This is a genomic window from Brevibacillus antibioticus (assembly GCF_005217615.1).
Lineage (GTDB): Bacteria > Bacillota > Bacilli > Brevibacillales > Brevibacillaceae > Brevibacillus > Brevibacillus antibioticus.
The window spans coordinates 1,609,695-1,667,365 of the sequence record NZ_SZNK01000001.1; the positions used below are offsets into that span (position 1 = coordinate 1,609,695).

General features: G+C 55.4%; 24 protein-coding genes and 1 pseudogene (2 of these 25 cut by a window edge). 19 read left to right on the plus strand and 6 right to left on the minus strand.

The window, feature by feature from the left end; genetic code table 11:
* The 10 genes from E8L90_RS31080 to E8L90_RS07490 all read left to right on the plus strand — a co-directional run.
* On the plus strand, positions 1 to 2,825 hold the 3' end of the coding sequence (locus tag E8L90_RS31080) for an SDR family NAD(P)-dependent oxidoreductase (protein WP_137028648.1). The gene continues 5,461 nt to the left of window position 1, outside the view; the window shows 2,825 of its 8,286 coding nt (coding positions 5,462-8,286); its start codon lies off the left edge, out of view; the stop codon is at positions 2,823 to 2,825.
* A gap of 294 nt (positions 2,826 to 3,119) precedes the next feature.
* Positions 3,120 to 19,448, plus strand: coding sequence for an SDR family NAD(P)-dependent oxidoreductase (locus tag E8L90_RS30435; protein ID WP_162309064.1), 16,329 nt, complete (start codon positions 3,120 to 3,122; stop codon positions 19,446 to 19,448).
* Positions 19,445 to 19,693, plus strand: coding sequence for an acyl carrier protein (locus E8L90_RS07455; RefSeq protein WP_137028650.1), 249 nt, complete (start codon positions 19,445 to 19,447; stop codon positions 19,691 to 19,693). The genes E8L90_RS30435 and E8L90_RS07455 overlap by 4 nt, the downstream gene beginning before the upstream one ends.
* On the plus strand, positions 19,671 to 20,897 hold the full coding sequence (locus E8L90_RS07460; RefSeq protein WP_137028651.1) for a beta-ketoacyl synthase N-terminal-like domain-containing protein: 1,227 nt from the start codon (positions 19,671 to 19,673) through the stop codon (positions 20,895 to 20,897). Before E8L90_RS07455 ends, E8L90_RS07460 begins: the two co-directional genes overlap by 23 nt.
* Positions 20,898 to 20,908: 11 nt before the next feature.
* Positions 20,909 to 22,168 (plus strand): hydroxymethylglutaryl-CoA synthase family protein, encoded by a 1,260-nt coding sequence (locus E8L90_RS07465; RefSeq protein WP_137028652.1) that lies wholly within the window; start codon positions 20,909 to 20,911, stop codon positions 22,166 to 22,168.
* Positions 22,168 to 22,941, plus strand: coding sequence for an enoyl-CoA hydratase/isomerase (locus E8L90_RS07470; RefSeq protein WP_137033322.1), 774 nt, complete (start codon positions 22,168 to 22,170; stop codon positions 22,939 to 22,941). Before E8L90_RS07465 ends, E8L90_RS07470 begins: the two co-directional genes overlap by 1 nt.
* Before the next feature lie 22 nt (positions 22,942 to 22,963).
* The gene (locus E8L90_RS07475; RefSeq protein WP_137028653.1) at positions 22,964 to 23,713 is read left to right on the plus strand and encodes a polyketide synthase; all 750 of its coding nucleotides are present in this window, start codon (positions 22,964 to 22,966) and stop codon (positions 23,711 to 23,713) included.
* Positions 23,714 to 23,766: 53 nt separating this feature from the next.
* Complete coding sequence (locus E8L90_RS07480) at positions 23,767 to 35,340, plus strand: PfaD family polyunsaturated fatty acid/polyketide biosynthesis protein (protein WP_137028654.1); 11,574 nt, start codon at positions 23,767 to 23,769, stop codon at positions 35,338 to 35,340.
* A complete protein-coding gene (locus E8L90_RS07485; protein ID WP_137028655.1) occupies positions 35,238 to 36,227 on the plus strand; it encodes a methyltransferase domain-containing protein in 990 nt (329 codons plus the stop codon). The genes E8L90_RS07480 and E8L90_RS07485 overlap by 103 nt, the downstream gene beginning before the upstream one ends.
* Positions 36,202 to 43,980: an SDR family NAD(P)-dependent oxidoreductase gene (locus E8L90_RS07490; RefSeq protein ID WP_137028656.1), complete on the plus strand. Its 7,779-nt coding sequence runs from the start codon at positions 36,202 to 36,204 to the stop codon at positions 43,978 to 43,980. Before E8L90_RS07485 ends, E8L90_RS07490 begins: the two co-directional genes overlap by 26 nt.
* Before the next feature lie 55 nt (positions 43,981 to 44,035).
* On the opposite strand, the gene fabZ is transcribed toward E8L90_RS07490, so the two are convergent.
* The gene (gene fabZ, locus E8L90_RS07495) at positions 44,036 to 44,461 is read right to left on the minus strand and encodes a 3-hydroxyacyl-ACP dehydratase FabZ (protein ID WP_137028657.1); all 426 of its coding nucleotides are present in this window, start codon (positions 44,459 to 44,461) and stop codon (positions 44,036 to 44,038) included.
* A gap of 119 nt (positions 44,462 to 44,580) precedes the next feature.
* Here fabZ and E8L90_RS31475 point away from each other — a divergent pair, with 119 nt between their 5' ends.
* The gene (locus E8L90_RS31475; protein WP_482758296.1) at positions 44,581 to 44,883 is read left to right on the plus strand and encodes a type II CBASS E2 protein; all 303 of its coding nucleotides are present in this window, start codon (positions 44,581 to 44,583) and stop codon (positions 44,881 to 44,883) included.
* 309 nt (positions 44,884 to 45,192) lie between these two features.
* Here E8L90_RS31475 and E8L90_RS07500 read toward each other — a convergent pair whose 3' ends face one another.
* The 4 genes from E8L90_RS07500 to E8L90_RS07515 form a co-directional block, all read right to left on the minus strand.
* A complete protein-coding gene (locus E8L90_RS07500; RefSeq protein WP_137028658.1) occupies positions 45,193 to 45,837 on the minus strand; it encodes a DUF3885 domain-containing protein in 645 nt (214 codons plus the stop codon).
* A 12-nt stretch (positions 45,838 to 45,849) separates the two neighbouring features.
* Positions 45,850 to 46,230 carry a YkvA family protein gene (locus E8L90_RS07505; protein ID WP_137028659.1) on the minus strand — a complete coding sequence of 127 codons (381 nt, stop codon included), beginning with the start codon at positions 46,228 to 46,230 and terminating at the stop codon, positions 45,850 to 45,852.
* An 80-nt stretch (positions 46,231 to 46,310) separates the two neighbouring features.
* Positions 46,311 to 47,294 carry a zinc-dependent alcohol dehydrogenase family protein gene (locus tag E8L90_RS07510; RefSeq protein WP_137028660.1) on the minus strand — a complete coding sequence of 328 codons (984 nt, stop codon included), beginning with the start codon at positions 47,292 to 47,294 and terminating at the stop codon, positions 46,311 to 46,313.
* Positions 47,295 to 47,546: 252 nt separating this feature from the next.
* Positions 47,547 to 47,756, minus strand: coding sequence for a CDGSH iron-sulfur domain-containing protein (locus tag E8L90_RS07515; RefSeq protein ID WP_137028661.1), 210 nt, complete (start codon positions 47,754 to 47,756; stop codon positions 47,547 to 47,549).
* Positions 47,757 to 48,247: 491 nt separating this feature from the next.
* Here E8L90_RS07515 and E8L90_RS07520 point away from each other — a divergent pair, with 491 nt between their 5' ends.
* The 4 genes from E8L90_RS07520 to E8L90_RS07535 all read left to right on the plus strand — a co-directional run bounded on the left by E8L90_RS07520 (position 48,248) and on the right by E8L90_RS07535 (position 53,285).
* On the plus strand, positions 48,248 to 48,934 hold the full coding sequence (locus E8L90_RS07520; protein ID WP_137028662.1) for a response regulator transcription factor: 687 nt from the start codon (positions 48,248 to 48,250) through the stop codon (positions 48,932 to 48,934).
* Positions 48,927 to 49,928, plus strand: a complete 1,002-nt coding sequence (locus tag E8L90_RS07525) for a sensor histidine kinase (protein ID WP_137028663.1) — start codon at positions 48,927 to 48,929, stop codon at positions 49,926 to 49,928. Before E8L90_RS07520 ends, E8L90_RS07525 begins: the two co-directional genes overlap by 8 nt.
* A gap of 88 nt (positions 49,929 to 50,016) precedes the next feature.
* Positions 50,017 to 50,700, plus strand: a complete 684-nt coding sequence (locus tag E8L90_RS07530) for an ABC transporter ATP-binding protein (protein WP_137028664.1) — start codon at positions 50,017 to 50,019, stop codon at positions 50,698 to 50,700.
* Positions 50,697 to 53,285, plus strand: coding sequence for an ABC transporter permease (locus tag E8L90_RS07535; protein ID WP_137028665.1), 2,589 nt, complete (start codon positions 50,697 to 50,699; stop codon positions 53,283 to 53,285). Before E8L90_RS07530 ends, E8L90_RS07535 begins: the two co-directional genes overlap by 4 nt.
* Positions 53,286 to 53,340: 55 nt before the next feature.
* Here the strand turns inward: E8L90_RS07535 and E8L90_RS07540 are convergent.
* Positions 53,341 to 53,834: pseudogene (locus E8L90_RS07540) on the minus strand (isochorismatase family protein); the annotation flags it as partial.
* A gap of 69 nt (positions 53,835 to 53,903) precedes the next feature.
* On the opposite strand from E8L90_RS07540, the gene E8L90_RS07545 reads away from it, so the two are divergent.
* The 4 genes from E8L90_RS07545 to E8L90_RS07560 form a co-directional block, all read left to right on the plus strand.
* Positions 53,904 to 54,551, plus strand: a complete 648-nt coding sequence (locus tag E8L90_RS07545) for a hypothetical protein (RefSeq protein WP_137028666.1) — start codon at positions 53,904 to 53,906, stop codon at positions 54,549 to 54,551.
* A 211-nt stretch (positions 54,552 to 54,762) separates the two neighbouring features.
* Positions 54,763 to 55,464, plus strand: coding sequence for a YjjG family noncanonical pyrimidine nucleotidase (locus E8L90_RS07550; RefSeq protein WP_137028667.1), 702 nt, complete (start codon positions 54,763 to 54,765; stop codon positions 55,462 to 55,464).
* Positions 55,465 to 55,541: 77 nt separating this feature from the next.
* A complete protein-coding gene (locus E8L90_RS07555) occupies positions 55,542 to 57,371 on the plus strand; it encodes a UbiD family decarboxylase (protein WP_137028668.1) in 1,830 nt (609 codons plus the stop codon).
* A gap of 218 nt (positions 57,372 to 57,589) precedes the next feature.
* Positions 57,590 to 57,671, plus strand: the beginning of a protein-coding gene (locus E8L90_RS07560) for a BglG family transcription antiterminator (protein ID WP_137028669.1). Its footprint extends 1,889 nt past the window's final position; only the first 82 of its 1,971 coding nucleotides appear in the window; the start codon lies at positions 57,590 to 57,592; the stop codon falls past the right edge of the window.

Here is a 57,671-nt window from a genome sequence, read left to right on the forward strand (position 1 = left end):
CGCTCTGGCAAGACGGCGGAATGCAGGTGGATGCAGAGACGGAGCAATGGATGAGAGAGCATACAGGGATGATCCCGCTGGAGAGCCGGAACGGGATTCGTGCTCTCTATCAGGGCTTGTCCATCGGGTGCGATCAGGTGATGGTGGTGCAAGGCGACCTCGCCCGGATCACGGAGAAGCTGCACCCGCTGTTCCCTGACCCTGCTGTCCGCCCGGTTCACAGCGTGGTTGACCATGTGCAAGCGAGAGTGCTGCAGATCGCCTCGGACTTGCTGCAGGTCAGGTCTGATGAACTGGATGCTGAGGCTGAGTGGCTAGACTACGGGATCGATGCGTTTCTGATGAATGAGCTGGCCGATCGTCTCAACGAGGAGTTCGGCCAGGATCTGACGCCTGGCACCTTCTCGGAACTGCCGACGATCCAGCAGGTGATCGACCTGCTGACAGGCGAGACCGACAAGCAGGTTCCCGCAGCTCCGATCCCGACTGCCAAGGAAGAGGCGGTTCTGGCGAGCACAGCAGCCGATTTTTTCAAAAAGCAGCTGTCCTCCGTCCTGGGAGTTCCGGCTGAGAGCATCGAAGCGTCTGCGCCGCTGGAAGTGTACGGCATCGACTCGATCATGGTGATGCAGCTGACCCGTCAATTGGAAAAAACGTTCGGTGCGTTGCCGAAGACGCTGTTCTTCGAGTACCAGAACATTCGCGATCTGACCGGGTACTTTTTGAAAAATCACCGTGCCCATCTGATCGACCTGCTCGGGGTCGAGGAGCGATCGGCAGAGCCTGCATCTGTTTCGGTGGCAGCGCCTGTGCGGAAGGTCGTCGCGCCGGTTCGCGCGGTGGCCAAGGAGCCGACCAAACAGAGCAGCCCTCTCGATATCGCGATCATCGGCCTGTCAGGGCGCTACCCGCAGGCGGACGATCTGGAGGCATTCTGGAAAAACTTGCGCGAGGGTCGGGACTCGATCACCGAGATTCCAAAGGAGCGCTGGGATCACAGCCCGTATTATGACCCGGATCGTAGCAAGCATGGCAAGACGTACAGCAAGTGGGGCGGGTTCGTGCGCGATGTCGACAAATTCGACCCGCTGTTCTTCAATATCGCACCTCGGGAAGCTGAGATCATGGACCCGCAAGAGCGCCTGTTCCTGCAGTCCGTGTATGAGGCGCTGGAAGATGCGGGCTACACCCGCGACACGCTCGTGTCAGGCGGGGAATCGGGCGAGGAGCGCAATGTCGGGGTCTACGTCGGGGTGATGTACTCAGAGTATCAGCTGTACGGAGCGGAGGAGACGCTGCGGGGCCGTCCGATGTCCTTGTCGGGCAACCCGTCGTCGATCGCCAACCGCGTGTCCTATTTCTTCAACTTGCACGGCCCGAGCCTAGCGGTCGATACGATGTGCTCCTCGTCGCTCACGGCGATTCATCTGGCCTGCCAGAGTCTGGAGCAAGGCGACTGCGAGCTGGCCGTGGCCGGCGGGGTCAACCTGTCCTTGCATCCGAACAAGTACTTGATGCTGGGCCAAGCCAAGTTCGCGTCGAGCAAAGGGCGCTGTGAGAGCTTTGGTGAAGGGGGCGACGGATACGTGCCGGGTGAAGGAGTCGGCGCTGTACTGCTAAAACCGCTCGACAAGGCGTTAGAGGACGGCGACCAGATCTACGGCGTGATCAAGGGGACGGCGGTCAATCACGGGGGCAAGACCAACGGCTACTCCGTTCCGAATCCGAATCTGCAAGCTCGCGTGATCGGACGCGCGTTCAAAAAGGCCGGCATTCACCCGCGCTCCCTCTCTTACTTGGAAGCGCACGGCACGGGAACGGCGCTCGGCGACCCGATCGAGATCGCCGGATTGATGAGAGTCTTCCAAGAAGACACGGCAGACACGCAATTCTGCGCGATCGGATCAGTCAAATCCAACATCGGCCACTGCGAGAGTGCGGCTGGCATCGCAGGCCTGACCAAAGTGCTGCTGCAGATGAAGCATCGCCAGCTGGTGCCGTCTCTGCACGCAGACGTGCTGAACCCGAACATCGACTTTGGTCGGACGCCGTTCGTCGTGCAGCGGGAACTGGCGGAGTGGAAGCGCCCGCTGCTGGAGGTGGACGGCGAGCTGCGCGAGGTTCCGCGCATCGCTGGCATCTCCTCGTTCGGAGCGGGAGGTTCCAATGCGCATCTTGTGATCGAGGAGCATTTGCCGGAGGTGGCATCGCGAGCGGCTGCCCGTATCGAGCAGAACCGTCCGGCTCTGCTCGTGCTGTCCGCCAAAGACGAGCAGCGTCTGTACGAGCAGGTGCTGCGCCTGCAGTCGGCGATCGACAGACAGGTCGTGACGGATGATACGCTCGCCGATGCGGCCTATACCTTGCAGGTGGGGCGCGAAGTGATGGAAGAACGGCTCGCCGTGGTGGCAACCTCAGCACAGGACCTGCAGCAGAAGCTGTCCGCCTATCTGCAAGGCCGTCCGACGCTTGGCGCGGTCTTCCGCGGTCAGGTCAAAGGGGCGACGGACAGCTCGCTGTCGTTCGCGGCGGATCAAGATCTGCAGGAGCTCGTGACGAAATGGTGGGAGAGCGGCCAGCTTGCCAAGCTGGCTGACCTCTGGGTCAAGGGCCTGCGTGTGGAGTACGGTTCTTTGTATGGCACGCAGAGACCGCGCCGCCTCTCGCTACCGACCTATCCGTTTGCCCGTGAGAGATGCTGGGCGGTGGAGGGGCTGAATTTTGACGAAGGGTTCTATGAGCAGATTCTGGACGAGATGGTGGACGAAGAGATCACCCTCGAAGAAGCCCTTCTGAAAATCAGCAGCGTCCTGATCCCGAATTGATCTCTTGACTAAATGAATGTTGCGAGATTAGTATTAGGTATAAGAAGGTAAATGGTAGTATGATTGAAACAAACTCCTTATTTGCTTTCCAATCGATGTTGCGGCGCGTTGGCGGGCGTAAGGGGCACATCCAGTTGCATCGTGTCGTGTGCATTTGGGCAGATGACATGGGAAGAGTATGTCCGCATGACATATTTTCATAGCAGAACCTAAGAAAAGGGAGGAGCGATCCTCCCTTTTTTCTATTTTATGAGAGAAATTGTGAAAAGGAACGCCGAACGCGAGGAGGTACATATGAAAGATTTCCTGCAGCAACTATTGTCTGAAGTGAAACACAATCGTTTGTCCAAATCCAAAGCGATAGATATGATTCGAGATGCACAGGCGGCAAGCAGAAACGAGTCCGTTTCTGAGCCGGCTTCTGAATTGTTGACCTATGAAGAAGTCTGGAAGGAGGAAAAGGCGGCCGAGGGAACGCCGCTTCGTGCGAGCAAGTTGATCTGCTTCCTGACAGAGCCGGAGCATCAGCAAGCGGTCGAGGAAGCGGTGCAGGCTGTCGATGATCGCGCACAGGTTGCGTTCGTCACCAGCGGGGAGAGACTTCAGGACGTGCTCGGCGACGGACGGCAGGACTGGCAAGAGGTGGACGCCGTACTGTATCTCAGTCCGCTGGAGGATGCGATCTGCCGTCAGGACCCGGCTGCGCTCGTTCCTCTTGTCCAAGATCTGGCGAAGTCGAACGTGAAGGCCAAGCGACTGATGCTCCTCGGTTCTTATGCCAACGAATGGGAGCGTTGTCATCTGGAGTCGTGGATCGCGCTGACCCGCTCGCTACGGCTCGTGCTGTCACAGACGCAGGCGGCCATGTTCATTCAAGAGGGAGAGGTCTCGTTCGCTGCGTGCCTGCCGAAGATTTTGACGGAACTGCAAGCGCCGTCGCTCTCCAGCGTTCTCTACCGATCCGGCAAGCGCTATGTATGCGCCGTGCAGCCGACCGACTTGCAAGCGGGCGACTTGAAGGTGAGAGCAGGGGGCACTTATCTGATCACCGGAGGATGCGGCGGGCTTGGGTATTTATTTTCCGAATATTTCGCCAAAAAAGGTCCGGTCAAGCTGATTCTGACTGGACGCTCTGCGCTTGATGATGAGAAGCTGGCCAAGCTCCATGCTCTGGAACAGCTGGGCAGCCAAGTCCTGTATGTGAAAGCGGATGTCTGCGAGGCGGATGCGATGCGGGAAGGGCTTGCTCAAGCATGTGAGCAGTTTGGCGCGATTCATGGCGTTGTGCATGCGGCGGGTGTCACGAGCGACCGGAGCATTCTTGAGAAAGATGCGGAGAGTTTCAAGCGCATCCTCGACCCGAAAATCAGGGGCACCCAAGTGCTTGACGAGCTGCTCGCAGACGAAGAGGCGTTGGAGTTCGTCTGCTATTTCTCGTCGTCTTCTGCGGTCCTCGGCGACTTTGGTTCGGGTGACTATGCGCTGGCGAACCGGTTCCAGATGGCCTATGCAGCCATGCGAAACGAACAGGGGCGTCCCGGTAAGACGCTGGTGATCAACTGGCCGCTCTGGAGAGACGGAGGCATGGGGCTGGAAGATGAGGAGAGCGCTAAGATCTATCTGAAAACGAGCGGTCAGCGCTTCTTGGAAGTGGAAGAAGGGCTGGCGATGTTCGACCTCCTTCTCTCGCAGGGGCGGACGCAGCATCTGGTCATGGCCGGAGAGCGCCGTCGAATCGAGCACTTCCTCGGCCTGTCGCAGCCGGAGTCTTCGAAGGCTCCGACCTCGCAAGCGGGCCTCTCTTCCGGTTCCGGAAGACGTCCAGAAATGAAGGGATTCACGGTGGCACAATGCTTGACGTGGGATTTGCAAGAACTGATCGGCGGAATTCTAAAGGTCTCGCGGGACAAGTTGGACGTGGGGACGAACCTGGCCGATTTTGGATTTGAGTCGGTCAGCTTGACCGAGCTGGCCGCTGCGATGACGAAGCATTTTGGCGTGGAGATCTCCCCGGCGGTGTTTTTCGGGCATTCGACGATTCAGGCGCTGGTCTCGCATCTGGAGAGCGAGCATGGAGAAGTCGTGCGCGCCTTCTACGCGACGGAGCGGTTGCAGCCTGAGCGTGTGGAGAAACAGCCGGAAGCGTCTCTTGAGGACACTATTGCGGAAACGGCGGCGACCGAAACCTCGGGAGCGGGGCCGGAGCCGATTGCGATCATCGGGATGAGCGGTCGCTTCCCGCAGGCGCGAAACATCGACGAACTGTGGGACATCCTCGCCGAAGGACGGGATGCGGTCACCGAGATTCCGGAAGACCGCTATGACTGGCGGGAGTATTATGGCGATCGCAGTCGCAGCAAATGGCTGGGTGCGATCCCGGGCGTGCGGGAGTTCGATCCGTTGTTCTTTGAGATCTCGCCGCTGGAAGCCGAAGCGATGGACCCGAAACAGCGCCTGCTCCTACAAGAGGCATGGAGGGCGCTGGAAGATGCAGGATTGGGCAAGCGACATCTGAACGGGAACAAGATCGGCATGTTCGTCGGTGTGGAAGAAGGCGACTATCAGATGCTGTCTCAAGGCGAGGACACCAGCATCACGTCGAACCATAACGCGATTCTTGCGGCGCGCCTGCCGTATTTCCTGAACTTTAGCGGCCCGGTGATGGCGATCAATACCGCCTGCTCCTCCGGGTTGGTGGCAGCCCATCAGGCCTGCTTGAGCCTGCGAAATGGGGAGTGTGACGCGGCGGTGGTCGCCGGCGTTAACTTGCTGCTGACGCCGGCCGCTTACCTAGGCATGACGGAGGCCGGCATGCTGTCGGAGGATGGCAAATGTAAGGCATTTGATAACGAGGCGAACGGTTTGGTGCCGGGGGAAGCCGTGGCAGTGGTCGTGCTCAAGCGGCTCTCGCAAGCACTGGCGGACGGAGACCCGGTCTACGCGGTCATCCAAGGAAGCGGCGTGAACTATGACGGCAAGACGAACGGCATCACGGCGCCAAGCACCGTCGCACAGGCGAATCTCGTACACGATGTGTACGAGCAGCACGAGGTAGACCCGGAAGAGATCGACTACATTGTGACGCATGGCACCGGGACGAAGCTCGGGGACCCGGTCGAGGTTCATGCGCTGCAGGACGTCTTCAAGCGCCGCACGCAAAAGCGCGGGTATTGTGCGCTGACTTCGACCAAGACCAATCTGGGCCACACGTTTGCGGCGTCAGGTTTGGTCAACCTGATCAGCTTGGTTCAGGCGATGCGGCATGAGACCATCCCGGCCAGCCTGCATTGCGAGACGGAGAACGAGTACATCCGTTGGGAGAACAGTGCCTTTTATGTGAATAAGACGAGCAAGCCGTGGACGAAGCGGGCGGGCGCTGGCCGTGTGGGAGCGTTGAGCTCGTTCGGCATGAGTGGCACCAACTCGCACATGGTCGTCCGCAGTTTTGAAAAGGGTGGGAATACTGGTCCTCAGGACTCGCATTACCTGCTCGCATTTTCAGCGAAAACGGACGAGGCGCTGCAAGAGAAACTGCAAGACATGATCGCGATGCTGGAGACCGAATCGGGCGCGGCAGGCAGTCTCGCGCAGATCAGCTACACCTTGCTGGAGGGACGTCAGCATTTTGAGCATCGTCTGGCGGTCGTGGTGCAGGATGCGCAGGAGATGCTGCGCGTTCTGAAACAGGCCCGGGAAGGTGTGCAAGATGCCAAAGTGTTCCGCGGCAAGGTGGCGCGTGAGAAGGCCGGAGAGCCGGCCCTGCAGGAGCAGGCGTTGGAGCTGGCAGGGAAGAGCCGCGAATTGGCGACGAATCCTACGGCCTATCAGGAGCACCTTCGTACACTTGCCAGTCTGTATTGCCAAGGCGGCGAGATCGTGGGAGACGCGCTGTTCGGTGTAGAAAGACCTACGCGCACGAACCTGCCGACCTATCCGTTCGCTCGGGAAGAATACTGGGTTGCACAGAAGGCGGAGGTCAGCGCTCTTCCGACCACGTCGCTGTTGCATCCGCTGGTTCATCGGAACACGTCTGATTTTGCGGAACAGCGCTTTTCCTCAACGTTCACGGGAGCGGAGTTCTTCTTGGTAGATCATGTGGTCAAGGGACAGAAGGTGCTGCCAGGCGTGGCCTATCTGGAGATGGCCCGCAAGGCGGTCGAGCAGGCGGCTGGCCTGAAGGATGTTCGCCTGCGCAATGTGGTCTGGGCGCGGCCGATCCTCGTCGGTGAAGAACCTGTCGAGGTGCACATCACCCTCTTCCCGGAGGCGGGCGGAGAGGTTGGATATGAAGTCTACACCCTGCAAGAAGGGGAGGAGATGGTGCACAGCCAAGGACGCGCGGTGCGGAATGCTCCGGCGGAAGAAGCGCCGAAGTGGGACCTGAAGGAACTGCAAGCATCTTTCGTGCAGGGACAGTACGGGGCAGCGGACTGCTATGAATTTTTCCGTGCGATGGGTATGGAGTACGGGCCAGCCTATCAAGGCATCGAGCAGGTGCAGGTGGGCGAAGGTCGCGTGTTGGCCGGATTGAGGCTGCCGTCCGTCGTCACCGACTCTCTGGCCGACTACCTTCTGCATCCGAGCCTTGCAGATGCGGCCTTGCAATCGGCCGTCGGGTTCCTGATCGGGCAAGAGATCTTCAAGCCGGCACTGCCGTTTGCGCTGCAGGAGCTAGATGTCTTCGGACCGTGTGAAGCCGAGATGTGGGCGCTCGTTCGATATAGCGCGGGCAGCCGGCTGGATGACAAGGTGCAAAAGCTCGATGTCGACCTCTGCGACAAGGAAGGAAGCGTTCGCATCCGTCTGAAAGGGTATACCTCCCGCGTGCTGGAAGCTGGAGCGGTTGCGGAAGACGAGAAGGCCGTTGTGCCGGAGAAGCTCGTGGAATCGAGCCGGGAAGAGGTAGCTGCTGCGAGTGCGGACCCCTTGCAGGAGAGAGCAATCGCGTATCTCAAAGAGCAGGTGTCCACCGTTTTGAAATGGCCGGTGAGCCGCCTTGATGCAGATGCGCCGCTCGAACAGTACGGGATTGATTCCATGTTGGTGATGAAGCTGACCAACCAGTTAGAAAAAACATTTGGTTCTCTGCCCAAGACGCTCTTTTTTGAGTACCAGAACCTTCGAGACCTGGCTGGGTACTTCCTCGACTCGCATCGAGCGCAACTGGTGTGGCTGACAGGGGGCGAGGAACCGGCGCAAGACGCCACGCCGGCCCGCAAGCCTGCGGTCAAGGAGACGCCGGAACGGACGGCGCTCGTCAGCCGTCGACGCCAGCGGTTCGCTTCGATGGCGCATGTACAAGAAGAGGGAGCGAACGGCGGGCTGGACGTCGCGATCATCGGCGTTTCCGGACGCTATCCTGGGGCGCGCAACCTTCAGGAATTCTGGGGCAATCTGCGGGACGGCGAGGATTCGATCACGGAGATTCCTCAAGAACGCTGGGATCATAGCCTCTATTTTGACCCGGACAAAAACAAGGCGGGCAAGACGAACAGCAAATGGGGCGGATTTATTGACGGCGTGGATCAATTCGATCCGCTGTTCTTCAACATCTCCCCGCGCGAGGCGGAGCTTATGGACCCGCAAGAGCGATTGTTCATGCAGACCGTTTATGAAGCGATGGAAGACGCCGGTTATACCCGCGAGACGCTCGCCAAGCAGCGCGGACGGGGGCTTGACGGCAACGTTGGGGTCTATGTCGGCGTGATGTACGAAGAGTATCAGCTGTACGGCGCACAGGAGACGCTGCTTGGCCGCCCGATCGCGCTGGCGGGAAGTCCGGCTTCGATCGCCAACAGGGTGTCGTACTTCTTCAACCTGCACGGGCCGAGCCTTGCCGTCGATACGATGTGTTCATCTTCGCTGACGGCGATTCATCTGGCCTGCCAGAGCTTGCAACAAGGCGGTTGCGAGCTGGCGATCGCCGGCGGTGTCAACGTCTCGATTCATCCGAATAAGTACATTTTGCTTGGCCAAGGCAAGTTCGCGTCGAGCAAAGGGCGATGCGAGAGTTTTGGCGAAGGGGGCGACGGGTACGTGCCGGGCGAAGGCGTGGGCGCGGTGCTGCTCAAGCCTTTGTCCAAAGCGATGGAAGACGGCGATCAGATCTACGGCGTGATCAAGGCAACGGCCATCAACCACGGGGGCAAAACCAACGGGTATACCGTCCCGAACCCGAATGCGCAGGCGAATGTGATCGAGCAGGCACTGCGGCAGGCGGGACTTGACCCGAGCATGGTCTCCTACATCGAAGCGCACGGTACCGGTACCTCGCTTGGCGATCCGATCGAGATCGCAGGCTTGACCAAGGCCTTCCAGGCCACGGCAAACGCCAAACTGAAATCCTGTGCCATCGGCTCGGCCAAGTCGAACATCGGTCACTGCGAGAGCGCAGCGGGCATCGCCGGCGTTACGAAGGTGTTGCTGCAGATGAAGCATCGCCAACTCGCGCCTTCGCTGCATGCCAAGGTGCTCAACCCGAACATCGACTTTGACACGACTCCGTTCGTCGTGCAACAGGAGCTGGCGGAGTGGAAGCGTCCGCTGGTGGAGATCGGCGGTCAGGTTCGCGAAGTGCCGCGCATCGCCGGCATCTCGTCGTTCGGGGCGGGCGGTTCCAACGCGCATGTGATGATCGAGGAGTACGTTCCGGCAGAGGCGCTGCGCACGCCTGTCGAGGTGTCGCCGCAGAATCCGGTGCTGCTCGTGCTGTCGGCCAAAAATGAACAGCGCCTGCGTCAACTGGCGGAGAACCTGCTCGCCGCACTGCAGGAGGGACGATTCGCCGACCAAGATCTCGCGGACATGGCCTATACCTTGCAGGTGGGACGAGAAGCGATGGAAGAGCGTCTCGCCGTAGTTGCGGGCTCGGTGCAGCACCTGGTTCGCAAGCTGGAGGCGTTTATCAGCGGACAGGAAGAGATCAGTAAACTGTTCCGAGGGCAGGTCAAAGGCAACCGAGACACCTTCTCGCTCTTCGCCGCAGATGAAGAGCTACAGGAAGCGATTGAAAAATGGATTCAGCGCCGCAAGCTGTCCAAGCTGGCCGACCTGTGGGTCAAGGGCCTGGCGCTCGATTGGAGCAAGCTGTGGGGCGAGGAATTGCCGCGTCGCATCAGCCTGCCGACCTATCCGTTTGCTAAACAGCGTTGCTGGGCACCGCAGCTTGAGCGTCCGTCCGTCGTTCGGGCAGGCTTGACGACGGACGCGCTTCATCCGCTTTTGCATCGGAACAAGTCCGATTTTTCCGAACAGAGATACAGCACGAGCTTGACGGGGCAGGAGTTTTTCCTCGCCGATCATGTGGTGAAGGGACAGCGCGTTCTGCCGGGCGTCGCCTATCTGGAGATGGCGCGCGCCGCAGTCGAACTGGCGGCCGGAGCTCCCGACGAGGACACGCAATTCCTTCGTCTGCAAAATGTGGTCTGGACGCACCCTGTCACAGTTGGCGAGCGGCCTGTCGAGGTACACATCGGACTGTGCGAAGAGGAAGACGGTACGATCTCCTACGAGATCTTCAGCGGCGTTGATGCGAACATACACAGCCAAGGGCGTGCTGTCGTGATGGGCAAGAAACGGCTGGAGCAGTTGCCTGTTGAGGAGTTGAAGGCAGCTTGCCGCACGCGTGAGATCAGCGCGTCGGAGTGCTATGAGAGCTTTGCTGCGATGGGCTTGGAGTATGGTCCGGCGCAGCGTGCACTCGATCTGTTGCAGGTCGGTGACGGGCAGATTCTGGCTCGTTTGACACTACCGTCGAGCGTGATGGGAACCGATTCGCAATACGTCCTGCACCCGAGCCTGATGGATGCGGCCTTGCAGGCGGCGATCGGGTTCCAGCTCGGCGTGGCACCGCTGAAGCCGGCGCTTCCGTTTACGTTGCAGGAGCTTGACATCTATGCTCCTTGCACGTCTTCGATGTGGGCACAGGTTCGCTACAGCGAGGGGTGCAAGCAGGGGGATAGCGTGCAGAAGCTCGACATTCGCCTTTGTGACGAGCAAGGCAACGTGTGTGCGCACATGAAGGGCTTTTCCTCTCGCGTGCTGGAAAATCAGGCCGACTCGGAGGCGTTCGAAACGCTCATGCTGGCACCGCATTGGACGGAACAGCCACACGAACAGCAAGGGGCGACGACCTATGCGGATCATCTCGTGCTGTCCTGCGAGTTCGAAGCTGACGTGCCAGGGGCGCGCTGCCTGACGTTGCAAGCGGATGAGAGAGACATCGAGGTGCGTTTTGAAGCGTATGCGATGCAGGCGTTGGAGGAGATTCAGCGCATCTTGCAAGGCAAGCCCAAGGACAAGGTGCTGGTGCAGATCGTCGTGCCGGCCCATGCGGAACAACTTCTGCTCGCCGGGCTGTCAGGTCTGCTGAAAACCGCCCAGATGGAAAATCCGAACTTGATCGGGCAGCTGATCGAAGTCGATGAGCTCGAAGCGTTTGAGGAGAAGCTGCTGGCAGATCGTAACAGCGGGAAGGAAGACCGCATTCGATATCAGGGAAGCTCGCGACAAGTGGCGGGCTGGCGCGAAGTTCGCGCATCCGCAGATGCCCTTTTGACACCGTGGAAAGAGGGCGGCATCTATCTCCTCACCGGCGGTGCAGGCGGTCTTGGACTGGTGTTTGCCAAGGAGATCGCCACACAGGCGCCGGGTGCAACGCTGGTGCTCACAGGTCGATCCGTGCTTGGCGAGCTTCAACGAGAGGCGTTGTCCGAACTGGAGTCTCTGGGGGCGTGCGTGGTGTACAAGCAGGTGGATGTAACCGATCGAGCGGCAGTCGAGAAGCTGTTTGCAGAGCTGCGGGCGGATCATGGTACCCTGAACGGCATCTTGCACAGCGCCGGGGTGATCCGAGACAGCTTCATCATCAAGAAAACAGCGGCCGAACTGTCGCAAGTGCTGGCACCGAAAGTGCGCGGGCTTGTGAACCTCGATGTCGCCAGCCAAGACATGGCCTTGGACTTCTTTGTCTTGTTCTCTTCGCTGTCCGGCGGCCTTGGCAATCCGGGGCAGGCCGACTATGCGGCGGCTAATGCGTTCATGGATCAGTACGCGGCGCATCGCAACAGACGGGTGGCCACCGGGGATCGGCTTGGGCGGACGCTGTCGATCAACTGGCCGCTCTGGAAAGAGGGCGGCATGCATGTCGATCCGGAAACCGAGAAGATGATGATACAGAGCCTCGGCATGATCCCACTGCGCACGAAGAGCGGACTTCGCGCCTTCTATGAAGGCTTGGCATCGGGTCAGGACCAAGTGCTGGTGATCGAAGGAAAAGTGGAGCGCATCAAGAAGAAACTGCTGCCGTCCTCTGTCCCCGTCTCGCCGTCCTCTGTCGCTGTCGATGACAAGGCGGACAGCATGAACCTGCGAGAGCGCGTGCTGGGCCTGCTGACTCAGACGGTTTCCCGTCTCCTCAAGGTCAATGCAGAAGAGCTGGAGGCGGATGCAGAGCTGAGCGAGTACGGTTTTGATTCGATCACGTTGACCGAGTTTGCCAACGATCTAAACGAGGCGTACAAGCTGGACCTGATGCCGACGATCTTCTTTGAGCATCCGACGCTGCATGAGTTTGCCGGTTATTTGGCCGACGAATTCCGAGATGTGTTCGCCTCGCGCTTGACGGCTCCTTCCTCCCCGGCTGCCTCCGTACAAGTGGAAACGGCACGAGCGGAAGTCGCAGCGCCCCTGCTGCAAGAAGCGACTTCGACCCGGGCGACGAGACAAAAGCGCCGCCCGCGTACCGCTGTGGTGCAACAGGCACAATCGGCGGTGACCGAGCCGATCGCCGTCGTGGGGATGAGCGGGGCTTTCCCGCAATCCCGCGACATGCAGGAGTTCTGGCACAACCTCGTGGAAGGCATCGACTGCATCTCCGAGATTCCTCCAGAACGCTGGGATTGGAGAGCCTATTTTGGCGACCCGAAGACGGAAGCCAACAAAACGAACATCAAGTGGGGCGGCTTCCTCGACGAGACCGACAAGTTCGATTCGCTCTTCTTCGGTATCTCGCCGCTTGAAGCCAAGCTGATGGACCCTCAGCAGCGCCTTTTGATGACCTATGTCTGGAAGGCAATCGAGGATGCGGGCTATTCGGCACAGAGCCTGTCGGGCAGCAAGACGGGGATTTTCGTCGGAACGGGAAGCAGCGGGTACAGCGGACTGATCACGCAGGCGAACTTCCCGATTGAAGGGTACTCGTCCACGGGCGTCGTGCCGTCGGTCGGACCGAACCGCATGAGCTATGCCCTGAACCTTCACGGCCCGAGCGAGCCGGTGGAGACCGCTTGTTCAAGTTCGCTGGTCGCCATCCACCGCGCCGTCAGCGCGATGCAGAACGGCGACTGCGACATGGCGGTCGTCGGCGGTGTGAACACGATCGTAACCCCGGAGGCGCACATCAGCTTCAACAAGGCCGGCATGCTAACTGAAGACGGACGCTGCAAGACGTTCTCGGACGCGGCGAACGGCTATGTGCGCGGCGAAGGGGTCGGCATGCTCGTTTTGAAAAAGCTGTCGGTTGCCGAGCGCGACGGAGATCATATCTACGGATTGATTCGCTCGACGGCGGTCAACCACGGGGGACGCGCGAACTCGCTGACGGCTCCCAATCCGAAGGCCCAAGCAGACCTGCTGATCAACGCTTACGACAAAGCCGGTATCGACCCGCGGACCGTCACCTACATCGAGGCGCACGGAACGGGCACCGAATTGGGCGACCCGATTGAGATCAACGGATTGAAGAGCGCGTTCCAAGAGTTGTACAGAAGAACAGGGACGCAAGAGGTCGAGAGTGTTCACTGCGGGCTGGGCTCGGTGAAAACGAACATCGGCCACCTTGAACTCGCGGCCGGCATCGCAGGTGTGATCAAAGTGCTGCTGCAGCTCCGTCACCGGACGCTGGCACCTACGCTGCACTGCGAAACGGTCAATCCCTACATCCAACTGGAGGGCAGCCCGTTCTATCTCGTGCGGGAGGCGAAGCGATGGGAGGCTCTGCACGACGCAGCCGGCCAAGACCTGCCGCGCCGTGCAGGCGTCAGTTCCTTCGGGTTCGGCGGTGTCAACGCGCATGTCGTGATCGAGGAGTATCTGCCGAAGGAGCAGCCGAGATCGAAGACGGAGACCTCCACCGAGAACCCGGTCGTCATCGCGCTGTCAGCCAAGAATGAACAGCGCCTGCAGGAGCAGGTGCGGCAACTGTGCAACGCCATCGTCGCGCAGGAGTTTGCCGATGGAGACCTCGCATCCATCGCCTACACGCTGCAAGTTGGGCGTGATGCGATGGAAGAGCGCCTGGCGCTGGTCGTCACGTCGGTTGAAGAGATGGAGCGCAGATTGCAGGCGTTCTTGCAAGGGCAGACCGGGCTGAACGGTGTCTGGCGAGGACAGGTCAAGCGCGGCAAGGCGAGCTCGGCCGAAGCGGCCGCTCATCCAGAATCGCGAGGCGCGGAGCAAATCGCCGAACTCTGGGTGAATGGCCAGTTTTTTGACTGGAACCGACTCTACGGCGAGAACCGACCGCGCCGTCTCAGCCTGCCGACCTATCCGTTCGCGAAGGAGCGCCACTGGATTTCGCAACCGCAGGATGCCTATGAAGCGCTGCTGTTTGAACCGATCTGGACCGAGCAAGCGGTGGTTCCGCAATTTTCACCACCGTCTTTCGCGCAGCATCTTGTGCTGCTCTGCGAGGTCGAGGCGAAGCTCGATTCGTTGCAGTATCGCAACCTGCAAGCCAGCTCCGCTGCGCTTGAAGAACGTTTCCAAGCGTATGCGGCACAGGTGTTTACGGAGATTCAGACCCTTCTGCAGAACAAGCCGAAGGGCAAGGTGCTGATGCAGATCGCCGTGCCGTCACAGGCGGATTCGCAGCTGTTCACCGCGCTGTCCGGCCTGTTGCGAACGGCGCAGTTGGAGAACCCGTACTTCATCGGGCAAATGATCGAAGTGGAGTCGGGCGCAGGGCTTGAAGCAAGACTGCAAGAGAACCTGCACGCCCTGCAAGACGACCATGTCCGCTATCAAAACGGTAAGCGTCTTGTTGCCGGGTGGCGCGAAGTGGAGATCGACCAAGAGCGCGCCCCGGTTCCGTGGCGTTCAGGAGGCATCTACCTGCTTACGGGCGGCGCCGGCGGGATCGGGATGATCGTCGCCGAGGAGATCGCACGGCAGGCCGCCAACCCGACCCTGATTCTCGCGGGTCGATCCCCGCTGTCGGACGCTGGTCAGGCCCGTCTGCGGAAACTACGGGGCATGGGCGCATACGTGGAATATCGACAAGTCGACGTGAGCTCTGCTCCTGAGGTGACACGCCTGATCGAAGGCATCTGTGAAAAATACGGCACCCTACACGGCATCTTGCATGGTGCGGGCGTCAACCGGGATCAGTTCATTTACAAGAAAACACAAGAGGAGCTGGCCGAGGTGCTGGCTCCCAAGGTTGCAGGTCTGGTGCATCTGGATGCGGCCAGCAAAGACCTAAACCTCGACTTTTTCGTGCTCTTCTCCTCCGTCGCAGCCGTCTTCGGCAATCTCGGACAGGCCGACTACGCGACGGCGAACGCATTCCTGGATGCCTTTGCGAACTCTCGCGGCGGACGCATCTTGTCCATCAACTGGCCGCTCTGGCAAGAGGGCGGAATGCGCGTTGACGAAGAGACAGAAAAGCTGCTGCTGCAACGCATGGGGATGATCCCTCTGCGAACTCAAACCGGGTTGCAGGCCTTGTATCGCGGTCTGGCAATCGGCAAAGATCAGGTGATGGTGTTGGAAGGCAAACGTGCACAAATCAAGCAGACTTTGTACTCTGAACCGGTTCACGCAACGTCCGCTTCCTCGACGGCGGTCCTGCCGCCGCTGGAAGCAGCCCTGCTGCACATGGTTTCCGAGTTGCTCAACGTGAAGGGGAACGAGATCGATCTGGATGCCCAACTGACGGAATACGGCTTCGATCCGTACCTGCTCAGCCAACTGGCGCAGAATATCAACCGTCAATACGGGCTGGAACTCACGCCGGCTTCGCTCTATGAGACCACGCTTCGTCAAGTGGCAGAACGCATCGAGGCACGCGCAGCCAAAGCCGAAGCCGCAGAGGTCGTCACGCCTGCCAAGGAGCAAGACGCCGCACTGCGCGCCAAGACCTTGCATGCGCTAAAAGTTCTCTTCAGCGAGACCACCGACATCCGTGCGAACCAGTTGGATGCCGAAGAGCCGCTGGAGAGCTACGGGATCGATTCGCTGATGATCTCCAAGCTCAACCAGAAGCTCGCCGTGATCTTTGGCGATCTGTCCAAGACGCTCTTCTTTGAATATCGCACGCTGGGCGCGCTGGCCGACTATTTTGTCGAGGAAGAACGGACGGCCTGCCAGCGGTGGACGGGGTATGAAGCACCCGTCGCGGATGCATCTGTTGCACAACCGCCGGCAAGACCGGTCGAACGGATCGCGTCTATAGCGCCATTGCCGTCGAAAACGAACGAGCGCGAACCGATTGCGATCATCGGGATCTCCGGCTGCTATCCCAAGTCGCCTTCGCTACAGCACTATTGGGAGAATCTAAAAGCGGGCCAAGACTGCATCTCCGAGGTTCCGAGCGAACGCTGGTCGCTGGATGATTTTTACCATCCGAATCAAGACGAAGCAATGAGACAAGGCAAAAGCTACAGCAAATGGGGCGGTTTTGTAGATGGTTTCGCAGACTTCGATCCGCAGTTCTTCAACCTCTCGCCCCGAGAGACGATCAACATCGACCCGCAGGAGCGCCTCTTCTTGGAAGAGAGCTGGAAGGCGCTGGAGGATGCCGGATATACCAAGGAGCGCATTGCGGACCAGCACGAAGGCCGCGTCGGGGTGTTTGTCGGCGTGACCAAAACCGGCTTTGAGCTGTATGGGCCGGATTTGTGGAAGCAAGGGGAGAAGATCTTCCCGCGTACGTCTTTTGCTTCCGTTGCGAACCGCGTGTCGTATTTCCTCAACCTCAAAGGGCCGAGCATGCCGGTGGATACGATGTGTTCCTCTTCGCTGAGCGCGATTCATGAGGCTTGCGAGCACTTGTATCGTGGGGACTGCGAGATGGCGCTCGCGGGCGGGGTAAACCTGTACCTGCATCCTTCCACCTACGTGTTCCTCAGTGCGCAGCGCATGCTCTCGACGGACGGGCAGTGCAAGAGCTTCGGGCTGAACGGCAACGGATTCGTGCCGGGCGAAGGTGTGGGTGCAGTATTGCTCAAGCCGTTGTCGCAAGCGCTCGCGGACGGCGACCAAATTCATGCGCTGATCCGAGCCTCCCGCGTGAACCACGGCGGCAAGACCAACGGGTACACCGTGCCCAACCCGACTGCGCAAGGCGACCTGATCTTCGAGACGTTGGAGCGGGCCGGACTCAACGCGCGCCAAGTCAGCTACATCGAAGCGCACGGCACGGGCACAGAGCTCGGCGATCCAATCGAGATCTCCGGGCTGACACAAGCTTTCCGACGCCATACGAAGGACACCGGATTCTGCGCGATCGGCTCGGTGAAGTCAAACATCGGACATCTGGAAGCGGCAGCCGGCATCGCGGGACTTGCGAAGATCGTCATGCAGATGAAGCATGGCCAACTTGCGCCGAGCCTGCATGCGCAAGAGTTGAACCCGAACATTCTGTTTGGGAAAACGCCGTTTGTGGTGCAGCAGGAGCTGACCGACTGGAAGCGTCCGGTGGTAGAGATCGACGGCAAAGAACAGGAAGGTCCGCGCATCGCAGGCCTGTCCTCGTTTGGTGCAGGGGGTGCCAATGCGCACATCCTTATCGAAGAGTACAGACCTGAGCAAGCGTCTAGGACGCAGGCGCGGGTCACGCCGCAGAACCCGGCTGTGATCGTGCTGTCGGCTCGCCAGGAAGAGCAGCTTCGCCAACAGGCTCTGCAGCTGCTGGCAGCGGTCGAGGACGGGCGAATCACGGAGGCCAATATGTCCGATGCGGCCTACACGCTGCAGGTGGGACGCGAGCCGATGGAAGAGCGGCTGGCGCTGGTCGTTGGCTCTCTGCAAGAGATGACTGATAAGCTGAAGCGCTATGCAGCTGGCGAGACGGGCGTAGAAGACCTGTATCGCGGGCAATTCAGACGTAACAATGAGGATCTGATGCTGTTTGCCGCCGATGAAGACATGGCGCTGACGATTGAAGCCTGGATTGCAAAGCGCAAGTTCGGCAAAATCCTTTCCTTGTGGGTCAAGGGATTGACCTTAGATTGGAAAAAGCTGCATGGTGCACACCAGCCCCGCCTAGTCAGTCTCCCGTCGTACCCGTTCGCCAAACAACGCATCTGGCTCCCGGCGATCCGTGTAGCACCGGCGACACCGACAGTACCGGTAGCACCGGTAGCTCCAGTCGCACTGGAGGGCGAACTCAAGCCGATCGGACCGGCTAAAGCGTCGTCGAACCGTTCCGGCAGATCGAACGAGATCGCGCTGCAGCCGCTGTCGGCTGTCCGCGAGCCGTCCTCGGAACGGTCAGCACTCCGTCGACCGATCCAACTGTCACCTGTAGGTCAAGCGACGACGGCACCGGCCCCTGTGGAGATCAAAGTGGCGGTGCCTGCACCGTCTGTTCCGGCATCCATCCCGGCGGAGTCTTTGCAAAAAGAGCTGCAAACGACCCTGGCCGAAGCACTGTTCTTGCAGCCGAGCGACGTCGACGTGAACAAGGCATTCGTGGACATGGGGCTGGACTCCATCGTCGGTGTGGAATGGGTTCGCGTGATCAATCAACAGTACGGAACGGACATCCCGGCGACCAAAGTCTATGACTACCCGACCATCCGCGAGTTTGCCGGCTACATCGCAAACGTGTTGAGCAAAAACGCACCAAGAGCGGTAACGGCACCAGCGCCGACGCCTGTACCAACGCCTGTACCAACGCCTGTACCAACGCCTGTACCGCAAATCGAAGCTCCCAAGGCGGCTCCTTCTGTCTCGGTGGCCACCCTGCACGAAGAATTGCGAGCAAGTCTCGCAGACGCGTTGTTCCTACAAGTGGCCGACATCGACCTCGACAAAAAGTTCGTGGACATGGGGCTGGATTCCATCGTCGGAGTGGAATGGATTCGCGTGATCAACCAGCAGTACGGAACGGACATCCCGGCGACCAAAGTCTATGACTACCCGACCGTCCGCGAATTGGCCACCTATCTGTCAAAATCCTTGAAGGTGCAGCCAAGCGAACCTAGCCAGCCAGAGATCAAAACGGCGAGTCCGATCCCCAGTGCCCCGTCCGCAGAGGCGTTGCAAGAAGAACTGCGCACCAGTCTCGCAGACGCGCTGTTCCTGCAGGCAAGCGACATCGACCTCGACAGGAAGTTCGTCGACATGGGCCTGGACTCCATCGTCGGAGTGGAATGGATTCGCGTAATCAACCAGCAATATGGCACGGACATCCCTGCGACCAAAGTCTACGACTACCCGACCCTTCGCGAATTCGCCGCCTACTTGAGAAAGCAGCTGCACAAGCATCCGATCGCGGAACAGTCGGCAACGGAGCTCTCCGTAGACGATCTGCTCTTGCAGGTGTATGAAGGGAATCTCGACAGCGAACAAGCCGATCAATTGCTTCAGCAGTTCAAAATCAAGGAGGAAGTAAAATGACCAAACAAGAGATCTTTGAAGTCGTCATCCGCAATACCCGTGAAGTGCTCCCGGAGCTGGAAGGCCACACCTTCCAGCCGACGGACCAACTAGCCAATCTTGGCGCGAATTCGGTGGATCGCGCGGAGATCGTCATGATAACCATCGAAGAGCTGGACCTGAAAATCCCGCGCGTCGAGCTGTCCACGGCGAAAAACATCGGTGAACTGGTCGAGGTCCTTTATGGCAAGCTCCAGACCGCCTGAGTTGCTCATCACGGGCCTTGGCGTCACCTCGGCCATCGGGCAGGGCAAGTCGGATTTTACCTCCGCTCTGCTGGCAGGTCGCCATGCGTTCGGCGTGATGCAACGCCCGGGCAGACAAAAAGGAACCTCCTTCCTCGGAGCGGAGGTTCCTTCCTTGTCCCTTCCGGAGCGTTTTACCAAACGGCTGTTGCGCACGCTCTCTTTTTCCGGGCAAGTGGCGCTGGGCACCTTGCATGAGGCGTGGGACGAAGCGGAGCTCAGCACGGTCGACCCGTCCCGCATCGGCCTTGTGGTAGGCGGCTCCAACCTGCAGCAGCGTGAACTGCTGCAAACGCATGAATCCTACGGGGACCAGCTCGACTTTCTGCGTCCGACCTACGGACTCTCTTTTCTGGACAGCGACCTGAGCGGCCTGTGTACCGAACAGTTCGGCATACGCGGGTTCGGCTACACGATCGGCGGGGCTTCGGCCAGCGGACAGTTGGCGGTCTTGCAGGCCGCTGAAGCGGTTCGTTCGGGACAAGTGGATGTCTGCCTCGCGATGGGAGGCTTGATGGATCTGTCTTACATGGAGCTTCAAGGATTACGGGCACTCGGCGCGATGGGAAGCGATCGCTATGCGGACGACCCACCTCGGGCATGCCGTCCGTTTGACCAGGGACGCGACGGGTTCATTTACGGGGAAGGATGCGGCGTCATCGTGATCGAACGGGCCGAACATGCGATCCAACGGCAGGTCCGACCCTACGCGAGCGTGGTCGGCTGGGGATTGGCGATGGATGCCAACCGCAACCCGAACCCCTCGTGCAAGGGGGAGGTTCGAGTAATTCGACAAGCGCTGGAACGAGCGGGCCTGTCACCCGAGGAGATCGACTACATCAACCCGCATGGAACGGGATCGGGGATCGGCGATGAGACCGAATTGCAGGCTCTGCGCGAATGCGGGCTGCTTGCGGCGCGCATCAACGCCACCAAGTCGATCACGGGCCACGGGCTGACGGCGGCCGGCGCTGTGGAGATCGTCGCCACGCTGCTGCAAATGAGAGCGTCTCAGCTGCATCCAACCCGCAACTTGGAGAACCCGATGGACGTCGAGTTTAACTGGGTACGTGGAGAAGCGGAGCCGCATGACATGCACAGAGCCCTGAGCCTGAGCATGGGATTTGGCGGCGTTAACACCGCCATCTGTTTACAACGAGTATGAGGAGGACGACTATGGTTGCCGTCGGTATCGAAGCGATGAATGTGTTCGGGGGGACCGCGTATCTCGATGTCATGGATCTGGCCAGACATCGAAACCTGGACATCCCCAGATTTGAAAATTTGCTGATGAAGCAAAAGGCGGTCGCCTTGCCGTTTGAAGACCCAGTGACTTTTGCCGTCAACGCGGCCAAGCCGGTGGTCGATGCGCTGTCCGAGGAAGAAAAAAACCGCATCGAACTGCTGATCACCTGCACGGAATCCGGGATCGACTTCGGCAAGTCGCTCAGCACCTACGTGCATCATCATCTGGGACTGAGCCGTACCTGCCGCCTGTTCGAGATCAAGCAAGCCTGCTATTCGGGTACAGCGGGATTCCAGATGGCGATCAACTTCATCCTCTCCCAAGTCTCGCCCGGAGCCAAAGCGCTCGTCGTCGCCACGGACCTCTCCCGGTTCCTGGCCGTCGAAGGCGGAGATGCGCTCAGCGAAGACTGGTCGTTCGCCGAACCGAGCGGCGGCGCAGGCGCGGTGGCGCTGCTGGTCAGCGACAAGCCGCACGTGTTCCAAGTCGATGTCGGAGCCAACGGATATTACGGCTACGAGGTGATGGACACCTGCCGCCCGGTGGCCGACAGTGAAGCGGGCGACGCGGACCTCTCCCTGCTCTCGTATCTGGATTGCTGCGAGAATGCGTTCCTGGAATACCAGCGCCGCGTCGCTGATGTCGAGTACCGCGACACGTTCCAGTACCTGTCCTTCCACACGCCGTTTGGCGGCATGGTCAAAGGCGCGCACCGCACGATGATGCGCAAGATCGCTAAGGTCAAAGGCCCGGAGATCGAAGCCGATTTCCAACAGCGCGTGGTGCCGGGTCTGACCTACTGCCAGCGAGTGGGCAACATCATGGGGGCCACCGTTCTGCTCTCCTTGGCGAGCACGATCGACAACGGGCAGTTTGAAGGGAACAAGCGCATCGGGATCTTCTCCTATGGCTCGGGCTGCTGCTCCGAATTTTACAGCGGCGTCGTCACCCCTCGCAGTCAAGAAGTCCTGCGCGGATTCAAGCTTCAAGAGCAACTGAACAACCGCTACCGACTGTCGATGGACGAATATGAAAAGGTTCTCTACTGCAGCAGCGTCGTCAAATTCGGCACCCGCAATGTCAAGCTGGACTTGAACCTGATTCCGGGCGCCCTCGCTTCCAGGCAAGCCGGACAGCGCCTGTATCTGGAAGAGATCTCAGAATTCCATCGAGAATACCGGTGGTGCTGATGAACACGGCCGCCTACGAGATGATCCGGGTGCGGATGCAAGGCCCGGTGTGCTTTTTGCAGTTCAACCGTCCCGAGGCGAAGAACACGATCAACGAGTGCTTGGTGTACGAATGTCGCCAGGTGATCGATCACTGCCGGGAACAGGCTTCGATCCTCGTGCTGGAAGGGTTGCCGGACGTGTTCTGCTTCGGGGCCGATTTTCAAGAGCTACATGAGAAAAAGGTGAGCGGGCAGAGCCTCGACCCGTCACCGGAGCCGCTGTACGACCTGTGGCTCGATCTGGCGACTGGCCCGTTTATCACCATCTCGCACGTTCGCGGCAAGGTTAACGCAGGCGGCGTCGGGTTTGTCGCCGCCTGTGATATCGTGCTGGCGGATGAAACGGCGGAGTTTTCCTTATCCGAATTGCTCTTCGGACTTCTGCCGGCATGCGTGCTGCCGTTTTTGATCCGGCGGATCGGTTTTCAGAAGGCGAACTATCTGACGCTAATGACGCAGCCGGTCAACGTCCGACAAGCCGTGGAGTGGGGGCTTGTCGATGCCTGCGATGCAGAGAGCAGTAGCTTGCTTCGCAAGCATCTCATGCGGTTGCGCTATGTGCCCAAGCGCGGCATCGAGCGATACAAGCGCTTGATGAACAGCTTGCAGGACGGTCTGCACCGCGCCAAGCCGTTGGCGCTCGAAGCGAACCGGGAAGTGTTTGCAGATCCGCGCAACCAAGAGCTGATTTTCCGTTATATCGAAACAGGTGAATTCCCGTGGGAGAGCTGATCCACGGAGAGTGGAGGAGAACATGACGAATCCAGTGGTGGAGTGCAGAGAGATCGAGACGGGGATCGTGCAAGTGACTTTGCAGGATCGGGAACAGAAGAACCCCTTTACCGAAGGGCTGGTGCGCGGCCTGAACGAAGCGTTCGAGGAGATCGCCGCGAATAAACGCTGCAAGGCGGTCATCCTCACCGGCTATGGCAATTATTTTTGCTCCGGCGGCACGATGGAAGGGCTACTGGCGATCCATGAAGGAAGAGGCCGGTTCACCGATGCGAACGTCTACGAGCTCGTCTTGGAGTGCAAGGTTCCGGTGATCGCTGCGATGCAAGGGCACGCGATCGGCGGCGGGTTTGTCGTCGGGCTGTTTGCCGACTTTGTGATCTTGAGCCGTGAGAGCGTGTACACGACTAGTTTTATGCGATTTGGATTCACACCCGGCATGGGGGCTACCTACATCGTGCCGAAGAAGTTGGGCTTCTCCCTCGGAGAAGAGATGCTGATGAGCGCCAGCAATTACAGAGGCGCCGATTTGGAAAAAAGGGGCGTGCCGTTTCCCGTCGTTCCGCGTGAAGATGTGATGAACCGGGCGCTGCAGTTGGCGCGCCAACTGGCAGAAAAACCGAGAGTGTCGCTGATCACCTTGAAGGACCATCTGGTCCGACCGATCCGGGAGGAACTGCCTCGTGTGATCGAGCAAGAGATGGCCATGCATGAAAAGACATTCCATGAACCGGAAGTGAAAGACAGAATCCTCTCCCTGTTCGGAAATTAACAAGCACTCGCCGTGCTTGCGACCATACATTTTGTTGTAAAAGAGGGGTTCAGATGAAGATACAAGAGATCTTACGTGCGCTTGAAGCCAAAGAGATCAGCCCTGAAGAGGCCAAACAGGCCCTTGCAGGGGCTCGATCCCACGAGTTGCAAATGTCCGCCCCCCTTGCGAATGCTGTGCGCGAGCTGTCCGTTGATCCGGCGGTGCGCCTGCAGCCGGAATCGCTAGGCCATCCGCTGTTCCAAACGAGATACCGCACGGTTTGGAGTTACTTTGCCGGCTCGATGTATCGAGGGATCGCATCTGAGGAGATGGTGGTGCGCATGGGACAGGCCGGTCTGCTGGCCTTTTTTGGCAGCGCCGGTTTTCAGGTGCATGAACTGGAGCCCGTCCTGCAGCGCATTCAGGCGCGGCTGGGTTCGGACAAGCCGTATGGCATGTGCCTAATCGCCAACCTGAACGACCCGGACGAAGAGCGGCGCACAGCGGAACTGTACGTCGAGTACGGCGTGAAGGCGATCGAAGTGTCGGCCTTCTCCGCTCCGACGCTCCCGCTGGTTTATCTGCGACTCAAGGGCCTGTCCCGTCAAAACGGCCGTCTGATCTTCCCGCGCCGTCTGATCGCTAAATGCTCGCATCTGGACACGGCGCGCGTGTTTCTCTCGCCGCCGCCGGAGCCGCTCGTCCAGCAACTGCTGCGCTACGGCCTGATCAGCAAGGAAGAAGCCGCCCTGTCACAAACGATTCCGCTGGTCGACGACCTCGCGATCGAAGCGGACTCAGGTGGTCACACGAACCAAGGCGTATCGTTCTCCCTCCTGCCCGCCATCCGCGCGCTCAAAGACCAGCTCCAGCGGCAGTACCGCTACCAAGAGGAGATTCTCATCGGCTGCGGCGGAGGGATCGGCACGCCGGAAGCGGTCGCGTCGGCCTTCATGCTCGGGGCTGATTTTATTTTCACAGGATCGATCAATCAATGCACGGTGGAGAGCGGGGCCCATCCGGTCGTCAAGGACCTGCTGCAGTCCGTTTCGATCCACGACATGGCGATCACGGTTGCAGGCGATATGTTTGAGATCGGCGCGAAGGTGCAGGTGGTGAAAAAACACACCCAGTTCGCCGCCCGCGCCAACAAGCTGCACCAGCTGTTCCACCAATACAACTCGATCGACGAGATTCCGCTGTCGATCCGGCATGAGATCGAAACGAAATATTTTAAGAAGACGTTTGAGGAAGTCTGGGATCTCGTCTGCGCCTACAAGCGCGCCAAACATCCGGAGCAGCTCGAAGAGGCGGCCGAGAACCCGCGTTTCAAGATGGGGCTGATCTTCAAGTGGTATTTTGCCCATTCCGCACAGTTGACCCTGCGAGGGGATGAGCAGGAGCGGGATAATTTTCAGATCTTCTGCGGCCCGGCGATGGGGGTGTTCAACAGGTGGGTACAAGGCACGCCGTATGAGTCTTGGCAGCAGCGCCATGTGAACACGGTGGCAGAACTGCTGATGCGCAAGGCGTGTGAACATCTGGAGTCCCGTCAGTCCACGTCCGTTTCGGCAGCCGGCGCAGAAGCGGTGCCGAGTCTTGAAGGGGCGGCGATCGCGATCATCGGGCTGAGCGGTCAATTCCCTAAGTCCAAGAATGCAGACGAGTTCTGGAACAACCTCGCACAAGGCCGTGATTGCATCTCCGAGATTCCGGCGACGCGCTGGTCGCTCGACGAGCACTACTCGCCGGACCCGAGCGCACCTGGCAAAACCTACTCCAAGTGGATGGGTGTGCTGGAGGATGCGGACAAGTTTGACCCGCTGTTCTTTAACATCTCCCCTGCCGAAGCGGAGTTGATGGACCCGCAGCAGCGGCTGTTCTTGGAAAGCGCATGGCAGGCCATTGAAGACGCTGGCATCGCGCCGTCCTCTCTGTCCGGTAGCCGAACCGGCGTGTTTGTCGGCTGCGGCACGAATGACTATGGGCAGGCGCTGAACCATCAAGGCTTGAACGCACAAGGCCTGATGGGGACGTCTTCCTCGATCCTCAGCGCTCGCATCTCGTATCTGCTCAACCTCAAAGGTCCTTGCCTTGCGATCGACACCGCCTGCTCCTCCTCGTTGGTGGCGATTGCCGAAGCCTGCAACAGCCTGCTGCTCGGAACGAGCGACTTGGCATTGAGCGGCGGGGTGTACGCGGCGGCCGGGCCTTCCTTGCACATCATGACGAGCAAGGCGGGCATGTTGTCGCCCGACGGACGCTGCTATTCGTTTGATACGCGCGCCAACGGCTTTGTGCCGGGGGAGGGCGTGGGCGTCTTGGTGCTCAAGCGCCTTGAAGATGCTGTGCGAGACGAAGACCCGATCTATTGCGTGATTCGCGGCTGGGGTGTCAACCAGGACGGGAAGACGAACGGGATCACCGCGCCGAGCGTCAATTCGCAGATCCAGCTGGAGCAGGACGTGTATGAACGATTTGGCATTGACCCGGAGACGATCTCCCTAATCGAAGCGCATGGGACGGGCACGAAGCTGGGCGACCCGATTGAAGTCGAGGCGCTGACCGAGTCCTTCCGGCACTTCACGGAGAAAACCGGCTATTGTGCTCTCGGTTCGGTGAAAAGCAATATCGGACACCTGCTGACGGCAGCGGGAGTGGCCGGGGTGATCAAGGTGCTGCTGGCCATGAAGCATCGACAGGTGCCGCCGACGGTGCATTTTAACCAATTGAACGAGCACATTCGGCTCGCGAAGAGTCCATTTTACATCAATGCCGACCTGATTCCATGGGAGGTGCCAGCCGGGATGCCACGCCGTGCCGGGGTGAGCTCTTTCGGATTCAGCGGGACGAACGCGCATGTCGTTATCGAAGAGCATTTGGAAAAAGAGAGTCTGGTTTCGGCAGCGGGAGAAGCGGATGCGCCGTTGCTATTTGTGTTGTCTGCCATGACCGATGAACAGCTGCGGACGTATGCAGCCTCGATGGCGGGCTTCCTCGAACGGGAGCGCGATCTGAGCCTTGCGAGCATCGCGTACACCCTGCAAACGGGACGCGCTGCAAGAGAGGTGCGGCTGGCATTTGTGGCCCGTTCGAGAGACGAAGCGCGTCAGAATTTTGAAACCTATGCAGAGGGGCGGACACTCCCCGGTCTCTTGACCTCGCAGTCAGGAACGGGGCAGGAGGAGGCGCAGGGCATTGCAAACAAGCCGCTGCAAGAGATCGCCGGACTCTGGGTGAAGGGCGTCCGACTCGACTGGTCGGAACTCTATGCCGATTCGAGACCGCGCCGTGCTCATCTGCCGACCTATCCGTTTATCAGAGAGCGCTTCTGGGTGCCGGAGCCGGAGATGAAGGAAGGGGAGGCTTCGACGCTGACAGCAGTCCTGCATCCGCTGCTGCACAGCAATACCTCTAAACTGACGGAGCAACGCTTCTCCTCGACGTTTACCGGGCGAGAATTTTTCCTGTCCGATCATCAGGTGCAAGGGCGGAAGGTGCTTCCGGGTGTCGCCTATCTGGAAATGGCGCGCGCCGCGCTGGAGCAGGCCGCCGACATGCCGTCGATCTCTTTGAAAAATGTGGTCTGGGCGCGTCCGATCATCGCAGAAGAAGACGCGGTGTCGGTGCAGATCGGGCTGTTCCCGGAAGAGAACGGCGAGATCGGATTTGAAGTGTACAGCGGCTTGGACGGCGAGATCGTACATAGCCAAGGGCGCGCAGTACCGGCTCTGTCGGACGTCGAGGCTCCCGTGCTCGACCTTGCTTCTCTGCAAGCGCAGTGCGGGCAGCGCGAACGAGGCGCGGCGGAATGCTATGACTTGTACCGCCGAGCGGGACTTGAGTACGGGCCAGCATTCCAAGGGATGGAGCACCTTTATGTCGGGCAGGAGATGATCTTGGCCCGCTTGTCGCTGCCAGCCGCCGTCGCGAGCACCGCGCGTCAGTTCATCCTGCACCCGAGCCTGCTGGACTCGGCTTTGCAGACGGCCATCGGCTTCCTGACTGACGAAACGACCCTCCAGCCGGCCCTGCCGTTCGCGCTGGAGGAGCTTGAGATCCTCGGTCCTTGCACCACTTCGATGTGGGCCTTCGTGCGCCGCAGTGAAGGTAACAAGCCAGGGGACAAGGTACACAAGCTCGATCTCGACCTGTGCGACGAGAGCGGAAGCGTCCGCGTGCGGATGAAGGGCTATTCCTCCCGCATACTCGACCGCGAGCGAGGTGCCGAGGCGGGGACGCTGATGCTCAGACCGGACTGGATAGAGCGTCCAGTCAATCTGCAGGCTGTGCAGACGGTGTATGCGGATCATCTGGTGATGCTCTGCGAAGTGGACGCTGAGATCGAACAGAGCGGGATACGGAGCCTGATCTTGCAGACAGAGGAAAAAGGGCTTGCCCAACGCTTCGAGGTCTATGCAGCACATGCGTTTGAGGCGATCAAGTCGATATTGCAAGAAAGACGCAAAGGGAAGGCGCTCGTGCAGATCGTCGTTCCGGCGCAAGGGGACGGGCAGGTCTTCGCCGGCCTCTCTGCACTGCTGAAGACCGCACAGCTGGAGAATCCGAACCTTGTCGGGCAGCTGATCCAAGTTGACGATGCGAGCAACCTTGCGGAGACCTTGCGAGAAAATGCTCGCTGTGCAGGCGACGCATACATCCGTTACCAAGGCGGCAAACGCTGGGGAACAGGATGGAGTGAAGTCGAGCCGGGCGAAGAGGTGTTGCGCATTCCGTGGAAGGACCAAGGCGTCTACCTGCTCACAGGGGGCGCAGGGGGTCTAGGCCGAATTTTTGCTGGCGAAATCGCACGACAAGTGAAAGGGACGACGCTCGTCCTGACGGGACGGGGGCCGCTGAGCGACGAGAAACAGGCAGAACTTCAGTCCTTGGATGCAAATGTTGTGTACAGGCAAGTGGACGTGACCGACTACGCGGGGGTCATGCAGCTGATCGAGAGCATTCTAGCTGAGCATGGCGCTCTGCACGGCATCCTGCATAGCGCAGGCGTGATTCGCGACAACTTGATACTCAAGAAGACGACAGCGGAGTTGCAGGACGTGCTGGCTCCCAAGGTGGCCGGTACCGTGCATCTCGATGAGGCGACGCAACATCTGCCGCTCGACTTCTTCGTGACGTTCTCCTCGGTGGCCGGAGCCATCGGCAACCCGGGGCAAGCGGACTATGCGACGGCCAATGCCTTCCTCGATGCTTTTGCGGGGTATCGAAACGAGCGGGTCGCAAACGGCAAATGCTCCGGCCGGACGATGTCGATCAACTGGCCGCTCTGGCAAGACGGCGGGATGCAGGTGGAGCAGGAGACGGAGGAGACGTTGCGAGAGACCCTCGGCATGATCCCGATGCAGACGGCAACCGGGATTCGCGCCTTGTATCAGGGCATGGCTTCCGAGCAAGACCAGATTCTTGTCGTCGAAGGAGATCTGGACCGCATCCACGCCATTTTTGCAGAAACAGCACCGACAGCCGCAGCTGGGCCAGTGTCTAGGCTGGAAGAAGAGCCGACTCTCATTTCGAGCGATTTTGAAGAGAGAGCGATCGAGTATTTCAAGACGTTGCTCTCCTCCGTCTTGAAGATGCCAGCCATCCGGATTGAAGCCAATGCGCCTTTTGAAAAATACGGCATCGATTCGATTCTGGTCATGCAGCTGACCAACCAACTGGAAAAGACGTTTGGCTCCTTGCCGAAAACGCTGTTCTTTGAATATCAAAGCCTCCGCGAGTTGACCGGATACTTCCTGGACGCCCATCGTGTTCTCTTGCAGCAGCTCTTGGGCATCGGGGAGCAGGAGCGGGTCTCGGAATCCGCTTCGGTGGCGGTCGCGTCCACTCCTGAGCCGTCGGCTGTCAGCAGCCGCAGACGTTCGAGGCTGGTCGCGAGTTCGACGGCAGTGCATGCAGCGCCGATCGCGCAACCTGCGAAGGCGGCCAAGGGAGAACAAGACATCGCGATCATCGGTGTCTCCGGCCGCTATCCTGGGGCGCGCGACCTTCAGGAGTTTTGGCAAAATCTACGGGATGGCAAGGATTCGATCACGGAGATTCCAAAAGACCGATGGGATCACAGCCTCTATTTTGACCTGGATAAAAGCAAGCCGGGCAAGACGAACAGCAAATGGGGCGGATTTATTGACGGCGTGGATCAATTCGATCCGAAGTTCTTCAACATCTCCCCGCGCGAGGCGGAGATCATGGACCCGCAGGAGCGACTGTTCCTGCAGACCGTCTACGAGGCGCTGGAAGATGCGGGGTATACGCGCGAGATGCTCGCCAAACATCGCGGGCTGGGGCTTGACGGCAACGTCGGGGTCTATGTCGGCGTGATGTACGAAGAGTATCAGTTGTACGGCGCAGAGGAGACGATCCTCGGACGACCGCTTGCCCTGTCTGGCAACCCCTCGTCGATCGCCAACCGGGTGTCGTACTTCTTCAACCTGCACGGGCCGAGCCTTGCCGTCGATACGATGTGCTCGTCTTCGCTGACGTCGATTCATCTGGCCTGCCAGAGCTTGCAGCAAGGCGGCTGTGAACTGGCGATCGCCGGCGGTGTCAACGTCTCGATTCACCCGAACAAGTACCTGCTGCTTGGCCAAGGCAAGTTCGCGTCGAGTAAGGGCAGATGCGAGAGTTTTGGCGAAGGGGGCGACGGCTACGTGCCGGGCGAAGGCGTGGGCGCTGTGCTGCTCAAGCCGCTGTCCAAGGCGATTGAAGACGGAGATCAGATCCACGGCGTGATCAAGGCCACCGCGATCAACCATGGTGGCAAAACTAACGGGTACACCGTCCCGAACCCGAATGCGCAGGCGAATGTGATCGAGCAGGCGTTGCGCAAGGCAGGGCTTGACCCGAGCATGGTCTCTTACATCGAAGCGCACGGAACCGGCACCTCACTTGGCGACCCGATTGAGATCGCCGGCTTGACCAAGGCTTTCCAAGCAGGGAAAAACGCTAAACTGCAATCCTGTGCCATCGGCTCGGCCAAGTCGAACATCGGGCACTGTGAGAGCGCGGCCGGCATCGCCGGCGTTACCAAGGTGCTGCTGCAACTGAAGCATCGTCAACTCGCACCATCGCTGCACGCCAAGGTGCTCAACCCGAACATCGACTTTGACGCGACCCCGTTCGTCGTGCAGCAGGAGCTGGCAGAGTGGAAGCGCATGCTGGTGGAAATTGGCGGTCAGGTTCGCGAATTGCCGCGCATCGCTGGCATCTCATCGTTTGGAGCGGGCGGTTCCAACGCGCACGTGATCATCGAAGAGTATGTACCGGCAGAGTCGCTTCGCACGCCTGTTGAGGTGACGCCGCAGAATCCGGCCGTGATCGTGTTGTCGGCCAAGAACGAAGAACGGTTGCAGGAGCTGGCCGCGCGCCTGCTTCACGCCATCGAGACGCAGCCGTTCACAGATGCGGACCTCGCTGACATCGCTTACACCTTGCAGATCGGTCGAGAAGCGCACGATGCGCGCATGGCGCTGCTCGTCGACTCGCTTCAAGACCTCGCGACCAAGTTGCGCGCCTGCGTGTCCGGCCAAGAGGATGTCCCAACCCTCTATCGTGGCCATGTCAAAGCCAACCGAGACACTCTCTCGCTCTTCCTCGCAGATGAAGAGCTGCAGGAAGCGATCGAAAAATGGATTCAGCGCCGCAAGCACTTCAAGCTCGTCGACCTGTGGGTCAAAGGATTGGAGCTGGACTGGAACAAGCTCTACGGCGAACACAAGCCGCGCCGCATCAGCCTGCCGACCTATCCGTTTGCCAAACAGCGCTACTGGGTGCCGGAAGGAACGGCGGGAGGAGTACGGACCCTGATGTCTTCGAGCGTCGTGGAAAACCTTGAAGTGCTGGCCCCGGTCTCGACGAACCTGCAAGCAAGGGTGCAAGAGGGAAGCGATGGCACGCTCAACATCGAACTGTGCGACGCCCAAGGGAACATCTGCGTTCGCTTGACTGGACTGCAAGCTGAATCTGCACAAGCGAAACCTGCACAAGCCAAGAAGCAGTCGGAATCCTTCGAGTTGATGACATTCCGAGAAATCTGGCAAGAGCAATCACTGCCTTCTGTCACAGCCCGGAACGCTGGAACGCTCGTCTGCTTCCTGTCCGATCCGGCACTGCAACAAACGGTGCGGGAGGCACTCAAGTCCCTTAGCCCGAGCCTGCAAGTCGAGTTCATCGCACAGGGAAGCTCGATTCCAGAGTCCTTCCAACGCATCCAAGAGGAGCGTCGAGACGTCTTCGGGATGCTGTACCTGTGGCCGCTTGAAGACAAGGCTCTGATCCGAGACTATTCCAGTATCGTGAACATCCTTAAGTTCCTCAACGCTTCCGGTCTGAAGCCCGAACGCCTGATGCTGGCTGGGCAATTCGAGAACGGAGTGCAGCGAAGCTACTTCGAATCGTGGATCGGCTTTGAAAGATCTTTGGGCCTAGTGCTGCCTAACACGAAGGTGACGGCGGTTTTGCAGGCGGGTTCTTCCTCGCTTCAAGACTGGATGCCGCTGCTCTGGCGTGAACTCCATGCCCCGCAAGCGCAAAGCGTCCTGTACGAAGCAGGCAAGCGCCACATTTGCACCGTCCAGCCGACCCGCCTTGAAGCGGGCCAACGCACAGTACGGGCAGGCGGCACTTACCTGCTCACCGGCGGTCTCGGTGCACTCGGCTACTTGTTCGCGGAGCATCTGGCCCAAAAACAGCCTGTGAACCTCATCCTCACCGGCCGCTCCGAGCTCGACGAAGAGAAGCGCAGCAAGCTGAGCGATCTGGAGACGTTGGGCAGCCAAGTCTTCTACCTGCAAGCGGACGTATGTGACGAAGAGCAGATGCGAGCCGGGCTGGTTCGTGCACGCGATCGCTTCGGACCTCTGCACGGCGTGCTGCACGCAGCAGGATTGTCCGGGGACGAGAGCCTTTTAGCTAAGGACATCAAGGTGTTTGAACGGGTTCTGAGCCCGAAGATCGCAGGAACCCTGCTGCTCGACGAATTGCTGGCGGAGGAGACCGAGCTTGATTTTGTCTGCTACTTCTCCTCGTCATCCGCCGTTTTGGGCGATTTCGGTTCCTGCGACTATGCGATCGGCAACCGCTTCCAGATGGCCTACGCGCAACACCGTCACGAACAGCAGTTGCCGGGCCAGACGCTGGTGATCAACTGGCCGCTCTGGAAAGAAGGCGGAATGGGTCTTGATGACGGAGAGATCACGGCGAACTACCTGAAGTCGAGCGGACAGCGCTTCTTGGAAACGGAAGAGGGAGTGGAGCTCTTTGACCTGATCCTCTCGCAGAACGACGTGCAGCAGCTGGTCCTCGTCGGGCAGCCAAGCCGCGTCGAACGCTTCCTCGGAATGGCAGCACAAGCGCCGACAGCGGAACAAACCACTACGCCGCCTCCGACCGTCAGCGTCTCGTCGGGCACGGCGATGCGTCCCGAGTTGCAAGGATTATCGCTTGAGCAATGCATCGAGTGGGATCTCAAAGAACAGGTCAGCCAGATCCTGAAGATCTCCCGCGACGAACTCGATGTCGAGGAAAATCTGGTCGACTTCGGGTTTGACTCGATCAGCTTGGCTGAGCTTGGCAATGGTCTTTCCAAGCACTACGGACTCGAAGTGACGCCGGCCTTGTTCTTCAGTCACTCCACGTTGGAAAAATTGACCCTGCACTTCCTGCGTGAACACGAGGCGTTGATGACGCAGCACTACCTTGAACCGACTGCCGAACCAGCCCCCGAACCGACACCCGTTCCGATTGTCGCTCCGGCCAGGCAAGAAGTCGCGGTGACAAAAGAGATTCTCGTGCCGCTGCCGACATCCGGCGTTCACGAACCGATCGCCGTGATCGGGATGAGCGGACGCTTCCCGCAAGCGGACAGCGTGCAGGACTTCTGGCAGAACCTCAAAGCGGGCAAGAACGCGATCACCGAGATTCCTTCAGATCGCTGGGACTGGCAAAGTGACTATGAAGAAGGCAAAATCACGTCCAAATGGGGCGGATTCGTAAAAGACGTCGACTGCTTCGATCCACTGTTCTTCGAGATCTCGCCGAGAGAAGCGGAGTACATGGACCCGAAACAACGCCTGTTCTTGGAGGAAGCATGGCATGCGCTCGAGGATGCCGGCTACATGGGCGATCAGATTCGCGGCAAGTTGTGCGGCGTCTACGTGGGTGTCGAAGAGGGTGAATACGGCTTTCTGGCAGGGGATGGCGGCCCGCTCAACGGCAATCAAAATGCGACGTTGGCCGCCCGCATCGCCTACGCCCTCGACTTGAAGGGGCCGAATCTGGCGTTGACCGCCGCTTGCTCCTCCGGGCTGGTTGCGCTCCATCAAGCCTGCCAAGCCTTGCGTGCAGGAGACTGCGACGTGGCGCTGGCCGGCGGGGTCAATCTATTGATCTCCCCGATGATCTACCAAGGCATGAGCAAGATCGACATGCTGTCCCCGGACGGACGCTCGTATGTGTTTGATTCGCGTGCGAACGGGTTGGTGCCGAGCGAAGCCGTTGCCGTCGTCGTGCTCAAGCCTCTGTCCAAAGCGATAGCCGATCGCGACCAGATCTACGGCTGCATCACAGCGACCGGAGTCAACTACAACGGCCAATCGAATGGTATCACATCGCCGAACCCGGACGCTCAAGCCGATCTGATCCGCAGCGTGTATGACCGTTATGGAATCGATTCGTCTGACATCCAGTTCGTCATGTCGCATAGCACTGGGTCGAAGCTAGGCGATCCGATGGAGATCCAAGCGCTGACCAGCGCCTTCCGCAAGCCTGGCGCTCAAACGCAAAACTGTGCGCTCTCCTCGCTCAAGCCGCTCATCGGGCACACGTTTGCCGCATCAGGCATCGTCAGCCTGATCAGCATGCTGATGGCGATGCGCGAACGCACCCTGTTGGGCTTGCACGGATTCGAATCGAGCAACGAGTACATCCGATTTGAGGAGAGTCCGTTCGTCGTCAGCACCGAGAACCGAGCGTGGACGACCCAGGAAGGCCGCCCGCGAGTCGGCGCGATCAGTACGACAGGGATCAGCGGCACGAATGCCCATGCCGTGATCGAAGAATACATTCCGACCGCGATGGCTGTGCAGGTAGAACGACCGGGCGCAGCACAGCAACTGGTGATCCTCTCTGCCCGAAACCACGACCGCCTGCAGCACCTGGCGGCTCATCTGTCCGAGCATCTCGCAAGCGAAGCGGGCCGATCCCTGACGCTCGCCCAGATCGCCTACACGCTGCAAGTCGGTCGCGAGCCGATGAAAAAGCGCACAGCCTTCATCGTCTCTTCCAAAGAAGAACTGCTGCAGCGCTTGCAGGAATACATCTCCTCTCCTGTTGTGGACGAGACCCGTCCTGCACCGGATCGCCACCAAGCCAGAGCCCTTGTGGAAGCCGCGCTGCAAGAGCGCAATCTTGAGCAGCTGGCCGCCCTCTGGCTCTCCGGCAGCAAAGTGCCGTGGCAGCGACTACATGATGGCAAGAACGTGCAGCGCGTCTCGCTGCCGACCTATCCATTTGTGAAGCGTAGATGCTGGGTGGAGGGGCCGAAACCGAAAGAAAAGGAATTTGCCATCTCCAACAAGGCGGCCGAGTTCTATACGCGCGTCGTCGAAAGCGGAGACTCCGGCTGACCTTCTGCCCGTTTGAGGAAAAAATCCCCGGCTTCTCGATCAGCCGCGTGTACCTGAACCCGGAACAATATCCGGCCGAACTTGAGATGGTGCGCAGCAAGCAGATCGAGATGCGCCGCGTGTTGTTCAGCCGAGGCGATTTCCAGCGCGCGCAGGCTCTGCTCGACATCGGATGCGGTCATGAGACAGACGTGATTCAGCTGGCCAAGCGCTACCCGCATTTGAAAACGCAGGGCTTTACGATCACGGAGGCGCAGGCGGACCTTGGCAACCGGAGAATTCAAGAACTGAACTTGGGCGCACAAGCTGCCATCTTCCATGGAGACAGCTCTAAAGACCGATTCCCAGGTCGCTACGACATGATGATCGGGATCGAAGTCAGCTGCCACATCCCTGACAAGCAGGGGCTGTTCCAGAACATGTCCTCGGCCCTCAACGAAGGGGGGCAGGTGCTGATGATGGATTTCATCGCGAACCTGCGCGGAGCCATCGCCGATCCGAGCATCGACATCTACATCCCGACTGTACAGGGCTGGATTGACCTGCTGGCGGAGCATCACCTCGTTCTTGACGAAATGATGGACGTCTCCAAGCAGGTCGCCAACTCTCTGCATGATCCTGAGCAGGTGGATAATACGAAAGGTCTGCCGGAAGTGGTACAAATTCCATTCGGAACTTTGCTAAAAGCTCGATCTTGCTTGAGAAAGCCTGGATTAGCTACTGTCTATTCTTCATCAGCAAAAATTCAGCTCAAAGCCCGGCAGAACTTCGAGAGCACAACACAAAGCAGATGTCCAACAGGACGCCGTATCCGGAAGCTCGGCGCAACATGTTGCAACAAATCTAAAGGAGTGAGGGAGCATGAGTTCCGGGATGACCAGAACTGAGATCAAAGAGATCCTGTTCGAAATTTTCGAACAGACCTTGGGTTTGGAACGGACCGAACTGGAGCAATCGGATACCTTGAAGGAACTGGGGATCGGATCGCTCAATGCGGTTGAACTGCTAGAAGCGATCAACGTCCGGTTCAACCTGAACCTGCCGACCAGCATCCTATTTGAATGTGCAGACCTTGAGTCTCTGGCGGTCTACATGGAAAAGCAGTTCCATACCCTCGTACAACCTGCAAAACAAGTACAGCCGACGGTATCGGCACCAACGCCGAAACCAACACAAGCACACGAACCAACTCTGACACCTACTCCGCCGGCTCGCGAAGCACGGGTCGAGACCGATGAGATCGCCATCATCGGTCTCTCCGTCCGGAGCGCCGGAGCGAGCGATCAAGAAGAATTCTGGAACCTGATTCGCGACGGAAAAAAATGCATCAGCGAAGTGAGCGATCCGAAATGGCTGGAATACATCCAAGCCTATTCGTCCAATCCGATTCCGATCAACTATGGCAAGATGGACGACATCGACCGCTTCGACTCGCTCTTTTTTAACATCTCGGCCATCGAAGCTGAGAAGATGGACGTCACCCAGCGTATTTTGCTGGAAGAAACGTACAAGTCTTTAGAAGATGCCGGCTACACCCCGACGCAGCTGCGCGGGGAGCCCGTCGGCACCTTTATCGGCACCGCCGGTTCCTCGGCGCTCGCTCAAGATTTTTCCCATTATTCCATGCTCGGATATGACATCAGCATCCTCGCGGCTCGCATGGCGTACTATCTGGATCTGAAAGGGCCGGCACTGGCGGTGAACACGGCCTGCTCCTCGTCGCTGGTGGCGATCGACCTGGCCTGCCAGCAGTTGAAGAGCGGGGAGATCACCCTCGCCATCGCAGGCGGAATCACGGTCTACAGCCATCCGGGCGCGTTCATCTCCATGCACAACGCCGGGATGCTGTCTCCTACTGGCGAGTGCCGTCCGTTTGACGATGGAGCGAACGGCATCGTCGTCGGCGATGGCGTCGGGGTCTTGATTCTCAAGCGCCTCTGCGATGCTGAGCGGGACAACGACCAGATCTACGGCATCATCCGAGGCAGCGGCACCAACCAAGACGGCCAGACCTCCGGCATCACCGCGCCGAGCTTCCTCGCGCAGAGCCAGCTGCAAGAATCGATCTACCGCAAGTACGAGATCGACGTGGAAGACATTCAATACATCGAAGCGCATGGCACGGGCACCAAGCTTGGCGATCCGATCGAGATTCACGCCCTTAACAACACCTTCCGCAAGTTCACGACTCAGAAAGGCTTCTGCGGAATCGGTTCGCTCAAGGCGAACATCGGTCACACGACGGCTGCAGCAGGCGTGCTGGGCGTGATCAAAGTTTTGATGAGCATGAAGCATGGAGAGATGCCGCCTTCCATCCAGTATGATCAGGGCAACAAGCACATCGACTTTGCCAACAGCCCGGTCTATGTCAACACAACTCGTCGCGAGTGGACGCCCAATCGAAATGGCAGGCGCCTGGCTGCCGTCAACTCGTTCGGCTACAGCGGCACGAATGCCCATGTGGTGATCGAAGACTATCCCAATCCGTCGCGTGCGGTTGCAGCGCCGATCAACGAAGCGATGCCAGGTCTGTTCGTGCTATCGGCCCAAAGTGCAGAATCGTTGCAAGCCAATGCCGATGCCACGCTCCGCTACCTCCGCTCTCACCCGGACGTCTCGTTCCCCGACTTCCTGTATACCTACCAAGTGGCGAGAGAGAGCATGGCACAACGGCTTGCCATCATTGTCAAAGACCGGGACCAGCTGATCGGCCAGCTCGAACGCTACCGAGCAGGGGCCGGCAAGTCTGGAGAAGTCTTCGTGGGCACCGTCGGCAAGAACGGCAGCGTCAACGGGATCAATCTGGCCGACACCGAAGAGGGACAAGCGTTCCTCCTGAGCCTTCTGCACAACCATAAGCTCAAGATGGTTGCAGAACTGTGGGTTAACGGCAACCGGATCGACTGGGAAGGGCTCTACCCGGCGGGGACGGTCAAGCGACTGACCGGACTGCCGACCTATTCGTTTGCGCAAGAGCGCTACCCGTTGCCGGCGTTTGAAATGGTGCAGACAGGCTTCGGCAAGCAGGAAAAATCTGGCGTCAACGTCTTGCATCCGCTGCTCCATCGAAACACGTCAGACCTGACCGAAATGCGCTACAGCACCGACTTCACCGGCGAAGAGACCTTCCTACGCGATCGGACGGTGCCGGAATTCGCTCTGTTGGAGATGGCGCGAGTGGCTGTGGAACAGGCGTCCGGCGCTCAGAAGCAAGGTCTCACCCGCCTTCGTTTGCAAAATATCGTCTGGGAGTCGCCGCTCGAAGTGGGTGCTGACGGGTCGCAGGTGCACATCGCACTGTACCCGGCCGCTAATGGCGAGATCTCCTTTGAGATCTACAACGACGAAGAAGAGCTGCACGCATCAGGAAGCGCCGTGCTGACAGAGGATGAAGCGCCACTCCTCGATGCGTCCACCTTGCAGGAGCGGGGCGCCCGCGTCACGCTGCCGATGGTGCCTTCACAGTTTCTGCTCCATCCGCACTTGCCGGATGCCGTGCTTCAAGGGAGTGTGCCCGCCACCTTGCAAGAGGTCGCGATCTATGCCCCTTGCCCCTCCTCCATGTGGGTTGTGGCAGACGACGGCAACTTCACGTTCTGCGACGAACAAGGCAAGGTCTGTCTGCAAATCAGCGGTCTGCAAACGCAGAAGAACCGCCCGCAAGCGGTCTCTCCATCCGCCGAGCCGTTTGCCTTGATGACCTTTGAAGAGATCTGGCAAGAACAAGCTCGAAACAACCACGCACCGTTCAACTTGAACACGCTGCTCTGCTTCCTCTCGAATGTAGAGGCTCAGCGTGCGGTCGTGGAAGCAGTGCAGGTGCGAAGCCCGCAGACGCAGGTCCTTTTCATCGCGCAAGGGACATCCTGCCAGCAGGCGCTCCGCAGCGTCCAAGAACAGCTGGGGGAAGTTGATTCCTTGCTCTACCTCTGGCCACTGGAAGACGCTTCGCTCGTGGAGGACACGCAACCGATCCTCGACATCGTACAAGCCCTTGCGACGACGAAGCTTAAAGCCAAGAGCCTGATGCTCGTCGGCCAGCACCGAAATGCGATCGAGCGTGCGTTCCTTGAATCATGGATCGGCTTTGAGCGTTCCTTGGGCTTGGTGCTCCCGGATACCCGAGCGGCTGTGGTGATGCAAGAAGCCGGGGCCGTTTCCTTACAAGAGAACATGCATCTCCTTCTGGACGAGCTCAATGCTTCCAAAATCGAAAGCGTCCTCTACCAAAACGGTAAGCGTCACGTCTGCAAGGTACAGCCGACCCGCATCCAAGCTGGTTCTTCCACCTTACTGAAAACAGGCGGCACTTACCTGATCACAGGCGGACTGGGCGGTCTGGGTTACCTGTTCGCCGAGCATCTTGCTGGCAAACACCCGATCAACCTGATCCTGACCGGACGCTCGGCGCTCGATGCTGCCAAACAGGCGAAGATCGAAGCGCTTGAAAAACGAGGCAGCCGCGTCTTCTATCTGCAAGCGGACGTCTGTGACCGTACGCGTATGGAGGCGGGGCTTGCAGAAGCCCGGTCGCAGTTCGGCCGTGTTCACGGCGTCCTGCATGCAGCCGGACTCGTCGGAGCCGAGAGCATTCTCGACAAGGATGACCGCCGGTTCCAACAAGTGCTCGACCCGAAGGTCAAAGGAACGCTTCTGCTCGACGAACTACTGCAAGGGGAGTCGGAACTTGATTTTACCTGCTACTTCTCCTCTTCGTCGGCGATCATCGGGGACTTCGGCTCGTGTGATTATGCGATTGCCAACCGCTTCCAAATGGCCTATGGCGAGCTGCGCAACGGGACAACATTCGTCATCAACTGGCCGCTTTGGAAAGCCGGGGGCATGCATTTTGAGAAGAAAGAAAACACAGAAGCCTACTTCAAGACCAGCGGGCAACGCTTCTTGGAAGTGGAAGAGGGCCTTGCGATCTTTGACCGCATCCTGTCGCAGAACCGCACCCAGCATCTTGTGATGATCGGCCAGCCCAGCCGCATCGAACGCATGCTGGGTCTTGCGAATTCGGCAGCGCCGACTCCGGTGCCAGTGCATTCCGGCAACAACACCTCTTCCGGCAAGGGAAGACGTCCGGAGATGAAAGGATTCACGCTCGAACAGTGCGTGGAGTGGGATCTCAAAGAGCAGATCAGCTCCGTTCTCAAGATTCCGCGCACCAAACTGGACGTCGAAGAGAACTTGGCTGATTTCGGGTTTGATTCGATCAGCTTGGCCGAGTTTGCCGGTTTCCTGTCGAAACACTACAGCATTGCCGTGACGCCCGCCTTGTTCTTTGAGCATTCCACGATCAGAGCTCTGACCCAGTTTTACGCGGTCACACATGGGGAGGCAATGCGGGACTTCTACCAAGAGCAAGCGGCATCCGCACCGGCGATCGCGTCAGCACCTGTCGCTCCAATCGTCAGCACCCCGTCCAAGCACCCTTCGCGCAAAAAGACCGGCAAGGCGCGATTCGCGGCCGGAGGAGCGGTGCGCAGTGCGCAGGAGCCGATTGCCATTGTCGGGATCAGCGGCAGATTCCCGCAGGCGAGCAACGTGCAGGAATTGTGGAAAAACATCCGAGACGGGAAGGAAGCGATCACGGTCGTCCCGTCTGACCGCTGGGACTGGCGGGAAGAGAAGGGCATGGGCAAATGGGGCGGATTTGTCCCGGACGTCGACCGCTTCGATCCCTTGTTCTTTAAGATTTCGCCCAAAGAAGCGGAGTACATCGATCCGAAACAGCGCCTGTTCCTGCAGGAAGCATGGCATGCGCTAGAAGATGCCGGCTATATGGGCGAGCGCATTCGTGGAACCGCATGCGGCGTCTATGTCGGGGTGGAAGAGGGAGAGTACGGGTTCTTGGCCGGAGAGGACAGTCCGCTGAACAGCAACCAGAACGCCACGCTCGCGGCCCGCATCTCCTATGTGCTCAACCTCAAGGGCCCGAACATGGCGATCACCGCCGCCTGCTCGTCCGGTCTCGTCGCAATTCACCAAGCCTGCCAAGCCCTGCGCCAAGGCGAATGCGACATGGCGCTGGCCGGCGGTGTCAGCCTGTTGATCTCGCCGATTATCCATAATGGCATGGGCAAGCTCGACATGCTCTCCCCGGATGGTACCTGCTTTGTGTTCGACGGGCGTGCAAATGGCCTGGTGCCGAGCGAAGCGGTAGCTGTCGTCGTGCTCAAACCGCTGAGCAAAGCACTGGAGGATGGCGATCAGATCCACGGCTGCATCAAGGGCAGTGCCGTCAACTACGACGGCCAGACCAACGGCATCACCGCGCCGAGCCCTGCGAGCCAAGCAGACCTGCTTCATCAAGTCTACAAGCGCTTCGGCATCAACCCGGCCGACATCCAGTATGTGCTCTCCCACAGCGTCGGTTCCAGATTGGGAGACCCCATCGAGGTGCAGGCGCTTACCAACGCCTTCCGCCGACACACCGACCGGACGCAATACTGCGCGCTCGGTTCGATTAAGCCGTTGATCGGGCATACGTTCGCCGCATCCGGGGTCGTCAGCTTGATCTCCATGCTGATGGCGATGAAAGAGCGGACGATTCCGGCTCTGCACAACTATGAGTCGAGCAACGACTACATCAACCTGACAGACAGCCCGTTTGTGATTCATACCAAGAACAGATCGTGGACCACGGCCGATGAGCGCCCGCGCCTCGGTGCAGTCAGCACGACTGGCATCAGCGGCACGAACGCGCATCTTGTGGTCGAAGAATACATCCCGGCGCAGCAAGAGGCGGTCGATCACGAACCGACGAATGCACCGCAGATCATCGTCCTCTCCGCGAAGAATCGCGAGCGTCTGGACGAGGTTGCCGCACATCTGCTCGCGTTCCTCGAAGCAGACGAGAGCTTGAAGCTGCCTGACATCGCGCACACGCTGCAAGTCGGCCGTGACGAGATGGAGGCGCGACTTGCGATGGTGGTACAAAGTCGCGACGAGCTGATGCAAGGTCTGCGAGGCTATTTGAAAAAAGGCGACGCGCCCATCGCGCTCTATCTCGGCGACTTGAACGAGTCTCATTCCGAGATCCTCGATCTTCTTGCCGGGATCACCGGAGAGACCGTTATTCGAGCCTTGCTGGCAGAGGGCAATCTTGGAAAATTAGCCCTCTACTGGGCGAAAGGCGGCAAGATTCCTTGGGAAGCGCTGCAAGGTGGAGCGTCCGCCCGTCACATCTCCTTGCCGACCTATCCGTTTGAGCGCCGCCGCTGCTGGCTGACCGCTCCGACAATCGCAAGACGAGAGCTGACAACGCACAGCCTGCCAGCAGTCGCTGCAGCTGCAGCTTCTGCTTCCGAGGCGGTTCCTGTCTGTGAAGAACAGGACCTCGCCATCGCGGAGGATCTGCAGGAGCGAGTCATCGGCATCATCTCCGAACTGGTGGGACTCACGCCTGCGGAGCTGAAGGTGAACAAGCCGCTCGACCACTACGGGTTTGACTCGATTCTGTTCATGCAGCTGCTACAGCAGATACAAACGCAGATAGACCCGTCCTTCTCCTTCGTCAAACTGAGCGAATGCCGATCGATGGAAGACCTGATTCGAGAGCTGGTCCCCAATGGGGCGACCAAGGCGAAACCGAAAGCGGAGATCGTGAGCCAGACTCCCGCACCGACGGCCCACAAGCCCGTGCAGACCAGCTTGTCGCAGTTCCCGGAACTCGTCCTGCTGAACCAAGCCACGGAAGGTCGTCCGATCTTCTGGATGCACGGGACGGCAGGCGGCGTCGGCATCTACTCGATGATCGCCAAAGTGAGCAACCGACCCTTCTACGGCATCACCGCGCGTGGTTGGATGAGCAACCGCACCCCGATCCGGGGCATCTACGCGATGGCCGCGTATTACGTGCACATCATTCAGACCGTGCAGCCGGAAGGGCCGTATGACCTCGGCGGCTATTCGCTCGGCGGCCTCCTCGCCTACGAAATGGCTCGTCAATTGCAGGAACTGGGGCAAAAAGTGAACTCCATCGTGTTCCTCGACACCTTGTATTCGGACAAAATCTACACCAAGGCCATGTTGCCGGAAGCGATGTTCAATAGAAAAACCGCGATCCTGCAATCGGTCAACATGCCCCTGCTCACCGAGATTCAGCACGAGCCGGAGAAGATTCCGACCACATTGATTCACCGTGATGATCTGGACTCGACGCTCTCGGATGAGGAATATTCCAAGCAGTTGCTGACCCTGGCCCGCGAGCGCGGCTACAAGCGCACGGAAGACTACCTGAACACCATGATTCAGAGTAGTTCTGACGTGCAGGAAGCGTTCGACCGCAGCGGATTTACCATCTTACCGTTGCCCAATCCGCAAGAGGTCAGCGCCTATTTCTTCCGCAACAAAAGCGGCTCGGTCCTCGGGGCGCTGGAACCGTACTTCAACGTCGAGACGAGCCCCGTATTCGACCAGGGGGATTATTGGACCGAATTTGAACGTCAGATCGACGATTTCCACCTGTTCGACATCGACTCGTCCAACCACATGATGCTGCTCTCGGAACCAAAAGCAGCTGCGTCGATCCTTGCCTTCTGCCAAGAGCTCTACTCCGCATTCGGTCTGGAACCGACGTTCCTTGAAACGTTTGCCCACGAGCATCGCAGTCTCGTCGGCACCACTTCATAACGCCAAAAAGGGATTCTCACGCGGGTCGTGAGAATCCCTTTTTTTGTCTTCAAAATTAGTCTTTTTTGATCGCGAAGGTCAGTTCCGCTTCAGCGGCCAGCTCGCCGCCGACATAAGCAACGGCCTGTCCTTTGCCGATGACGCCTTTGAGTTTCGTGATCGAGACTTCGATGCGCAGTTGGTCGCCCGGAACGACTTGGCGGCGGAAGCGAGCACCGTCAATCCCGGCGAGGAAGGCAATCTTGCCTTTAAAGTCCGGCACGCTCAACATCGCGACGCCTCCAACCTGTGCCATCGCCTCGACGATTAGCACCCCCGGCATCACCGGAAATCCTGGGAAATGCCCTTGGAAAAACGGTTCGTTGATGCTGACATTCTTGATCCCGACCGCCTTTTGACCTTCCTCAACCGATTCAATTCGATCGACAAGCAGGAACGGATAGCGATGCGGCAATGTTTCGAGAATTTGGTTCGCGTTCATGAATGGATGCCCTCCCTTTATACAATTTCTGGTAATAGATATGAGTATTATAGCATTCACAAGAAGAGAAAAGAAGGCATGAGGGAGGACAGGCCTACGTTCAGGTCGGCGAGAGGAATATTTCGGTAAAAGTACTATCACCGAAGCTACAACGTCGTGGGAAAGAAAAGATACCGCACATGTATAGTCAAGAGCGGCTCTGTCTTTTTTATCCTAGAGCTGGGGAGTGGAATAACACGAAGTACATCGCTCAGACAAGCCTAACTGAGTGGCGAACACAGGGGATACGCCTTCACAACAGATTGCGCAAGCAAGAAGGAGAATGCCCCTGTGTTTTATTTAGGGAATTTTTCAAATGGAGGTGTAATAGCATGTCTGTCTCCGTCAGATTCCTGACGGTTCTTTTTTGTAGGAGAAGGTAAACTGGTTTGGAAGAAAAAATTGGGTGTTTTCATCATCCCGAGTTCCATTCCCACGGGATTCTCATTCTTGTGAGCTGAATAAACCAATGAGCTCTCATGATCATCCGCTTTAACATTAACAAGCCCGGCTTTCTATGCTTGTACTCCCATTTCAACAAGGATCGCCGTCCTATTCATTATGGTACCAGTCACGACGAATCTAGACCGAATGAAAGCGTGCGTGAAAGCAGTCCATATTCGATTGACGAGAGAAGAGTGATATGACATCTATCGTGCTGCCGGGAAATGTGTTGCCTGTACGAATTCCAGTTACGAAAATACCTGATCGATCTTGGCTCTGTCATAGTCTAATATCCAATGAGGATAGCTGTCATATGTCCCTCTGATTGTTTCAGGTGAAGTGGCTAATAAATCACAGCCTCGATCGTCATAGATGTGAAAGATGGTATGCTTGCTCGTATTGATAAAGTAGACCCGATGAAAAATACGTGGTTTTAATCCCATATCCTGACGGCAGATTGCTTTTATCATGGGAACATAGGCAAAGTCCGATGTCTTACACTTCAAGAAGAACCGATGCGTTCGATAGACTTCATTCTCATCGTCTTCTGGAAAAACATAAGGAATGGTATTTTGCCTAAGCTTATACAAAAGGGATTTGTTCTTCACATACTTGGAAAAGGCATTCAATTTACGCTTAAAAGCCCTACCGTCTCCAAAATCGTTTACATCCACTACGATATAGATGTCATCGATAGGTGCATGCAAAGTCTTGAATAAAGTAATCGCTCGCGTATGAACCCCTTGCAAATAAGAGCAATTTTCATGAACGTTATGGTAGTAATCGTAGTTCACACCCAGCTCAAAACGGATACCAATATCCCAGCTATAAAACAAAGGTGGTCGAAGCATTACCATTGGAAATGTATGATGTAAATACTCGTGTAACGTCATTAAAGGACCTTCCTATTCCTGTGAAAATTCTTTTTGCTTCCACTCTTTGTACAGAGCAAGGTCGCTACTAACTTGTCGAAACACCAATCCAATGATTGTCGCGTCATCTAGTAAACCAACAACAGGAATAAAATCTGTGATGGCGTCTACAGGTGAAACAAAGTACAAAATCCCGCCAATAATCATCAAAATGGATTTAACAGGGATCGCTCGATATTTTCCACTCGTCCAATCACCGAAAATATGAAAGAGTAGCTGTAACTTCTCCCAAACATCTCCAATCGCTTTTTTATCTGCTTTTTTTAGGAGAGTAGAAGCTTTTTCTTTATCGTTCAGATATTCAGACGCTTTTGATTCATAACTTTTAAGAAACCTCTTTTCATGCTTAGCCATAGGACCCCCTATGTTTCCTAGAAGCCAAAAAGGGCGAGAAAACGCGCATTTTTGGCTTCGGTGTTATTTAATCTAATCCATTACACCAAGATGATTTTCCCCGTACACGGACGGTTCTCCGCAAATTGCACTGCATCTTTAACATCATGCAAGGCAAATTTTTCTCCAGGCTCTGCTAAAAGGAGCTTTCCATTCTGAACGAGCTCGATGACTTTCTCAAACGTTTCGTGCCAGGTAGACACGGATACGCGTTGATTCCAGTGGCGCAATAAAAAGAGTTGAGGAATGACGCCAAGCTCTTTCGAGATGGTCGACCAATCCACTTGAACTCCCGATAAAAGGCCTAGCGATAAGAAAATCCCGCCGGCACGTGTAGACTTAGCCAGCTCGAAACCGTCTGGACCGCCAATGGAATCAATAGACGCATGAGCACCTTGTCCGTTCGTTATACTCATGATGGTATCATATATAGACACACGTGAACTGTCGATAACATGGCACGCCCCGAGTTGCATCAACTCCTCGGTATATCTTGCGTTTCGGACGATAGCGATCACCCTAAAACCGAAATGTGCGGATAGCTGGATAAACAATCGGCCAATGGCTGAGTTGGCCGCGTTGACTAACAAAACCTGATGAGAAGACAGTTGAAGGACCTCATTGCAGATCACCCACGCGGTGATGGGGTTGATGTACAAACGACTGGCGATATCATCTTGGATCGAATCAGGAACCGCAATGGCTAGCTCGGCTGTCGTTTTTACGTATTCTTGCCACGTACCCTCACCGCGCAAAGGGAGAACACGTTTCCCGATAAGAGAGTGAGGAGCAAAAGGACCTGTATCAACTACGGTACCAACCCCCTCATATCCAGGAATGGCGGGAAGGTTGATGCGATGCTTATAGGCACCACGAATCGGAATGACGTCAGAAGGATTAATGGGACGTGCGCTCATTTTTACTAAAATTTCAGCTTGCTTCAGAGGTTCAATCAGGCGCTGTTCAACCTTCAATACCTCATGGGGCTCGCCAAATTGATCGTAACGTACAACTTGTGCATACATGGTTGTGCACTCCTAACTTTGTCAGCCATAACCGAACGAAGGATCGTTCTTCGTCATTGCGTATGGGATCGGAATGACATTATTTTAGGTATAAAAAATAAACGCCGTCAATCAAAACGAGAATTTGGCATATGGCTCTTCAAAACCTTACCTACATATTCTTCAAAATTATACCAATGTTTCAATGAGGAAATAATTTGACCTAATAAGCGATTGATAAGTGAAAAAAGAGCGCATCTGCGCTCTTTCAAGTCATGCTTTTGCTCGTGGTGCACTTTCAAAGCCTACGTTTTTATGCGTGCCATCACAGAACGGTTTTTTCTCGGATTGACCGCATCGACAGAGTGAAAAAGATGAACCGACTTCATATTTGTCACCTGCTCCATCCAGCAATTCAACTGCACCCGTAACACGAATTGATCCATTGTCGTTAATCTTGATGGTTACTTTTTCTTGATCCACATGTAATCCCTCCTTTTTTACTATCTTTACCTACTATGATTTCGAGTAGAAGGGTATGTGGTAAATAATTGCTTATTCATGTTAAAATCAGGACGGGGTATGGTTATTTTTAGCAGGGAAAGGGTTTTGTCTGATGACGATTTCGATGGGTGACTTAGAGCAATCCTGCTAGGAATGCGAAGGTAAGGGAGCGATTCTTACCGCACAAGTTCAGACCTTCTTACCCTTCATAAAAAAGCATTTGTAAACGAATGAGCTTGAAGAAAAAAGCGGGAGGCCATCAGATTCTCACTTGGTTACGGGTGGGAACTGGCGGCCTTTTTGCAAGCGATAAAATGAAATCGTCCTAGCATGATTCGGCTGTTTTTTGTTTTCATTCCAGCGAGCGTATGGGCGGTGTAATCTACTAACTGAACGACTTGCAAATGAAACATCCAAAAACGAATGGGAGAACAAAAGAAAACAATGAATGATAGTGGGGAGGATTAACAATGAAGGTTTTAGTAGTAGAAGATGACAAGACCATTGCAGAAGGTTTGCACTATTCGCTTTCCAGTGAGGGGTATGAAGTCGTTCTTTGCGAAGGAAAACAAACTGCACTCGAAACAATCAAACAGCAACGTTTTGATCTATATTTACTCGATTTGACTTTGCCAGATGGTAATGGTTATGAGATTTGCGAATATGTAAAAGAAAATCAGGATGTACCTGTCATCTTCTTGACGGCGTGTGATGATGAAATCAATGTGGTTCGGGGGTTAGATATGGGAGCAGATGACTATATCACAAAGCCGTTTCGTATCCGGGAGTTGATTAGCCGAATGAAATCATCCCTGAGGCACTACCAAAAAGAACCCAACCTGATTGACAAAGTGAAGATTGGAAATGTTGTCGTAAATACAAAACTGGCTAAAGTGTACAAAGGAGCCGAGGAAGTGATGCTGACTGCGCTAGAATACCGTTTACTGTTGGCATTCATAAATAATAGAGGGCAAGTTCTGTCCAGAAATCAGTTGTTAGAAGGCATTTGGGATCTAGATGGTAACTTTATCAATGACAATACCCTTTCTGTCTACATTAAACGGCTTCGAGAAAAGTTGGAGGATGATAGCCAGAATCCCAAAGTGATAGAAACCGTACGCGGACTTGGCTATCGAATGAGTGGAAGTCATGCTTAAAAACAAAGAAATACGGAAGTTATGTATGTATAGCGTGATGATTTCCATCATTGGGATCACTATTCTTTGGATAATCGATTGGAAAGCGGGGATTGTGGCGATTGCCATGGTAATTCTGCTCCTTTCCTGTTTTTTCCTGTTTACTCGCAAACGCTATCAGGACATCAGTAAGCTCGCTTATTATTTGGCTTCTGTATATTCAGGCCAACCCACGATGGATATTAGGGATAACGTTGAGGGTGAATTGAGCATTCTGAAAAATGATATTTATAAAGTCACGCTAACGTTATCTGAGCAGTCTACTCTTCTGAAAAGGGACAAACAATACTTGGCAGATACGCTTTCGAACATCTCCCATCAACTAAAAACGCCACTTGCCTCCATGTTTGTCATGGCTGATTTGTTAAACAACCCGAGTTTGCCAAAAGACAAGAGGGAGGAGTTCTTGGGCAAGATTATCAATCAGTTGAAGCGTATTGAATGGCTCGTGACTTCATTGCTAAAGCTGTCCAAAATCGAAGTACAGAGCGTAATTTTCAAGAAGGAATTATTATCTGTCAAAAAAATGATAAACAAGGCATTAGAACCACTCCTTGTCACCATGGAATTAAAAAATCAGGAGCTTTCTTTTTCCTGTAAAGAAGACCTTTTCGTGTATGGAGATGGAAACTGGACGGTAGAAGCCATTTTGAACGTAATTAAAAACGGGATTGAGCATACGCCAGCTGGGGGACGTATTACTATTTCGTGTGAGGAAACACCCTTGTATACACAAATTGTCATTACCGACAGTGGCAAGGGGATTAGCCCAGAAGATGCTCCACACATATTTGAACGATTTTATAAAGGGAAGAATGCAGGGGTGGATAGTATTGGAATAGGGCTAGCCATGTCTAAAACAATCTTACAAAGTCAAAACGCCGATGTGTTTATGGAAAGCCAGATTGGTGTAGGCACAACATTCAAAATCAAATTCTACAAGCAAATGATTTAGATGACAAAATTGTAAGATTGAATGTCACCGACGAGACATCTTTGGTAGCTATTCTACTATACGTAATCACTAATCTAGGAGGTTCATGATGGAGATTTTGCGAGTAGAGAATCTGTCAAAGACATACGGTGGTGGCGAAACAGCTGTTACTGCATTGAACGATATCTCATTTTCCGTACAAAAAGGGGAGTTTGTAGCGATTATTGGACCATCTGGTTCAGGTAAGTCTACCCTTCTACATATTCTGGGGGGCGTTGATACGCCCACATCCGGTAAGGTGATCGTTGACCAGACAGATATGTACGCGATGGATGAAACGGCACTGGCCATCTTCAGACGCAGACAGATTGGGCTTATCTATCAATTCTACAATCTGATCCCTGTTCTTACTGTAGAAGAAAATATTACCTTACCACTGCTGTTGGATGGTAGAGAAGTAAATCAAGATATCTTTTCCGGTATCGTAGAGACTCTAGGTCTTCAACAGCGATTAAAGCATCTGCCAAACCAGCTTTCTGGAGGGCAGCAGCAGCGTGCATCCATTGGACGTGCCTTGATTAGCAGTCCCGCCATTGTATTGGCTGACGAGCCTACGGGGAATCTAGATAGCCAAAACAGTGCTGAGATTGTAAAGCTCTTGAAAAAATTACACAAAGAACGGTATCAAACCCTGATTGTTATCACACATGACGAAAACATTGCCTTACAAGCGGACCGAATTATTGGCATTCAGGATGGCAGGATCTCTAGAGATGAGGTGATCCGGCGATGAATATCGTGAATCAGCTCACTTTACGTAATATGAAGCAGAATAAGAGCCGTACCCTTGTTACAATCATTGGGGTTGTCATTTCTGTCGCGATGCTTACAGCAGTATTTTCGATTAGTAGCTCTTTCATGGATATGATGCAGAGAAAAGCTATTGCTTTCTCTGGTAAATGGCAGGCTGCTTTTCTCAATGTTGCAGGTGAAGATGTTGCGGTTATTACAAATACAGAAGCAATTGAAAGATACGATATTGATCAGGAGCTCGGATTTGCACGAGTTTCTAACTCTGCAAACAGGGCTAAGCCTTATTTGTATATTACTGGACACAGTAATCATGATGTAATAGGGGTGAGCCCAATTGATGGGCGTTTGCCTCAGAATGAAAACGAACTGGCACTTTCATCGCAGTTTCTTCAAACCTCCGGTGTAAACCTCAAGGTTGGAGATGTAATCACAATAGATTTTGGTAAACGTATCTTGAATTTAGATGGTAACAGCGGGACGTTGGGCAAAGATGATGTCTATCAATCAAAGGAAGTCTTTACGCCTACAAAGACGAAAACATACACCATTACCGGGATTGTTCAAGCACCAGCTAAAGAGCAGGAAGCATCGGCTGCATACCGTGCATTTAGTGGCCTTTCCGAGGGTGATTTGGAGGAGGGTTTTCCCTACACGGTAAGTGTTGAATATAAGGATTTAGAGGATAACATTTATGAAACGAGTAAAACGATTAAGAGTAAGGTGAGCAGTGTAAAAAATCAAGAGAAATCGAATGGCGTGAAACTTAAGTACAACCGGGATCTTTTGCTTTATTCCGGGATTTCGAATGATTCTCACTTTCTTTACACCATGTATCTGGCAGTCTTTTCCGTTGGAAGTATCATTCTGATTGGATCTGTCTCACTAATCTACAACGCGTTTGCGATCTCGCTATCAGAGCGTAGTCGCACTTTTGGGATGTTATCTAGCGTAGGGGCAACCAAACAACAAAAAAGAGCTTCTGTATTTTTTGAAGCTGCTGTGATCGGGGTCATCGCTATTCCAGTCGGGTTGTTCTTTGGGTCTATTGGCATTGGCGTTACTTTCCATTTGCTCAGTCCATTCATTCAAAAAATGTTTGTCGTTAGTGAGCCGATCCGATTGGTGATAGAGCCGTTCAGTATGATTGTAGTCATTTTGTTTTCCATTTTTATACTGTTCATTTCTGCGTGGTTACCCGCAATGAGAGCATCAAGAATTACGCCGATAACTGCGATCCGACAGACAAAGGATATCGAAATAAAAGGAAAAGATGTTCGTACATCTAAAATGACTCGTAAGTTGTTTGGATTTGAAGCGGAACTAGGATTGAAAAATCTGAAAAGGAATAAACACCACTATCGCTCAACTGTCTTTTCTCTTGCCATTAGTGTCATTTTGTACCTAGCAGCTTCTTCCTTTTCGTTGTATATGGATAAGTCCTATAATATGGCACAAGCACCGCTACCATATGATCTGTCAGTAACCGATAGGGGAGGCGATCTGGAAAGGGTAAGGTCATTAACAAATGAATTGATGTCTGTCCAAAACGCAACAACAAAAGTGAAGACCCAACTTCTTTTTAATGATCTCTTCCTTAAAGAAAACGAGGTTACCACAGACATCTCCAGTCGCCATACTCTTAATCCAGATGGGGAATACTTCATGTCTTCAAACATTGTTTCTCTTGATGAGGCCTCTTTTGCAGCGTACCTGCAATCCGCGGGGATTGATGCAAAGAAATTGGAAGGTGACGAGATTTCTGCAATACTTGTCAATCAGTTCACCTTGAAAGAACAACATAATTTTACAGATATCTCTCAACTGACAGTCCAAGAGGGATCAGAAATACCTTTCACGAGGGTTGAAGGAGCTAAAATCCGAATTGCTTCTATCACGGATAAACGTCCACCTTTTATGCTACGCTACCAGGAAGATGCTTTTACGGTGACACTTGTTGTTTCTGAACGAGGCTTTGACAAACTACTAGAACTAGGTAACGATAAGCTGTCTGAGCAAGTTTTCAGCGAGGTTCAATTTACTACAGAGCAGTCTGCGGCATTGGAAAATGAAATCAACCCAATAATAAACAAATATCCAGATTTAGATTTCTATACTACCAATCTGATAGAGGAACGTCAGGATGCAATGAATCGCGCCACGGTCATATCCGTATTCCTTTATGGGTTTGTGGTTCTTATCGGACTCATTTGTATGGCAAATATTATCAACACGATTTCGACTGGGATGGCCTTGAGAAAACGTGAGTTTGCGATGTTGGCTTCCATTGGCATGACACCAGAGGGCATGAAGAAAATGCTACGCTTCGAAGGATTCTTTTATGGAATGAAGTCGCTTATTTACGGTTTACCGATTAGTTTATGCGTGATGTTTTTCATTTACAAGATTCTTGACCGTAACTTTGAATTTGCTTTTACGTTGCCTTGGGTGGATCTTATAATCGCAGGGATAGGTGTGTTTTTCATTGTGGGTACATCAATCCTCTATGCGACTAGAAAATATAAAGAACAGAGTATCGTTGAATCGCTAAAAAACGAAAATATCTAATGTATTGAAAAACTCGCCATCCAATCCACAAAGGGAAATCGATGGCGAGTCCTCGGATAAATTCAATGACTCTCGACCAAGGAGAACGGTTCCTACAAATTGTTTAATGTCTAATCCTTGCACCCCGTATGATTCGGCGGTATTGGTTGTTCCAGTTGCGTCCCTAATGAACGTCACTTTATATCCGCGATCATAGGCAGCGATTGCCGTAAACATACAACAAAATTCCGTCTCAAAACCGATGATAAAAAGATGATCGACCCCCAGCTTCTCTAAAGTCTGTGTGAGCTCCGTTTGGAAGAAGGAGCTAGGGGTTTGCTTCTCGACTAAGTAGTCGGAATAATCTTTTAATGAAGGATGTATGTCAGAGCCGATAGAGCTTCTTTTCAGGGGACTTTCTTCGGCATCATCAACATGTCTGATAAAAATGACAGGACGATTGCTCTCTTTAAAATCTTTGATCACCTGTTCCATCAAGAAAAGCTCCTCTTTGTAATCTCCACAACTCACAATTCCGTTTTGCACATCAATTACTAAGAGTGCGTTCATTCCTTCATCTTCCTTCAAGCATGTAGAGAGATAATGAAGGGAAGGAAATAATAGGAAAGGTTGAGTTAGATGGAAGTTTCATTTTCTTATGTATTCATTCTTGTCGCATTTATTCTCGTTACAGGATGTGGTTCAACGAATTCAAGTACTTCATCCGTGTTTGCCAATTTAGACACACAAGGCTCTTCTTCAACGAGTGAAGGTAAAGAGATAATTGCGGAATCAGAAAACAATAATGTCGCTACGTACATTTCGATGGCTGTACTCACCTTACATAAAGTGAATGGCTTTGAAGCTGGAGCTGAATTTCCAGCGGATTCCAAGGCGTTTTTGACAAAGCATGCTCATTTGTTTCCGGCAACTGGGGAGAAAGTGAAGGAAGCTCAGCAATTAGTCGATCAAAATGTGCAACGGAAACATATCAATAAAAATATTTCTAAGTATCATGGCGTGATGATTCAAGATAAAGGAACGGTATTGAGTATCGAAGAGGCAGAACTACCGGAAATCGGAACGTTTTCCATCTTGCATGTCGACAATGACGAAGGGGATAGCTACCAAATTGTTTACCTAGGTGCATTAAATGTCTATGAAGATGATACGGTTGAATTTATGGGGGTTCCCACTCTGCTCTCAGGTTTTGATAATGTAAGTGGCGGATATACGAATACACTCATCATCGCAGGGAGCTATGTAGGAAAAAGTGCTAGTTTTTAGATAGTACGCAGCTTGCAGAACAAGCAATCCCGAGAGGAAACACTCACATTCATGTCATTGATCCAGTAGCCGCTCCTCTAAAATATCTTTCACCGCCTCGAATGGTACAGTTCGAGGCTTTTTGTATGCTGTTCGGCCTTCTGTTTTTGATATGATAGAAAGGTGTTAGTTTGTACGAATACTTGATCAGTAAAGAATGATGGAGGTTGACATGCGCTATCAAGTCATATTATTCGATGTAGATGATACACTTCTCGACTTCAAAACGACAGAAGAAAATGCTTTGCAAAAGACGTTTGCCCAGTTTGGCCTCGCTACGGGATCGTCTGATTATGGAGCGACTTACAAAGAGATCAGTAAAGGATTGTGGGAGGATTTAGAAGAGGGGCGGATCACTCTAGCAGAGCTAGGTGTAGAGAGATTTCAAAGACTCTTTAAAGCTGTTGAGCTAGACGTCGATGCAGAGGCATTTAGCAGCGCCTATCTCGAATCCCTGGGCAAAGAAATGCATTTGGTACCTGGAGCGGTTGAATTGTGCAACAGTTTGGAGGATTGCCGTTTGGCGATTATTACGAATGGATTCGCCTCTGTGCAAACGGCAAGAATTGCCGCTTCACCGCTTTGCAACTCTTTTGAGCACCTGATTATTTCCGAAGAGGTCGGCTATAAGAAGCCGGATCGGGAAATCTTTGACAATGCGTTTTCCAAACTGCAATGGACGGAGAAGGCGAACGTATTGATGGTGGGAGATTCGTTGACCTCTGATATACAAGGGGGAGCCCGTTACGGGATCGATACGTGCTGGTTCAATCCTCTGGGTAAGGAAAATCAGACGAGCATTCGGCCGACGTACGAAATCAGAGAGCTGAGCGAGCTTCAAGAAATTGTGCGGAGGGGTAACGTGAATTTGTAGGATCTTTCCTGTATGATTAGAAGGTATTTATTGATCTACAGGTAAATCTAGAATCTAGTGATTGGAGCCCTATAGATATGTATCAGAATTTAGAAGAGTGCATCCTTGATTTGGAAAGGCACGGACATTTGGTCCGTATTCGCGAAGAGGTAGATCCCTATCTAGAAATGGCTGCGATTCACTTGAAGGTGTACGAAGCCGGCGGACCAGCCTTGCTTTTTGAAAATGTAAAAGGCTCAAAATTTCGTGCGGTATCCAATCTATTTGGCACAATTGAGCGCAGCAAGTTTATTTTCAGAAGCACCTGGCAAGCCGCTGAAAATTTAATCGCCATGCGCAATGATCCGATGAAAGCGCTCAAGCAGCCATTTAAAAATATCGAGAACGGCTTTGCTGCTCTGAAAGCTTTGCCTGCAAAAAAATCCACGAGCATGCCGGTAACTGCACAGGAAATCAGCATTACCGACCTGCCACTTATCCAAAGCTGGCCGATGGATGGAGGAGCTTTTGTCACGCTGCCCCAAATCTATTCGGAAGATCCGGACAAGCCTGGAATTATGAATTCCAATTTGGGTATGTACCGTGTGCAGTTGACTGGTAATGAGTATGAAGTAAACAAAGAAATTGGCTTGCACTATCAAATCCATCGGGGGATCGGTGTCCACCAAGCCAAAGCGACCAAAATGGGTATGCCGCTGAAAGTAAGCTGCTTTGTTGGCGGGCCGCCTGCCCATACTTTATCGGCTGTAATGCCGTTGCCAGAAGGCTTGAGCGAAATTACTTTTGCAGGCTTGCTATCTGGGCGCCGTTTTCACTACAGCTATATCGATGGTTACTGCGTAAGCAATGATGCTGATTTTGTCATCACAGGAGATATTTATCCCGGAGATACAAAACCAGAGGGACCATTTGGCGACCATTTGGGCTACTACAGTCTGATCCATCCATTCCCTGTGATGAAGGTAAAGAAAGTGTATGCCAAGCCGAATGCGATCTGGCCATTCACGGTTGTGGGCCGTCCGCCACAAGAAGATACGTCATTCGGTCAACTGATTCACGAGTTAACGGGCGATGCGATCAAGCAAGAAATCCCAGGTGTAAAAGAAGTCCATGCTGTAGATGCTGCCGGTGTTCATCCGCTACTGTTTGCCATCGGAAGCGAACGGTATACGCCATATCAGCAAGTCAAACAGCCGACGGAGATGCTCACCATTGCCAACCGCATTTTAGGGACAGGCCAATTGAGCTTGGCCAAGTATTTATTCATTACCGCAGAAGAAAATCGGCCATTGACGACGCATGATGAAGTAGATTTTATGACCTATATTTTGGAGAGAATCGATCTGCATCGTGATGTTCATTTTTATACCAACACGACCATTGATACGCTGGATTATTCGGGAACAGGCTTAAATAGCGGCAGTAAGGTTGTCCTCGCTGCATACGGCGATCAAAAGCGAGAGTTGTGCAAAGAGGTGCCGGATGAGCTGAAGGATTTGCGAGAGTTTGAGAATGCCCGCTTGATTATGCCAGGTGTGGTGTCGATCCAAGGTCCTGCATTTACCAATTACGCGAGCGCCCAGCAGCAGTTACAGAATCTGTGTGACGCGATTCAAACAAGAGGACCGATCCCGTCTTGCCCGATGATCATCCTGTGTGATGACAGTACATTCATGAGCGAATCACTTCAAAACTTCCTGTGGGCAACCTTCACGCGAAGCAATCCATCCCACGATATTTACGGCGTGAACAGCTACTACGAGAACAAGCATTGGGGTTGCGATAATCTGATTATTGATGCACGTACCAAGCCCCATCAAGCACCGCCATTGGTTCCAGATCCGACTGTCGAGAGAAATATCGAACGACTGTTTGTCAAAGGTGCGAGCTTGGGAGGAATCCTATAAGCATCGCCTAAAAGTAGAGGTCCGTAACCTTTCGTTGCGGACTTTTTTTATGTAATGCTACTAATGAGGTGAAATATGAAGAGACGCTGTAAAACAAAACTGATAATTGCAAAAATTGCACGATTGATGGGGAAAGGAATCGTTCTTTACCACCGAGAAAGCGTTTTCTATAATGAATCTCAAGCAAGGACACAGCTTTTTATGGAAAGGAGAAAGGAATGGTCTTTTTAACCACACGTTCCCATGCATTACTGAAGGTGATACTCGACAGCTACTATCCGTTGAAAATTAAGGACGTCG

Coding starts and splice junctions, on each gene's coding strand:
- E8L90_RS30435 (WP_162309064.1), top strand. CDS start 3,120: ATGAAAGATTTCCTGCAGCAACTATTGTCTGAAGTGAAACACAATCGT.
- E8L90_RS07455 (WP_137028650.1), top strand. CDS start 19,445: ATGACCAAACAAGAGATCTTTGAAGTCGTCATCCGCAATACCCGTGAA.
- E8L90_RS07460 (WP_137028651.1), top strand. CDS start 19,671: ATGGCAAGCTCCAGACCGCCTGAGTTGCTCATCACGGGCCTTGGCGTC.
- E8L90_RS07465 (WP_137028652.1), top strand. CDS start 20,909: ATGGTTGCCGTCGGTATCGAAGCGATGAATGTGTTCGGGGGGACCGCG.
- E8L90_RS07470 (WP_137033322.1), top strand. CDS start 22,168: ATGAACACGGCCGCCTACGAGATGATCCGGGTGCGGATGCAAGGCCCG.
- E8L90_RS07475 (WP_137028653.1), top strand. CDS start 22,964: ATGACGAATCCAGTGGTGGAGTGCAGAGAGATCGAGACGGGGATCGTG.
- E8L90_RS07480 (WP_137028654.1), top strand. CDS start 23,767: ATGAAGATACAAGAGATCTTACGTGCGCTTGAAGCCAAAGAGATCAGC.
- E8L90_RS07485 (WP_137028655.1), top strand. CDS start 35,238: ATGCTGGGTGGAGGGGCCGAAACCGAAAGAAAAGGAATTTGCCATCTC.
- E8L90_RS07490 (WP_137028656.1), top strand. CDS start 36,202: ATGAGTTCCGGGATGACCAGAACTGAGATCAAAGAGATCCTGTTCGAA.
- fabZ (WP_137028657.1), bottom strand. CDS start 44,461: ATGAACGCGAACCAAATTCTCGAAACATTGCCGCATCGCTATCCGTTC.
- E8L90_RS07500 (WP_137028658.1), bottom strand. CDS start 45,837: ATGACGTTACACGAGTATTTACATCATACATTTCCAATGGTAATGCTT.
- E8L90_RS07505 (WP_137028659.1), bottom strand. CDS start 46,230: ATGGCTAAGCATGAAAAGAGGTTTCTTAAAAGTTATGAATCAAAAGCG.
- E8L90_RS07510 (WP_137028660.1), bottom strand. CDS start 47,294: ATGTATGCACAAGTTGTACGTTACGATCAATTTGGCGAGCCCCATGAG.
- E8L90_RS07520 (WP_137028662.1), top strand. CDS start 48,248: ATGAAGGTTTTAGTAGTAGAAGATGACAAGACCATTGCAGAAGGTTTG.
- E8L90_RS07525 (WP_137028663.1), top strand. CDS start 48,927: ATGCTTAAAAACAAAGAAATACGGAAGTTATGTATGTATAGCGTGATG.
- E8L90_RS07530 (WP_137028664.1), top strand. CDS start 50,017: ATGGAGATTTTGCGAGTAGAGAATCTGTCAAAGACATACGGTGGTGGC.
- E8L90_RS07535 (WP_137028665.1), top strand. CDS start 50,697: ATGAATATCGTGAATCAGCTCACTTTACGTAATATGAAGCAGAATAAG.
- E8L90_RS07545 (WP_137028666.1), top strand. CDS start 53,904: ATGGAAGTTTCATTTTCTTATGTATTCATTCTTGTCGCATTTATTCTC.
- E8L90_RS07550 (WP_137028667.1), top strand. CDS start 54,763: ATGCGCTATCAAGTCATATTATTCGATGTAGATGATACACTTCTCGAC.
- E8L90_RS07555 (WP_137028668.1), top strand. CDS start 55,542: ATGTATCAGAATTTAGAAGAGTGCATCCTTGATTTGGAAAGGCACGGA.